Genomic DNA, 57,671 nt, shown 5'->3' with positions numbered 1-57,671 from the left:
ATTACCAGTTCGATCTGCTGATACTGGATATTATGCTGCCGGGTATAAATGGGGTACAGCTATGCCGGGAGATCCGCAAAAAGGATGATGCCATACCTATTGTTATGCTCACCGCGCTTTCAAGTACCGAAAACGTTATCACCGGGTTAGACAGTGGTGCTGATGATTACATTGCCAAGCCCTTTAAACTTGCCGAACTGGAAGCCCGCATACGCACACTGCTGCGCCGCAGCCGTAATAATACCGCCCCAAAGGATCTGATAGTTGTTGCCGACCTTGAGGTTGACCTGTTATCAAAAACAGCTAAGCGCGGCGATAAACAGATTAGCTTAACCGCTACGGAATACCGCCTGTTGGAATATTTTGTGAAGAACCCCAACAAAGTACTATCACGCATCCAGATACTGGAAAATGTATGGGATATTGATTTTAACATGGGTACCAACGTGGTTGATGTGTATGTGAATTACCTGCGCAAAAAGCTGGATAATAACTATGCCACCCGCCTGATACAAACGGTTTTTGGAATGGGCTACATGTTTAAAATTGATGGTGAATGAAACTACAGAGTAAAATAACGCTGCTGTTCTTCGCTATATCAACCGTAGGGTTGCTGGTGATGAATGCCGCCATTTTTTACTTTGTATCTGAATTTAACTTTGAGGATTTTTTTAAACGGCTGGAAGCAAGGGTGCGCTTTGCCGCTCAAATAAAAATTCACCCGGATGGGCGTACCGCTGTTTATGCGGAGGCAAAGCTGCGAAACCTGGAAAAGCTGGATGGAGAGCGTGATTTTGTGGTTAAAATGGAGCCCAACGGCGAATTTAAAAAGCCCGTAAATCTGCCTGCAGATTTTTACAATAGTATATTAAGCGGTAACCGGGCGCGCTACAATCGCAATAATCATTTTTATGCGGGTGCTTTGTTTATTACCCCTTATGGCAAGTATGTAGTAATAGCCGAAGCGATAGACCCATACGGTTATAAGGAGCTAAATGAGTTGAGAAAGATACTCATCCTCATTTTTATTGTATCGGTGATACTGGCCTATATAGCAGGCTATATATTCTCGTATTATACAACCAAGCCCATACGCAGGCTCATAAAAAGTGTTAGAAACATAACCGCCAACAACCTGCACCTTCGCGTTAAAGAGGATGGGGGCAAGGATGAAATAGCCGAACTTGTTTCCACCTTTAACAATATGCTTAACCGGCTCGAAACCGCTTTTGAAACGCAGAATAACTTTGTGAGCAATGCCTCGCACGAGTTGCGTACGCCACTAAGCATTATAAGCGGCGAAACAGAGTTGCTGCTTGCCAAAAAGGGATTGAACGATGAGGCCATAGCCAACGCGAAAACTATTTTGATGGAAGCCGAGAAGCTTGAAAATATACTTACCAGCTTGCTTGGGCTGGCACAAAGCGGGTTTGACGGCAAAAAGCAAAACTGGCAATTGATCCGTGTTGATGAACTGGTGATCACTGTTGCCGACTCTGTGAAGAAAATTGCGCCGGAATGTGTGATCGATATTGATTTTTCGGCTTTGCCGGATGATGACAGCCAGTTACAAACCGAGGGCAACATGAACCTGCTGCACCTAGCCATTAGCAATATTGTGATGAATGCTTGTAAATATTCCAGCAATCAGCCGGTGCTGTTAAAAATAGCGTCGCAAGGCGGCACCATCATTATTACGGTTATCGACAGGGGCATCGGCATACCAAAGCAGGAACAGCGGCATGTTTTTGAGCCATTTTTCCGCGCATCAAACACCGGTAAGTTTGCCGGTTATGGTATCGGCTTACCGCTTACACTCAACATTATCAAACTGCATAAGGGTGCGATAAATATTATATCTGAAGAATTGCAGGGCACCGAAATGCAAATATCGCTTCCGGTTGTTGTTTAGTCCGAACATCGCTCGTTATAAATTGTTATAACAGTATGAGTGAGCGCAGGATAGAAGTGATAAGAGGAGATATTACCCAACAACATGTTGATGCTATTATAAACGCGGCTAATACCTCGCTGCTTGGCGGTGGTGGTGTTGATGGAGCCATCCACCGTGCTGGTGGCAAGGCGATTTTAGAGGAATGCATCAAAATTAGTGATAAGCAGGGCGGCTGTAAAACCGGCGAGGCGGTGATTACTACAGGCGGCAAGCTGCCTGCCAAATATGTTATACATACCGTTGGCCCTGTATGGAGCCAAAGCAGTGCCGGCAAGGCGGCATTATTAGCCAACGCTTATAAAAACAGCTTGAAACTGGCGGTAGAAAATGGTATTAAAACTATCGCTTTCCCCAATATAAGCACAGGCGTTTACCATTTCCCCAAGCCTGAGGCTGCGGATATTGCCATTGAAACCGTAGCTGATTTTTTAACTTTAGATAGCACCCTTACCAAAGTACTGTTTGTCTGCTTTGATGAGGAGAACTACCGGCTATATACGCAAAGGCTGGGGGCCTCTGAATTATAAATTATTTAAAAGGTCCTTCAAAAACTGCTCAGGTATTTGCCAGTGCGGTACGTGCTTAACACCGGGATAACTGATGAGTTTAGCACCCGGTATTTTCTTAGCCGTTTCGGGAGCCAGATTTTTATAGTTGCCATGTTTGGCCTGCTCTTCCGGCGATAGGTAGGCTTTGCCCACGATGGTATTATCCTCCAACCCAATAAACAAAACAGTTGGTACCTTTAGGTTACCAAATTCGTGGCAAACAGGCTGTTCAAATATCATCTCATACGTTAATGCCGATACCATGGCATAGCGAGGGAAATCGGCGCTCTTGCTCACATTGCCACCAATTTTTACCAGGTAATCATACTCGGGTTTCCACTCGTTAAAGTAGGATGTCTGGTAATACTTCTTTACACTTTCGGCAGTAGTTTTAAGTTCGCTTTTATAAAGTTCTTCGGCGCTTTTGTAGGGCACGAACAACAGGTAATCTTCCAGGCCGATCGGGTTTTCAAGCAAGAGCTTTTGAACTGTTTCGGGGTACATCAGCGTAAACCGGGTAGCCAGCATGCCACCCATGGAGTGGCCGAGGATGTACGCTTTTTTAATGCCCAGCGTGTCCAATAGCCTTTTATTCAGCCATGCCATTTTGTAAAAGCTGTAGTGTATAAAAGCCTTTGATGATTTGCCGAAACCCAACTGATCGGGCACTATCACACGATAGCCTTTTCCGGTCAACGCTTTGATCACATTGGTCCAGTAATAGCCGCCAAAGTTTTTACCATGAAAAAGCATTACCGTTTTGCCGTTCGCGTTAGCTGCTGGGGGCACATCCATATAAGCCATGCGCAGATCCTGCCCATCGGTATTTACCGGCAAAAATTTTACCGGGTAAGGGTAGGCCACGTTATCAAGCGTAATAGAGATGGTATCCGGTTGCGCGTAAGCGCCTAGGCAAAATATGGCGGCAAAAAGGGTAAGTACAATGTTTTTCATCATAGTAAGATACAGCTTATCCCATCAAAAGTTTATCCTTAAAGCAAAAACGCCCCCTGTTTTAGCAGAGGGCGTTTATAATCAGGTTTTATATTACTTTACCGAGAATGGCAGGTAAACCCCGAACGTAATATTCCGGCCGGGATTATAAATGCCGAAGGTTGGGTCTTCGCTGCTCAGGCGGCCCGGTTTGTAACGGCTAAGCGCATCGTAATACTTTTTGTTAAGCAGGTTATTGCCGGCCACGTACAGTTTAAGCGGCTGGTTTCCCAATTTTACCGTAGTACCTAAACCGGCGTTAAGCAGGGTATAACCATCGGTGCCGGTTTCAAAGGTACCATCAAAGCGGCCTTGCTTAAAAAAGTTATCAATTCCTACATAGATGTACGATTCTTTCAACCCTGTAAGCTTAGGCTCAAAACGCAGGGTATTTCTTAACGATCCGGCAGGTATAAAAGCCAGCGGCCTGTCTAACGTGTTGTTTTGCGCATGGGTATATCCAAAGGTATTTTCTAAATGGATAAAGCTCACGGGGTGCAGGGTAAGGCTGCCCTCAAAACCATAAAGATTAGCATTTACCTGGCCGTAGCGGTAAACATCATACTGGGTTTGGTTTCCATCTTCATCCACATCCTGTTGCACATCGCCCTGCGTGTGTGAGGCATAAATAAAGTTATGAATGTAGTTTTCATAAATACCCAGGCTGGCGCTGATGAATTTATTATCGTACTCCAAAGTCGCGTCGGCCTGATAGCTGCGCTCCGGCGCAAGGTTAGGATTGCCCACCTCGTAACGGAAGGTGCCCTCATGCACGCCATTTGAAGCCAATTCGGCAGGGTTTGGCGCACGGAACGCGGTACCGGCATTGGCTTTAAAGTTCAACTGCTCGTTAAACTGATGGGTAAAACCCAGCGCACCGCTTACGTTAGAGAACTTATTGGTAAAAGGTTCAAAACGCACTTCATCCTCTTCAACCAAACCCTTACCGGTGTTTTTACGGTAATCATACCGGATGCCGGCATTAAAAGTATTTTTGTCCCAGGTTTTTTTAACGTACGCGAACGCGCCGATGCCATAAGAATTATAATCGGGCACTAAAAACTCCTGGCCTTTGTTAAGGCTTCTGCCTATTTCTGTGCTTGCGCCAAATACGGGTTGCCAGCCATTGCTTTCCGGCAAATAGTACTTAACATCGCCGGTATACGTGTTCAGGTCAAAAAACAATGATGGATCTGTGCTTTCTTCCAGCTCGCGGCGCTGGTTTTTCTGGTAGCCCAGGTTCACCTTTAAAAAGCCGCTGCCGATGATGAAGTTATTATCCCAGTTAATTTTATAGTGCCTGATGTCCTGGCGTGGGAATAGCAAGCTGCGGCTTTTATAATCATCCTTAGTAAACGGTTCGCCGTCCTCTTTTAAAAAGTTGAACCCGTTGGCCGGGTCGGCATCAAAAAAGCCGATGTTGTTTTTAAAATACGAGAGGTTAATGTGCGAATATCCCCATTGCTTGTTTACACCCAGCATACCGCTGATGTTGGTTTCGTTAAAGCCGGAGTTGGGGAAATAATAATCAGGTGTTTTAAAGGAGTAAGCGTTCTTGTATGATCCGCGTGCGCGCCAAACCAAACCATCCTCGTTGCCGGTAAGCATTAATGAGGTACCGGTAAGGCCGTTGTTGGTAGCATAGTTAGTTAAAAACTCACCCTTTATTTGTCCGCTTGGCGGGGTAAGCGGGTCGAGCATGTTAATTACACCACCCAGCGCATCCGATCCGTAAAGCAGCGAAGCCGCGCCGCGCAAAACTTCCACACGGTCGGCACCATATTGGTCTATCTCAATGCCATGCTCATCGCCCCATTGCTGGCCTTGCTGTTTTATGCCGTTGCTCAGGGTAACTACACGGTTATACCCCAAACCACGGATAACAGGTTTTGAAATAGATGGCCCGGTAGTAATTTGCGACATGCCCGGTACCTGGCTGGCCAGCGCGTCAATAATATTGGTTGACGGGCGCAGCAATTGATCGCGCGTAACGGTAGTGGCCGAGGTACTGTTTTGCCTGCTGTTGCCGCTTATGGGCGTACCGGTTATCACAACCTCGCGGGTTTCAATAACGCTGGTTTGCAGGGTAAACACCGGCGGCGTGGTTGCCGCCATGTCAACCAGTTGGGTTAAGGTGCGATAGCCAATAAATTGTATCTGTAGTAAAAATTTACCACGGGCAGGCAGGTTGTTCAGTGAAAACTCGCCGTTCGCGTCAGTTTGGGTTGATATTTTAAGATCAGGAAAAGTTATGGTTGCGCCGGGCAGCGGCTGGTTATTGTTATCAACAACTTTACCTTTTAAAGTAAATACAGGGGTTGATGCCATGCTTTGGATACATACCAATAGCAAGGATATCAATAGCTTGAATTTCATAATTATTGTTCAGAAAAAAATAAGTAAATACCGCTTGCGCGGTTTGTGTTCTCTCTTGTTAAGATATTATGAACGCAGGCGGGGAGAGCCCATCGGCAAGAATGAGGCCGAAGGATTTGAAACTAAATGTAGCAGATGGATGGGTAAACAGCGTTGCCTGCAGGTTAAAGGCAACATAACTTTGGTGCAGCTCCATGTCCGTATGGTGCATGCTGTCGCAAATCTGGCATTTTTCGCTAACCTGCGTTAGCCCCTTTGTTTTAGCATCCGCATGATTGTGGATGCCTTTTAAAATGTGGTGCTGATGCGAATACACTACAACCTGCCCCGCAATAAAGCAGAGTAGTAATAGCCAGGCGGCAATTGAGGTGTAACGCTTCTTTTTCAAGATGTTTGCAATTTGTGCAAATATATAGCAATACAAATAAACAATCATCGGCATAGGGTAACATTATTGTGAAATGTATATTTGCCGGTATGAAACCTGCCGAAGTAAATAAAAGATGGAATGAGTTGCAGCAGCACATCGCCAGGGACTTTGATACCGACACGCCCGATGTGAAAGTAATGCTGTTTTTGATAGGTGTGCAGGAGCTGGGCCAGGGGCCGCGTAAATTTACCAAGAGGCAAAAAGAGGAGCTGATGCATATTGCCAATTGCCGCCTTTTTAGCCAAATGGGTTTTTACGAGCTGGAGGGCCTTGATCAGGATGGCTGGCCGCATTGGAAACTGGTAAAACAGATACCAAACTATACCCTGCTTGAACAGGAGATGATGATGAAAACGCTTATTGTTACTTATTTTGCCGACATATACCCTTACGAAGGTTAAGAAATGAAAAGATATTTAGCTGTTGTTTTATTGCTGCTTGCCAGCATGGGCGTTTTTGCCAAAGGCCCCAAAAACCAATACGTGCGTATCAAAACCATATATGGCACCTGCATCATTCGCCTGTATAATGAAACGCCGCTGCACCGCGATAACTTTATAAAGCTTGCCAAGGCCGGTACGTTAAATGGTTCGTTATTTCACAGGGTGATCAAAGATTTTATGATCCAGGGTGGCGACCCAACTTCCAAAAACGCCAAACCGGGCGACACTTTAGGGAATGGCAAAGAAACGTATACCATACCGGCAGAAATCCGTGATAGTATATTCCATAAAAAAGGCGTGTTGGCCGCGGCGCGTGAAGATAACCCTGACAAAGCCTCAAGCAGCTACCAGTTTTATATTGTAGAAGGCAAGCGCTATACCGACGAACAACTGGATAAGTTAGAGCAAACCCGCCTGAAAGGCCGCAAGATACCTTTAAACTGGCGCGAATACTATAAAGCTGTTGGCGGCACCCCGCACCTCGATCAAAGTTATACTGTTTTTGGCGAAGTTATTACCGGCCTGGATATGGTTGACCGCATTGCCGCGCAAAAAACCGACGGTAATGACCGCCCGCTGACTGATGTGCCCATGACGATTGAATTACTTAGTAAAAAGGAGTGTAAGCAGTTGGATAAGATACTTTCCATTTAACATGGATTTTATCATCAGACAAGCCGCTGTTAAAGATTTACCGGCCATACGTAACCTGTTTTATGAAATCATCCACGCTGTAAATAGTAAGGATTACGATGCCGGTCAAATTGAAGTATGGTCTGCCAATCGGGATAATGATGAGTTATGGCATCACAGAGTGAATACGCAATACTTTATCATTGCTGAGTATAATAAAGAGATAGTTGGTTTCAGTTCGCTTACTTTAGATGGCTATATTGATTTGATGTTTGTACATCAGCACTATCAGGGTAAGGGAATCGCCGCAAAATTATTAGCTGATATTGAAGCGTATGCGATCAGTAATCAGCATAACAAAACACTTACCACCCATGCCAGCATAACAGCCAAGCCTTTTTTTGGTAAGAAAGGGTTTGAAATAGTAAAGCAGCAAACGGTTAATGTTAAGGGTATTGACCTTACCAATTATGTGATGCAAAAAGAGTTGAGATAACAAATGAAAATAATTACCTATAACGTTAACGGTATACGCTCGGCCATCAGCAAAAACTGGTTGGAATGGTTACAGGCTACCGATGCCGATGTGGTTTGCTTACAGGAGATAAAGGCTACGCCCGATGTGTTGACCGATTTGCTGATCGTGGAAGAAATGGGCTATCAGCATTACTGGTTCCCTGCCGAAAAAAAGGGATATAGTGGTACGGCTATCTTTACCAAACAAATACCCAACCATGTGGAATACGGCTGCGGCATTGCCGATTTTGACCGGGAAGGCCGTAATATCCGTGTTGATTTTGATGAGGTATCGGTAATGAGCGTGTACTTTCCGTCGGGCTCAAGCGGGGAGGAGCGCCAGGATTTTAAGTTCCGTTTTTTGGATGAGTTTGGCGCTTACCTGCAACAGCTAAAACAAACCCACCCTAAACTGGTGGTTTGCGGCGATTATAATATTTGCCACAGGCCGATAGATATTCATAACCCCAAATCAAACGCTAACTCATCCGGCTTTTTACCTGCGGAGCGCGATTGGATGGATAACTTCATCAACTCCGGCTTTATTGACACCTTCAGGCACCTGAACCAAGAACCACATAACTATACCTGGTGGAGCTTCCGCGCCAATGCCCGCGCCAAAAACCTGGGCTGGCGTATTGATTACAACATGGCCACATCAACGTTGGTGCCCCACATCCGCCGCGCGGCTATCCTGTCTGAAGCAAGGCATTCTGATCATTGCCCGGTGCTGTTGGATCTGGAGTTTTAACCCCTCGACCCCTCCTAAATCCTCCCCGAGGGGGAGGACTTTATTAAACAAATTGTCATTTCGAACAAGGTACGAAGAGAAATCTGTCGTTGTATTATGAATGCAGACAGATTTCTCGCTATCGTTCGCAATGACAAAATAGTTGCGCAGGCCATGTCACCCTGAGCTTGTTGAAGGGCAGAGCGTGGGCCTAAACCGACGGCGCGTGCTTCGACAAGCTCAGCATGACAAGACGATAAGGCCCCAACGTCATTGCGAGGTACGAAGCAATCGCTTTAGGATATTCCGGCGTAATCAGCTTAAAGAGATTGCTTCGTACCTCGCAATGACGGGAAAGTATTCCAAAAGGTTAATTCCTTGATTTTACCCGGTTGCTCTCATCGTCGGCTCCGGTTTGGCGGTTGCGGGCTTTAATTTTGGTGTTGCCAAAGTTATAGGTCAGGTTGATGCGGGCAATGCGGGTTTCGCGTTTCTGGCGAATGTCCAGGTCAACCGTTTGGTAATTGGCGGTAATGTTGTTGCGGCGCATCCAAAACACATCGCTCACGGCGAATTTTACATTCAGTTTTTTGTTCAGGAACGACCGGCTCAAACCCATATCAATATAATACTGCGGCTTAATGTTATAAATACCATAGGTTACCGATGATTGGTAAAAAGTCATTATCTCGGCCTTAATATCCTTTGGCAATAAAAATGTATTGGTTGTTTTAACAAAAAATGACGCGCGGCCATTGTTCAGGTTAGCCCCAAGCAAATCATTAGCCTTAAAGTTATTGTAAAAGCCGGTAAGCGTTAAGTTGCCTGTCCACCATTTAAAAAGGGTGTAGGGTGTGTTTAAGTTTAGCGAGTATGAATCCTGCGAGGTGAAATTTAGGTTAGTTTGGTAAGTAACCTTTTTTAAGGTATCAGTTAAAATCACTTCAGTGAACGGATCGATGGTATGGCTGTAATTGAAGCTCAGATTAATGGTTTTGTTATAGGTATAGTTCAGCTCAAATGAGTTGGTGTATTGTGGTTTTAAAAATGGATTGCCTTGCGAATAAGTTATCGGGTCAAGATAATAAACAAAAGGATTCAGGTCCTCATAGCTTGGGCGGTCTATCCGGCGGCTGTAGTTAAAGCCTAATTCGTGCTTTTTGCCCAGTTTTTGATTTACAAAAAGTGTCGGAAAAAAATTGAGATAGCGGCGTTCAACCACACTGTTCTCGGTCACCAAATCTCCTTTTGAGGTAGTATGTTCAGCACGAAGACCTAATTGTACTGATGTGCTTTTAAACTCCTTACTCAGGTTAAAATAGCCGGCTTTAATATTTTCATCATAGATAAAGCGGTTTGTTCTTTTAGGGTCATTTACCAACCCGGTGTTGTTTGAGTCGATTTTGGCTTGCAGGTCATTGTCCGTTTTAACAAAACTAAATTTGGCGCCCAGTTCTAATTTGAGCGTTTTATTCAGCGGCTTTACATAATCAACCTTTTGTGTATTAATAGTAATGGTTGAAGGTGTAACATTTGATATCACCAGGGGAAGCTTATAATTAGTACCGTCGTTTAAAAAATAACTGGTAGTGTACAGGTTGTTTGAGTTGTTACGGAATTTTGAATGGTCAATATCTACACTGATGCTTTGTCCTAAAGTGTCAATATCAAACTTATCATTAAGATTAAAAGCAAGGTTCCTGTAATTCTGATCTATTGTTGATGGGGTTTTTTGCACGCTGTCGGCAACATCATAGGACCGGCCAAAATTAGTTATGTTGTCGTTATGGTCAAATCCGCTTGAGTGATCCCCGGATATGATAAATCCAACAACATTACGCTTTGACGTGTTGTAATCAGCCCCAAAACGAAAGTTATTAAAATGTACCTGATTTATCGTTTTAACAAACTGATTGTAAAAAGTAACATTCCCGGCACTATCAACCGTACGGCGCAGGTTCATATTGTTTTCACGTTTAATATCGCCACGACTGAACGATCCAAAAAAGTTCCAGTCGCCTTCCTTTACATTCAGGTTGATGCTGCTGTTGTCTCTAAAGTTAAGGCCATAACCGGCCCCTGCGGTTACCGAGCCGTTAAAGCCTGATTGTTTGTTTTTTTTCAGTTTGATGTTAATGATGCCCGAGTTGCCCGCCGCATCATACTTTGATGATGGATTGGTGATTAGTTCGATTGACTGAATCGTGCTGCCATCGGTTGAGCGTAGCAGGTTGGCCAATTGGGTTGACGATAAGTAGGTAAGCTTATCATTGATCATCACCGTTACTCCGGCTTTACCTTGCAGGCTGATGTTGTCGTCCTTATCAACGGTTACACCCGGCGCGCGTTCCAAAACTTCGAGCGCGCTGTTGCCTGTGGCCACAATGCTGTTCTCCACGTTCATCACCAGTCGGTCGGCCTTGCGTTCAACCAGGGGTTTTGCCGCTGTAATATTTACGGTTTTTAAGCTTTGACTGGCAGGCTGCATGCTCAAGGCTGGCACAGTTACGGCTTGTGATCCTACAGTAAATTTGGCGCTGTGCGTTTTTTGGTAGCCCATGGTGGTGGCGGCAATCAAATACTCGCCTGCTGCTATCTTTTCAAAAACATACTTTCCGTTGGCATCAGCCATAGTGCCTTTAACTATGCTCGAATCATTAGCCCGTAAAATACTTAGCGTGGCAAACTCCATTGGCTTGCCGGCTTCATTTAATACCGAGCCTGATATTTTGGTTGATGTTTGCGCGTTTGCAGCAGTGTTTACACATGCAAAAAGGGCACCTGCTGCCATTATTTTTATTATATAGGCTCGTATACCTATAATATAGGTATAAAAGTTATGGCAATACTTATCCTGTAAAAGCATTTTCATGTTTTTTAAGTGTTTAGTTAAAACGTTTGGCTTTACGGTAGCTGTTGAACCGCTTTGTCAGATGTTGTTTAACAAACCAGCATCTGTGTTTTGTATATAAGATGCTGAAACAGGTGCCTTGGTTACAGTTTTATTCAAACTTTTTTATCACCGGAAATATTTCGGCGGCAATTTTTTGCAGGTAAGTGTGGGATTTTTCGAGGGATGTGTTATCGGTTACGGCGCTAATTACGTGTTCGTTAGCACGATTGTTTTTCTCGGGCAGATAGTAGTAATAAAGGGGAATAATAAGCCCGCTGAATACCAGCAGGCTTATATATTTAATCAGGGCTTTCATTTTTTTGTGGCTATAATAGTGTCTTTAGCAACAACGATGGTATCATTTCCTGCTGCAATGGCTGTCGCAATGGTGTCGGCTTTACATTGCAGGCCATCTGCCGTCATGATGAACGTTGCTGTTGTGGCATTTTCATTGCCATTCATGGTTTTGCAGGCCCATATATCAATATCGTTAGCATAACTGTATAACTCTTCAGGAACGATCACCTTAGTGTTAACCGGTACCTTTAGGGTTAGGTGTATATCCTGTGCACGCCACAGGGTACCTTGCAGGCGTTCCAGTTTTGGCGCAAAGTTGAGGACAGAGTCCTGCTGAAAAAACTGATAGCTGGTAGCGCGGGCGTTGGTTAGGGCTTCTTCATAATTTTTGCCTCTCGCGCTGAACTTTTCAATAAGTACAGGTGATGCTACATCGCTTTTTTCAATAGTAATATATACGTTTCGGCCCGGCCCGTCAAATTCACGTGTATAGTCAGATTCTACTAAGGTTAAACCCTTAAAGCGTTCTTTAATATTTAGCCTCGCACTATCTTCTTCCGTTAAGTATTTAACATCATTGATCTTTAAATAGTAGGTGCTGTTTTTTATCGGCTTAATGTTAACCGTTTTACGGAAGCTGGCCTCGTACCTGAAATCGGCAGTAGCCTTGGCAGAGTAATAAATAACCACAAACACTGATGTAAGCCATATAGCTAAAAGCGTAAACCCCGTGGCCCGGTTAAAGGCGAAATTTTTAAACAGCATGGTTACAGCTAACAGTATTACCGTAAGCAACGGTATACCAACTAATAAAAAGCCGCATATCAGAAAGATTACGTTGGCCTGGTAATTAACAATATTAAAAGGAAACCAGTTGTATACCCCCATATCACCGTACGCTAAAAAAGCGATAATAACTACAGCCAGGCCAATAATTGTTAAAAATGAGCATATAACAAAGGCAATACCGAGGGCTTTCAGCATATATTTTCCGGAAACGCCGAGGAATGAGCCGAGGTGGGTGAAAAAATCGCCTACAAAATCCCGTGCGCGATAAATAAACGGACGAGCCTCATCGCTAAAACTGTTCATACTGCCCTTCAGGCCGGTCATTTCTTCCTCAAAGTTGCGTTTAAAGCCCTGGAGGTTTAACTTTTCGCCCTTCATGGCCATACGGTCGGCGCGCGTGGCGGCTTTAGGCACTACCAGCCACAGTATGATGTAAAGGATAAAACCGGTGCCAAAAAATAAAAACGCAATTAAAAATGCCAGCCTTACCCATACTGATTTGATGTCAAAATAACTGGCAATACCTGAACATACGCCGCCAACTACACGTTCATCAGCATCCCTAAATAATTTACGGCTTGTTGATCTGGTTTCGGTAAAAAATGGCTGTTCCTGGGTGCTGTCCTCATCGGCGCTGGCGAAATCTTCTACACGGCCCATTTGTTCTACTACAAACTTTACATCGGCTTCCACAATGGCCTGTTTGCTGTCGCGGGTAAGTATTTCGCTCAGCATTTCGGCAATCCGGTTCTCAATATCTGTAGTTATTTCAAGGCTATCCGACGAGTTCATGAAGTGACGCTTAACATCAGTCATGTAATTTTTTAACATTTCGTAAGCATCCTCTTCAATGTGGAAGACGGTGCCGTTAATATTTATTATGATGGTTTTGTTCATGATGTTTCTTTTTTGGGGTGATGGGTTAGGGTTTACTTTCTGTCGCCAATGGCTATATGTACGGCAAATTCAAGTTCCTGCCAGGTTTTATCAAGTTGCTCAAGCACTTTACGCCCCTCGTCAGACAGGACATAATACTTGCGGGGCGGACCCGATGTAGACTCAACCCAGTTGTAACTGAGCAGCCCGTTATTTTTTAAACGTGTAAGCAGTGGGTACAGAGTGCCCTCAACAACAAGCAGTTGCGCTTTTTTTAATTCAGCAATGATGTTAGAGGCATATGTTTCACCCTTTGCTATAATGGAAAGTATGCAGTACTCCAGTATGCCTTTCCTCATTTGGGTTTGAGTATTTTCAACAATCATAATACAAAGATATATGTTTAAGAATGTATTATGCAATACATAGTACTAAATTTTTTGAATTTTTATTTTTAAATAGTTAAAAGCAACTTTTTTAACTTTTTTTAACATATAATTTGACTTTTTAATAATGTAACATTACTTTTATGTTCAATTAACTATTAACTGATCTTATTTATTAACGAAATGAAAAAACTTCTACTTGTAAGTTTGTGCTTTCTGTTGTTATGCGTAACGCAGACTTTTGCGCAAAACCGGACGATCACCGGTACAGTAACAGCTAAGGAAGATGGTTTACCTATTCCGGGCGTATCTGTAACTGTAAAAGGGGCAACCATAGGCACGCAAACAGGTGCAGATGGAAAATTCTCGCTGAGCGTGCCTGCTTCAGCAAAAACCCTGACATTTTCCTTTATTGGATTTTCTGCGACAGATGTAGCCATTACATCAGGTGGCGTAGTAAACGCAGTTTTATCTTCTGACATGAAACAGTTAAACGAGGTTGTAGTAACAGCCTTGGGTATTCAGCGTCAGAAACGGGAACTCGGTTATGCTACTACTTCTGTTTCCGGGGCTGAGGTTACTAAAGCCCGTCCCGTTAACATTGCAAATGGTTTACAAGGCAAGGTTTCCGGCTTGAACATTACCTCTCAAAATAGTGGTGTATTTGAAGATGTAAAAATAAATCTTCGTGGTATCCGCTCTTTATTAGGTAATAACTCTCCGCTCTTGCTTGTGGATGGTGTACAGGTGCCGCTTAATTATTTGTCAACATTAAATCCTAACGATATTGAAAATTACAATATCCTTAAAGGAGCAAACAGTGCTGCCATATACGGTCCGGATGCGGTGAATGGTGTAATCGTAATTACAACCAAAAAAGGAACAGGTACAAAACCTGAAATTACCATTAGTAACAGTACTCAGTTTTCAAGTATATCATTCTTCCCTAAATTTCAAACGCAATTTGGTAGTGGTGGTTACGGAGCCTATACTCCTTACGAAAACTGGTCATGGGGCCCTGCATTTGATGGTTCAGACGTAGTTATAGGTCATGGTAATGATGCTGGTGTTCCTGAGCAAACGGTAAAATACCAGGCTAACAATTCAAGAAAAGAGTTTTTTAATACCGCAACAACGGTACAAAATGATGTTTCTTTAAAAACTGGAAATACATATTTAAGCTTACAGGATGCGGTTATTAATGGTATTGTACCAAGTGATAAAAACCGCAGAACCGGTATACGTTTAAATACTACTCAAGAGTATGGCAGGTTGAAAGCTAACGTGGGCGTTAATTACAATCAACAAAACTATAATGTGTTTGATGATGATGCGATGTCCGATTACAACGCGGCAAACAACGTTGGCCTGAATGGTGGTTTGATGAACCTGATTTTCAATACTCCGGCTCAGGTTCCTCTTACATCTTATAAAGACTACAGAAATAATCCTTATGCCCAATACAACAATTATTTTAATGATTATGGTTTAAACCCATACTTTGCTATTGATAACTGGAGAAAGTTTGGCAAAAGGGAAAATGTTATTGCTAATCTGGATTTAAACCTGAAAGCTACCGACTGGTTAAACTTTACTTACAGGGCAGCTATTACATCAATTAATCTGAATGAAAAATCTAATTCAATAGGTATAAAACCATCACCTTTGGGTTTAGATAGAGGTTTTACATCAATTCCTCAAACTACTGAAGATCGCGCATACCGCAGTAATCAGTTGTCATCAGAGTTATTCGCTTCATTTAACAAAACCTTTGCTGACGATTATAAAGTAACTGCAATTGCGGGTACTTATTTACGCCAAAACGATGCAAGGGATACCTATGTTGGTAGCAACAGCCTTGTTGTACCAGGCATTTTTGATGTTTCACAAAGAACAGGTGAATTAGTAGGTTCATCAATACCAGGACGCTCAAGATTATTTTCGCTTTATGGCAGTGTAGGTTTAACTTACAAAAGCTGGGCAAGCGTTGAGGTAACCGGTCGTAATGATAAAACCTCGTTATTAAACCCTGATAATAATTCTTACTTCTATCCAGGTGTAAGCGGATCATTAGTTTTAACAGATGCTATCGAGGCGTTGAAAGACAATAACTTCCTTTCGTATGCAAAAATCAGGGGTGGTTGGAGCAAATCCGGTAACGCAAATGTGAGCGCGTATGCTTTAAGGGCTACATACTCACAAATTAATGGTTTTCCGTATACCAGCGTACCTGGTTATACAGCGGATGACAGATCTCCGGATTATCAATTAAAACCGGAGTTTATTAAGAGTACAGAGATTGGTTTAGAGTTAGGCTTTTTAAGGGATAAAATCACTTTTGAAACTACTTTATACAATCAAGACAATACCAACCAAATTATACCTGTTCAGGTATCATCAGCCACTGGATATTCAAGTTACCTGATCAATGCTGCGTCATTTACCAATAAAGGTGTAGAGTTTGATTTAGGCTTAAACCGTATAGTTAGCTTTAAGGATGGTTCGATAAGCTTTAAAGCCAACGCAACTTACATGGACAGTGAGATAAAAGAAATTTACTCAACATTAGATGAGCTTGCAGTTGGTGGTTTTACTTACGCAAGTAACTATGCAATAAAAGGTAACCCAGCATTTATTTTTAAAGCAACAGATTATCTTAGAGATGATGAAGGACGTGTAATAGTAAATGCTGTAACCGGCCGCCCTACGGCAGACCCAACACTTAAACCTTTGGGTCGTACTATGCCAAAATGGATAGTTGGTTTAAACCCGACCTTTACTTGGAAGAATTTAAATCTTTCGGTATTATTTGAATACAAAGGCGGGCACTATGCATATCATGATATTGGCCAGGCAATGGCCTGGACAGGTGTTTCTGCAGCTACTGGTGCAAACGGCCGTCAAAGCTATATACTGCCTAATTCATCTTATGAAGATCCTGCAAACCCGGGTCAATACCTGCCAAACACTAATATCACTATTACCGGTACTAACTTAAATGATTTTTATACCGGCGAATATCGCGATGTAGCAACCAACTTTATTACAAAGGCCGATTCATGGAGATTGCGTGAGATATCATTATCTTATGATGTACCAATGAAACTTTTAGGAAATCAAAGCTTTGTAAAAGGCTTGTCGCTTGCGGTAACTGGTAGAAACTTGTTTTTATGGGTTCCTAAAACAAACGTATATGGCGATCCTGATTTTAGCTTCGGTACTACTACAGGTAGCAACCTTGGTGTGTCAGCATCTAATATTTCAGGTGTGGCCGATTCACAAATCAACCCTCCAGTACGCACAATCGGTGGTAACATCGTTGTTAAATTTTAATTAAAAGATTAGCAAATACTAAATAATCATGAAAAAACTAACATGCATATTTTTTACAGCGATCCTGTTTATTTCAGCAGGCTGTAAAAAAAGTTTTTTTGATATAAATGATAATCCGAGTTCACCAGTAGAACAGGATGTAACTCCTCAGTTAATATTGCCAAGCGCACTATATCGTTCTGCAAACAAAATGGCCGTTTCTTATGGTAACTATGCAGGATGGATGGGATATTGGGCTCGCTCAGGTACCTATGGACCGAATGCCGAGGAAGAGTCATATAACATAACCACTGGATTTGAAGCTGACGAATGGGGATGGTATGATATTCTATATGACTATGATACTATGGAAAAAAAGGCAGTCGCGGCGGATCAGGGCATGTATGTTGCAATTGCTAAAATCATGAAAACTATTGGTTTTATGTATTTGGTAGATCAATATAACAATGTTCCTTACACACAAGCTTTTCAAATAACTACATATCCAACACCTATTTACAATAAAGGTGCTGATATTTATGCTGACCTGTTTAAGCAGCTTGATGCCGCGGTTGAATTACTAAAAGTTGCTGATTTGGATAAAAACCCGGGTATTGAAGACGCGGACGTGGTTTATCATGGAACTGCCGCATCATGGATAAAATTAGCTAACACACAACGATTAAAATTGCTTATCCACACATCGGAGGTAACAACAGATGCTGCGGCTAAAGCAGAACTTTCAAAAGTAACCACTGATGGATATTTATCTAATCCTGGTGACTTTACCACAGAGGTGTTAGGTGATAATGCTTACGTAAAATTATCATTTACACAAGGTCAAAATAAGCAAAACCCATTTTGGAATGCTTACGAACAACTTTATACAGGTGACGTTGCAAACCAATTCTGGAGAGCAAATAACTACCTTTTAAATGATGTATATGGTTGGAGCGATCCTGAAAGCTATGATACCAGGTTTCTGTATGTTTTTGATGAAGCTGCTACACCTGTTTCAGGCAACGTTTATTACGGCTATAACTATGGTGAGGTAATTCCTAATGATGATCCTTACAAGGCAGTAAACTCATCTAACGTTGCTGGTCCGGGTCTTGCGCATTCAGCCTCCCAACCACAGTGGTTTTTTACAGCAGTTGAAAGTTTATTTTTACAAGCAGAAGCGGCTGAGAGAGGCTGGATTTCTGGTAGCTCACAAAATTTATATGAAAGCGCAGTAAAAGCTTCTTTTCAATGGTTAGGTGCTCCGGCAGTTGAAGCAACAGACTACCTAGAAAATGACCCTAAAGCTGCATGGACCGGTAACAAAATCAGACTAATTAACTTCCAAAAATATATCGCTTTAGCCGGGATAAATAATTTTGAAGCTTGGGTTGATTACAGACGTCTTGATGGTGCTGAAGCGATACTTACCGATTTGCCACTATCATTAGCTCCGGGCAGGGGGAATAATCAAATTCCGCTACGTATAATTTATCCTCAAAGTGAGTATAATTATAATGCTGCTAACGTTGGTGCAGAAGGCGCGATAAGGCCACAAACAAACAGAATTTTCTGGGATAAAGGTGCAAGGTAATAACACTCAAACAGTAAAAAAATGAAGACATTTAATATATTAAAATATATCATTCCTGCATCAGCAATGATTATGGCACTTTCATCATGCTTGAAAGATGACAATGTGCAACAGGACTTGAGCAAATTACAGCCGGTGATCGAGATTCCTGATGCTTCTCCTAATTCTAATGGTTCTCCTAATGATATAACAGCAGCGGTTGTTGGTAATGCTAATCCAATACCTTATAATATACCAATAAATTACGCGTTTGGTGAGAAAAGCCCAGGAGTTAATGTTACAATAGAATTGGATGAAGCCACATTGACTAAGTATAATACAATTAACGAAGACGATCAGGTAGAAATGCTTCCGTCGAAGTATTTTTCAATACCAAATAAAACAATAAGCATTCCTTCTGGTCAACAAGCTGGCTCATACGTAATTAACTTGCTTAACACATTAGATACAGCTTTTTTGCATCATGATTATGCAATTCCAATAAAAATTACTGACGCTTCAGGGAAAACTATTAGCGGTAACTATGGGTCAGCTATTGTAAAAATTTCAATTAAAAATAAATATGATGGCCAGTATTTAGTTACCGGTACAATGGTGGATGCGACATCTGCAAACAACACAGGAACTTATCCATATCATATTTATTTAGTTACACAAGGACAATTCACCAATGCTTATTTTGATCCAGATTTGAATGGTGGATTATTTGGTCATAGATTTAGTGGTGGTTACTTTGGTAATTTTGCTCCGGTTTTTGAATTTAATGATAAAGGTGATGTGGTTGCAGTAACCAATTATTACGGTCAAGGAACGAATCCTCAAGTAAGAGCGGTTAAATTAGACCCCACTGGCGTTAATAAAATTGAAACTGTTGATGGTAAATTAACAATGAATGTTAAGTACATTATGACACAAGCAGGTGCAGACCGTTTATTTTTCACAGAAAAATATGTATACGAAGAACCTCGGCCATAAACTTTATTAGTTCATCAAAGAAGGCTATCCGGTTAACCGGATAGCCTTCTTTTTTTATGGGAGATTTTGACAGTATACAAGAAGAATTATCAGAGATCGATCAGAAATTTTAACCGTTACTTTTTATCAACGCTATATTTACCCGGACCAATAAATATCAGCCCGGCAAATACAAAGGCCAGTTCAATAGCGTGCGATGCCTCCATCAACCCATCGCCCTTACCCAGGTGCATGGCCGAGGCCACGATCATGTTCAGCGTTAAAAATATAGCCGCTGGCCTGAACCATAATCCTAATAAAAGCAAAATACCTCCTGCTGCCTCGGCCAGCGCGGCCATTAATCCCCAAAAGGCAGGCAAAAAGGTTATGCCCACATATTTTGTTGATGCACCTAACTGTGCCCAGCCATCCGGCCCGCCTAAGAGTTTTGGATAACCGTGAAAAATCATCATGGCGCCAAGGCCAACGCGTAGTACCAGTAAACCGGCATCCTTGTACCGGCCCAGGTTGCTTAAAACTGCCATATCATAAATTTATAAGTGAACGGAATATATGGATTAAAACAGTAGTTGCTATTTATAGTTTGCACTAACTTGTTGCCCATCAACCTTTAAGTTCAACATGCCGCCGTGAATAAGGCTTTGATTATTTGATATATGCCCTGCCGGCAAATCAAAGCAAACCGGGTAGCCATAATCTTTAACTACATCGAGCACAATTTCTTCAATGGTTTGGCCGAACGGAATATCGTTATCTTTAATGTCGGTAAAGCCGCCTACTATAAGGCCAGCCAAATTTCTGAGCTTGCCTGCTCGGTCAAGTGTGCGGGTCAACCGGTCTATTGAATAAAGATATTCGCCAACATCCTCCATAAAAAGGATCTTACCTTTGTAATCGAAATCGGATACGGAACCAAGCGTGCAAACCAGCAAGGTTAAATTACCGCCAACCAAAATACCGGATGCTTCGCCGTTGATGTTATAATTTCCTGCTGATGTGTATTCATAGCTCAAAGGTTCGCCAAATAAAGCCTTGTGTAGCGTTTGTATGGATTGAGCGGATGCATCTGGTATGTTAACCGGCATTTGCCCGTGTATGCTTTTTAATTGGTATTTACTATACAGGTGGCTGTGAAGTAAAGTAATATCGCTAAACCCTAAAACCCATTTGGGATGGGTAGCCAGGCGGTCGAAATTTACATGATCTATAATCCGGATAGTACCGTAGCCGCCGCGGGCTGCTATAATGGCCTTAATGCCATCATCATCTACAAAGCGCTGCATGTCTTTAGCCCGCAGTGCATCATCGCCCGAGAATTGGTGGTACGATGCCTCAACCGTTTCCCCTAAAATTACCTCAAGCCCCCATGATTGCAGCAGGTTAATGGCATCTGTCATAGGCTTGGGCAACTTTTTGGCAGGGCAGGTGATCGCTATCTTGTCACCTTTTTTAAGATATGGGGGAGTTATGCTCATATTGAATTATCTTTGCCAAATTATAAATAACGCGGTACATAATGTCACAACTCGATAAATTTAAACGATATACCATTACTTCGGCACTACCTTATGCCAATGGCCCCTTACACATCGGGCATTTGGCAGGCGCGTATTTACCGGCTGATATTTTTGTACGTTACCTGCGCCTTAAAAAGCGCGATGTGGTTTACATCTGTGGGTCTGACGAGCATGGCGCGGCCATCACTATAAAAGCTAAAAAAGAAGGCACCACACCGCAGGCCATTATTGATAAGTATCATTACCAGATAAAGGATAGTTTTGAGAAGTTCGGCATCTCATTCGATATATATCACCGTACCTCATCGCCTATACATCACGATCTTTCCAAAGAGTTCTTTTTGAATTTGTATGAAAAAGGTGAGTTTGAGGAGAAATTTTCGGAGCAGTACTATGACGAGGAATACCAGCAGTTTTTAGCCGACCGCTACATTGTAGGTACCTGCCCTAATTGCCATAATGAGAACGCCTATGGTGATCAATGCGAAAAATGCGGTACATCGCTTAACCCAACCGACCTTATCAACCCGGTATCAACCCTGAGCGGTAAAACGCCGGTATTGAAACCAACCAAGCACTGGTATTTACCGCTGGATAAGTATCAGCCCTGGCTGGAGAAATGGATAGACGAAAAGGAAGGTGAGTGGAAGGTAAACGTATTCGGCCAATGCAAATCGTGGCTAAAATCGGGCCTGCAACCACGCTCCATGACGCGTGATCTGGACTGGGGTATTGATGTGCCGTTAGAAGAAGCCAAAGGCAAAAAACTATACGTGTGGCTGGATGCGCCGATAGGCTATGTATCGGCTACTAAACAATGGGCCATTGATAATAACAAGGATTGGCAGCTATACTGGAAAAAACAGCAGAACACGGAGGATGATACCTGCCTGATCCATTTTATTGGTAAGGATAATATTGTTTTCCATTGCATCATCTTCCCATCGGTACTACACGCGCATGGCGATTATGTGCTGCCATATAATGTGCCTGCGAACGAGTTTTTGAATTTGGAGGGCGATAAGTTATCTACTTCGCGAAACCATGCGGTTTGGCTGCACGAGTACCTGGAGGAGTTCCCGAACAAGCAGGACGAATTACGCTACGTACTTACATCCATATTACCCGAAACCAGCGACAGCGAGTTTACATGGAAAGATTACCAGGCACGTGTAAATAACGAACTGGTAGCCATATTAGGTAACTATATTAACCGGGTAATGATACTGATGCATAAGTTTTACGATGGTAAGATAGAAACAGCAGGCCCATACTTGCAACTGACTGACACAACCCTTAATGAGGAGATTGGCAAGGGTTATGATGAGCTACAGAAAACCATAGAAGAATTTAAATTCCGCCAGGGCTTACAGGCTGTTATTGATCTGGCTCGTTTAGGTAACCGTTACCTGACAGAAAAAGAGCCTTGGAAAACGATAAAAACAGAACCGGAAGCTGCTAAAGAAGCCTTGCATAATAGCCTGGTGCTGATTGGCCATTTGGCTACCTGCCTGCAGGTGTTTTTACCGGCTACTGCTAAAAAGATATTCCACATGCTGAACTGGCCGGTAGATACCATCGGCTTTGAAGAGAAGCTATCATTTGTGAACGGCCATCAACTGAATAAACCGGAACTACTGTTTGAAAAGATAGAGGATGAGGTGATTGAAAAACAACTGCAAAAACTCCAGGCTCAAAAAGCGGCAGCCTCGCAAGCTATAGAGGCTGTTGTTGCTCCGGCAAAGGAGAATATCAGCTTTGAGCAGTTTGCCGGTCTGGATATTCGCACCGGTACCATATTAGCTTCCGAAAAGATTGCCAAAACCAAGAAGCTGCTAAAACTGACCATTGACACGGGTATTGATCATCGTACGGTAGTATCGGGTATCGCCGAATATTATGAGCCGGAGGCTATTATTGGCGCAAAGGTGAGCATACTGGTAAACCTGGAACCGCGGGATATTAAAGGCATTACCTCGCAAGGCATGATACTGATGGCCGAAAATGCCGAAGGCAAGCTAAGCTTTGTTGCCCCGGTGGATGAAATGCCAAACGGAGCAGTAATACGATAAAATACCATGATAATTTAATATGTATTTTAAACTGTGGGCTTAGTTTTGAGTCTCAAGTTTCTAATATTATTAAACACCACATCATGATTAAAAAAATACTATACGCCGCGGCACTTTGCTGCGGCTTTTTTGCTTCGTGCAAAAGCTACCAACTAAACGTTGTTAACAGCGATGAAGGCAAAATGAATGACAAAACCGGCGAATGGATTTTTGAAAACGACTCGGTAAAAATATCCTACGCGTTTAACGGACAGAATGGCCCGGTAAAGGTGGGCGTATACAACAAGCTGGAAAAACCGTTATATATCGACTGGCAAAAATCAGCCCTGATAATTGATGATCAGGCTATAAGCTACGTGCCCGATAACATCGCATTAAATGGAAGAATGAACACAGTAACCAGTCATTTTTATTATGGCAATAGCAATTGGCTGCCAACTTCGGCAGGTTTCACTACTGGTAACATCAATGCGAATATAACTTTGCCTAAAAATTCAACCTACCTGCCGCCGCATACGCAATCAAGTATTAACACGCTTTATTTAAAAGACAAGAAAATCGACTTTGCTGATACCGCGTACCATGTGGTCGCCCTATCTAAAACGTATGCCGGTGTGGTTAATTCCGAACCGGTAAAGTCGGCCACATTTAATAAGGATAATTCGCCGTTCAAGTTTAAGAGTTATCTTACCATGTTCGTGGTTAATGGTAATGAAGTGAGCCCGGTAACCTACCAGCAAAGCTTTTATGTATCCCGATCAGTAATGAGCAGTGTAAGCCCTGCGCTGTTTGATGATTTTGCCCGCAAGCGTGGCGATTACTTTATAAGCCGTTAAGGATTTAAATGAGCAGCAAATAAATTATGCGGCGCAATTGCCAGCGTCAGCTAAATTTTGCAAATTTGCTGCTCAAATAGCAGGCCCCGTAGTTCAACGGATAGAATAGAAGTTTCCTAAACTTTAGATATGAGTTCGATTCTCGTCGGGGCTACGTTTAAACCTATCCATGGGAACAGCATGGGAACGATTACAAAAGCCTTTAGATGAAAGTCTAAGGGCTTTTTTGCGACACTAACGCGGTATGAGCGAAACCATTATGAACATAAATCCAGTAATTAGCATTAAAAAAAATAAGAATGATCTAATTTCTTTCGCTTTACGACCTTCTTTTAATACAATTCGGCTAAACGGTTCTGATAATAGGATCGACAGAGCAAATACAAAGGCAAATGCTAAAGCCGATTGTGCACATATCCCCATAAGAATACGTTTATTGGTATTGCCAAAATAACCCAATTGATCGCCAAGGAATAATAAATTCCAAATAACGCCAAAAACAATCACCGCTGACCATTTCATGGGAAAGCTTCCGCTTGATTGATATTTTATTATCTTGGCTTCAATTTCAGCAGGTATGGGTTCGGTGTTATTTAAAAACCCTGTGCTTTCTATTCGTTTTATCAGGTCACGGCTGCCAGGGGTTAAAAAGACGACCTTCGCGCTATATTCCTTAATACGATGATTAATTTTTATACCGGCTCCAAAAAACAACGAAAATGGTTCGATAGAGATAACATCCGAAGGTTTAAAATAAAGATTGCCTATTATGGATGCATTTAATTGCAACTCATTTTTATTAACTAATAACTTAGCAAAAGGCCATGTGGCTCGGCCCAATCCGATATTTGTACCTCCTGTTTCTTCAATATCATACATTACTTTCTGTTTGGGAAAGTAATTTTACCAATAAATCTATTTAAAAGCAATGGGATAAACAAAAACATCATCTGAAATCATAGATATTAATAGCGTGGTCGCTGAAAACTGACGTAGTACAAAAGCACGACAAATTATCCTCTAAACCCGCTGCATTATGCAAATCACCCATAAAAGAGTTCGAGTTTTGTAGTCTAAGGGCCACGTTAATGCTGGTTGTCTTACTGATAGGCGGCATTTTTTATTATGAGTAAAGCAATAGGTAAAATTGTGATGGTTAATTATAAAATATGTGGAAGATCGTAGCTGGAATTACAGCGGTTATTGTGTTCGCTGGAAGCATGTGTTTTCTATATTACAAAGACTATAAAAAAAATTCTGATTATTATTTTGACGGAGAAGTGCAAAATATTAGATATGATGTAAAGGGTTTTCCTTATGTTACGATAGTTAATAAGACGTACTATTTATCTTATAATAATTGGAGTTTTAATTATAGGATTAAAAAAGGTGATACGCTAAAAAAGGAGAAAGGTACTTTTACAGTTAAAATAATCAAATATAAGTCGGGAGAGGCGCTGATTTTTAAATAAGCTGCTGATGAAAAACCAAAGAAAATATTAGTGTTTTTATTATTTTTTCATCGATACAAAATATTTCAGGAGCGAAAGGGCATACCATTAAAGTAAAATGGGATACGAAAAATCCCCGGAATGCAAACTCCCCGTTAATTGAAAATAATCCATGGTCAATATCGTCCGGCTTAGACCCTCACGCCGATTTCGATAAGCACCTCGATGCACTACTAAATTTACTCGAGCCTAAAATTGAATTATTAAAGCCATTTTGCGAGAAATATCACTGTGAAATATCCTGTGGTATGTTTATTTATTTTGATAATGGAGAAAATGCGCCATGGGTTCATTTTGATGCTCGATATAATAACCTCATAAAAGAGTTAAATATTAATTTTGATTTGGACATGTATGTTTTACCCAATAAATGATTTATATATTTTAAAAATAATAACACTCCATTTTTAAATGAAGATTTTTTTAGACATTGATGGTGTCATGGTTCATGCAAACCCACAAAAGCAAATTGATTTTGACGAGGATGGGTTTTACATATTTAATACGGCATCAGTGCGAATCATTAAATCATTAATACAACCATTAAAAGATGAATTGATTTTATCAACTACGCATCGCTTTAGATATACTATACCCGAATGGAAAGAGATATTCAGTAAAAGGGGAATTGATGTAAGTGAAATATCGATCGTTAACTTACCCATTACCATTAATAACAGCAGAAAGGATGAGATTATGAACTGGATTTTTCTAAATGATTTCATCGTTGATGATCTTATAATTATAGATGATGATAAATCTTTAAATGAACTGCCAGCGGCTATAAAATCTCGTTTGGTATTAACAAATTCATATACCGGTTTAATAGATGACCTTGCGATTAAAAGAGTAATAAACAGGATATTATAATTTATTGATTCACCCCATAAGCTACCAGATAATAATATTGAAAAAACGTTTTATCTAATTGCTATATTTACCTGAACTCTATATCACAATTCACAATGAAACACGCCTATTACAAAAACGTACTATTAGCTGCAATTACTGCCGGTATATTTACTTGTACCCAATACGCCGCTGCTCAAACCGTAAACGAAGCCGACCGCCACGAAATAGTAACCAAACTGGCTGATAAGCTGGTTGATGTTTATCCCTTCCCCGACATCAGCGCTAAATACAGCGAAGCTCTGAAAAAGGCGGAGGCAGCAGGCCGCTACGATAACCTGAGCGAAGATGAACTGGCATCACGATTGACCGAGGATTTAAACAAGGCCCATAAAGATGTACACCTGCGGGTTATGCGTAACGAGCAGGTATATAAAAGCATGACGGAGCCACGCGCCGAGGGGGGACAATACCAGGAGGACGATTCGGAGCGCAGGGCTAATTATGGCTTTACAAAGGTTGAGATAGACGGGGCCACCTCAACGGCGTATATCAATGCCCCCGGCCCGTTCTATGGCTCAAAGGAGGCTTTTGAAATGGCTGCTGCAAGCATGAACATGGCGGCCTATAGCAATTATGTAATCATTGATATCCGTAATAATCCCGGCGGTACGGGGCAAATGGGGCGTTTCCTGTCATCATACTTTTATAATGCCGGCCAGGAGCAATTTTACCTGAACGGTTTTTACAAGGACCGCAAGCAGGATGAGCAGGAGTGGACCTACGCCTACGTGCCCGGCAAACGCATACCCGATGCCAAGGTTTACCTGCTGGTAGGCCGGGGTACAGGCTCGGCATCAGAAGGGTTTGCGTATGCCATGCAAAAATTGCACAGGGCTACTATAGTGGGTGATACTACTGCCGGTGCCGGTATCGCGGGCACCTATGTAGCGCTTAAAAATAACCTGATCGTTTTCACGCCTTTTAAAATGGTTGTCGGCCCCGGCAGTAATGTGGGTTGGGAGGGTACTGGTGTTATACCCGATGTGCAAACCGGTAAAAATGATGCGCTGTTAGCCGCCCGTAAGCTGATACTGGAGGATATTGTTAAGAATGGTAAGGACAGCGTTACCCGTGAGGCGGCGCAATGGGTGGTTGATAACAGCAACATGGCTACAAACAAACCCGTAAATATAAAAAGTAAATATGCTGAGCTGGTGGGTAAATACCCCAACAATGTATCCATAGCGGTTGCTAAAGGCGGCTTGGTATTTAAACGTAACGAACCGGGCAAGCCCGCCGAAAGCTACACCCTGCAAGAGGTAAAACCCGATGTATTGGTGGTGAATGGCCTTAACGCCAACATTGCGCCAAACAGTTCACGCATTTATGTTAACCGTAATGCGGCCGGTAAAGTGGTAAGTATACATCGTAAAACCATGATGGCCAACGGTACTATTTACGTAGCGCCACAGCCGCTAAAAAAGCAATAATACGTTTTACCGTTTACAGCTAATTATTAGCTGTAAACGGTATCTAACAACTTCACTTTTTCCAAAGCCTGCTCAATATCACTAATAAGGTATTGGGGCTCTTCAAGGCCTATGTATACACGGATGTTTTGGTGCCTTATATTGTTGATGTCGTATTTTTCGGGCGGTATAGAGGCTATGGCAGGCAGCACCAGGCTTTCGTGCCCGCCCCATGATACGGCGATCAGCATGTGCTGCAAGCCATTACAAAAGGCCTCTATTTTAGCATAAGTTGAATTTTTTAGCGCGATACTGAATAGTCCGCCGCAGCCCTGCATTTGTTCGTGTGCCAACTGGGTTTGCGTAAATGCCGGACTAAACGGCCAAAGCACGGTTTCAATGGCATCCTGCTGGTAAAGCCAGTCGGTTATAATACGCGTGCTTTCAAAACTCCGTTGCAAGCGTAACTGCAATGTACGTAAACCACGCAGCAATAACCAGGCACTATGCGGCGAAAGGGCCGGGCCGAGGTTCATAAACTCATGCTCAAATAGCTGTTTTATCAATTTTCGGCTGCCGGTAACTACGCCCGCCATTACATCTGAATGCCCGCCGATATATTTTGTAGCTGATTGCGCTACCAGATCGATACCCAACCCTATAGGTTGTTGAAAAAGCGGGGTGCAGTAACTGTTATCAATAATAGTTATTATGCCCCGTGCCCTGGCAAATGCTGCCACAGCTTTAAGGTTCTGTAATTCGTAAGTAAAGGTGTTGGGGCTTTCCAGGTAGATGAGTTTAGTGTTGGGTAAAACAGCATCTTCAAAGTCACTTAACGCGATGCCGGGTACAAACGTAGTAGTAACACCAAATTTGGGCAGCAATTCGCGGAATAGTTTATCCGTCCAGCTATAGGGGTTTTCCACGCAAATTACATGGTCGCCCTGCTTTACCATGGCTATAACTGAGGTGCTGATGGCCGCAATCCCGCTCGAAAAAAGCAGGGCATCCTCAGCGCCGTCAAGCGCGGCAAGTTTTTTACGTAATATATTAAGGGTAGGGTTTTGTCCGCGCGAATAAAGGGTAGCATCAAACTCATTACCCATGGCATTGCGCATATCGGCAACGGTGTTAAAAGCAAAATTGCTGCTTTGCATAACCGGTGGCGATACGGCGTTAAAGTATTGCCCGCGTTCTTCGCCAAGCTCATTTAAAATAAAAGACAGATCCATAACAGATATTATTGTGAGTGATTAGGTTTAGTAATTGATTTTTGCCTGTGTTTGGTAATATAATAAATAAGCAAACCGAGTGCAAATACACCTATGCATACGGCTGCCGCTACAGGATGTTTCATAAATATAAACAACGTAATAAGCCAGTAAGTAATTATAAACACTACCGGTATAATGGGGTACAGCTTGGTAGCATATATGCCAGGCAGCTTTAAATGCTTTGTTTTTTTGCGAAGCACAAATACCGATAAAGCCGCTGTTGACAGGCCGATCGTATCAAAAAACATAACGTAGCTTATAATGCTGCGAAATGAATCAACAAACAGCAGGACACAAAGCACAATCAGCACAAAAAAGGTAAGGCCGAATTGCTGTACCTGGGTTTTAGGGTTTATTTTTTTAAAGATGCCGGGCAAAATACCGTCCTCGGCCATGGCATAATAAATACGCGGGTTGGCCATAATATTTACATTGATAAAGGTTAGTACGGATACAAAAGTAAGTACCGATATAATTTTATAGCCCGTAACCCCAAACTGCGAGCCGGCCAATACCGCGGCAAGCGCCGGGGTATGCTGCATTTGCGCAATGCCCAATACTTTATAATAAGCTATGTTGATAAGCGTGTACAAAGCGATTACCACAAACATGCCGGTTAATATGGCCTTAGGGATGTTCTCTTTGGCATTGATGCTGTCTCCGCCAAAATTTATAGTTTGCTGGTAACCCCCGTAAGTAAAAAACACAGCGATCAGGCTGATGCCAATGTCTGACCAGGTATTGTAATCGCCATGAATAATAACGGGTTGTAACGGTTGTGAATCAACCTTAAAAATCGCGCTGCATATTACCAGTATAATGGCTATTTTAAATAAGGTAAGCAGGTTTTGAGTTTGGGCACTCATTTTAATGCCTCTTAAATTGATAATATATAATATCAATACCGATGATATGGCGATAACCTTAACCCATAGCGCGCTTTGCAGGCCGCCCGGCATAATAAGCGGAGCGATATACTGTGCGCCAATTAACGTTACAGCAGCTACAGAGGCGGCATTGCTTATTACCAGTATCCAATTGATCATGAAAGCCACAGCAGGGTGAAAGCTAAATGAAAAGGCTTTGTAAAATCCGCCTGTAGCCGGGTATCTTGCACCTATCTCGGCAAAAGTAAGCGCGCCGAACAGGCTTATCAGTCCGCCAAAAAGCCATACCCCGAAATAGAGGTACGGGTTGGTTAAATTTTGCGATACCTCAGTTGGTGTGGCAAATATGCCCATACCGATCACCAGGCTGATCACGATCATTGACAGATCAAAGCGACTGAGTTTAGGAAGTATGCTCATAAATATAATAAACCAACAACATTAAACCGGGTGTGTTAAGATAGGATTTCAATATGGCAAATACAATTATAGCTTAAACAGCGTTATACCATTCGGCAGGCTAAAGTAATATGCTCGCTTGTGTATGTTATAATAAAAGTTATTTTTACACTTATTAATTAAGAATGCTTTATAATATTAAATTTTATATTGCATAATAACACTAAACCAAGGCTAAACCATACATTACCGTTTATACTGAAATGGCCGACAATAAGAAAAAGGTATCGATAAAAGATATTGCTAAGCTTACTAATACCTCAATAACCACTGTATCATTTGTAATAAACGGTAAAGGGCGTATTAGTAATGAGATTAAAAAAAAGGTGCTTGATGCCGCCCTTAAAAATGGTTACGAACCAAACCGTATGGCCGTAGGCTTGCGTACAGGAGTATCAAAGGTAATAGGGCTGATTGTTGAAACCATTGGCGGCCCGTTTTTTGGCGCTATGGCTAAAGTGATTGAAGAAGAAGCCGAAAAGGCAGGCTATGGTGTTATTTATTGTAGCACCAATAACAATATACAAACGGGTAAAAATGTGATCAAAATGCTGTCGAACCAATTGGTTGACGGGTACATTGTTACCCCGATGAAAGGGTTGGAGCAGGAAATCGAAGCCATAATGAATAACGGCAAGCCCGTAGTGCTGATAGACGGGTACTTTCCGGAGTTGAATATACCGCATGTGCTGGTTGATAACTATAACAGTGTTTTCAGCGCTATGAGTTCACTCATCTCATCGGGCTATAAAAACATCGCCTATGTAACACCCGACCTGGACCTGGTTCAGCTTGAGGAGCGGTTAACAGGCTATCGTGATGCCATCAGGGCAAGCGAACTGAAACAAGACGAAAAGAACGTCCTTAAAGTGCCCTTCGGTAGTGATAAGGCCGAGGCAATATGTGCTATAAAGGAGTTTTTGAAGAAGAATAAAAAACTTGACGCGGTATTTTTTAGCACCAACTATTTGGGCTCCATGGGTTTGCAGGCTATTAACGAACTTAAACTGAATATACCTGACGATATTGGCATGGTTAGCTTTGATGATAATGAGCTGTTTGAATTATACCCCCCGGGCATAACAGCCGTTAAACAGCCTACTTACCAGATAGCAAAATCAGCTATTGACCTGCTGCTCTCGCGGTTAAATGATGACCAGTTGGACATTTCAGAGATCAAGATGCAGATACCGGCCGACTTGGTTAAACGAGGGTCAACTAAAGTGCTAAAATAAACAATCGTGAAACACATAATAAAAAAGCGGATTAATATTATTCATCCGCTTTTTTATTATGGCTAATACACAACAGGGTTTACAAGCCTGTTAAAACAATACAGCGGCTTGCTTACAGGCATCTGTAATTGCGAATGTATCTTAAAAAAATTAATTTAATTGGCTACCCGCAGGCAGTTGTAATGGTTATTTCAAAGATGGATAATTAATAACTGAACAGGTCTTTAATTTGTATCAATAGTTCCTCAAATCGTCTCAATCTAAACTGTTCTCATAATGCATTAACAGGCTGGTTAGTTAAACATGATTAGCTATATTTGGTATCAATACCAATTAAACGCTGATTGAGAGTTAAACTATTTTTACTGCTTTGCTTAATTGCTGCCGGTTTTAAGGCCGGGGCACAATCACATTACTTTACGCATTACCAGGTAGAGAACGGCCTGTCAAACAACGCGGTTATTTGCAGCATAATGGATAGCCGTGGCTTTATGTGGTTTGGTACCAAAGATGGCCTTAACCGGTTTGACGGCTACAGTTTCAAAATTTTCCGCAATGACCCGGCTGATAAAACTACCTTAGGAAGTAATTACATATCAACCCTTTATGAAGATGAAAGCGGTATACTTTGGGTAGGAACTGAAAATGGCCTTTACCGTTATGATTGGGAGAGAGAATGCTTCGTTCTTTTACCGGGCAGCCCTCAGCAAGCTATTAAATATGTTTTACGGCAAAAAAACTATTTGTGGGTAGTATCCGATTTTTCATTATTTAAGTACGATCTTAAAAAACATACCATACAATCTTATCGCAACAGGCTTTTAGCAACAGCTTTATGCCGTTCTTTTGAGGGAGATATATGGGTGGCTACTGCCGACGGTTATCTTCAAAAATATAATGAGGCCAAAGATAGCTTTAAAGTATTCAAAGCATTTGAACATAAAAATAACAGTCAGGTATCTAACTGGATCGAGAAAATATGCGGCGATAGGCCCGGCAGGTTGCTTGTTGGTACCTCAAACCAGGGCGTAAAATTATTCAACACTCAAACGCATACATCAACCGACTTGCTTACGCATAATAAGAACGGCACAGATATTTTCGTCCGGGATTTTATGCGGATTTCAGCTAATGAGCTTTGGATAGCGACAGAATCAGGTATATATATTTATCGTGAAGGATCTAAAGAGCTGGTAAACCTGCATAAGCAATATAATAACCCCTATTCATTGGCTGATAATGCAACATATACTATAAGTAAAGATAGCGAAGGAGGTATATGGGTGGGCACCTATTTTGGTGGGGCTAATTACTATCAGCCCAGGTATAGTTATTTTGAAAAATATTTCCCCCGCATAGGCGAAAATTCAATTAGCGGTAATGCCGTGCGAGAAATAAGCCATGATAATGCGGGCAACCTATGGATAGGTACCGAAGATGCTGGGCTTAATAAGTTTAACCCCCAAAAACGCCAATTTACAAGCTACAGTCCGGGCGACGGGCGCTCAGGTATTGCAAACACAAACCTGCATGGTTTGATGGTGGATAGCAATGAGATATGGATAGGCACTTTTGAGCATGGCCTTGATGTAATGGATATACGTACCGGTAAAGTAATACGCCATTATCATTCAGGGCCGGGATTAAATCAGCTTAAAAGCAACTTTGTATTCTGCATATTGAAAACCCGTGCAGGTGATATACTGGTAGGTACCCCGGCTGGTTTATATAAATATAACAAGTCGGCTGATGATTTTATGTTAATGCCGCAATTGCCTGCATCATCTTTTTTAACAACGCTAATTCAGGATAAGGAGGGTACAATTTGGGCAGGTACTTTTCGTAATGGAATATATACCCTGGATGCCAATGGCAATAGTAACAGTATTGTAAAGCTGCCATCCGTAAATGCTGATCTGTCCAAAATCCGCATAACGGGTATATTTGAGGACTCTGATCAAAAAATGTGGTTCGCTACCGAGTCGGGTTTGTTTAAGTATAACCGCGAAACGAAAAGTGTTAAACATTTCACGGTAAACAACGGGCTGCCAAACAATTTAATGTACAGTATATTAGAGGACAATCGTAAACAATTGTGGATCAGTACATCAAAAGGGTTGGTATGCTTTGATCTGCGTACAGAAAAGGTAAGGGTTTACACCAAATCCAATGGCTTATTAACAGATCAGTTTAACTATAACTCGGCTTATAAGGATGCTTCCGGGCGTATGTATTTTGGTGGTGTAAAAGGCCTGATCAGCTTTAACCCCGATGAGTTTATCACCAACACTACGGTGCCGCCTATATATATCACAGGGTTTCAGGTGCATAACCGGGAGCTTGTAGTGGGGCAAAAAGGGTCGCCGCTTAAACGCTCAGTATTAGTTACGCGCAAGTTAACGCTCGATCACACAAGCAGTTCGTTCAGTATTGATTTTTCGGCCTTGAGCTATACCTCGCCGGGTACCCTGGAGTATGCCTACAAAATGGAGGGACTTGATAACCAATGGACGTATATTAAAACCAACCGCCGGGCTTTTTTTACTGAACTGCCTGCCGGGTTATATACGTTCAGGGTAAAGGCGGCTAACAGCAGCGGCATCTGGAGTAATAAGGAGGCTCGAATTGTGATTAAAATACTGCCGCCATTTTGGAAAAGTAATACCGCTTATCTGATCTATACACTGGTATTAATGGCACTTGTAATATGGATTATTAATATTTACAACAAACGGTTACAGGCAAAACAGCACCGCCAGATGGAGCTTTTTGAAAACGAAAAGGAGCGGGAGATATACGAAGCCAAGATTGAGTTTTTTACCAATGTGGCCCATGAGATACGCACACCGCTTACCCTGATAAAAGGCCCGATGGAAAAAGTAATGAAGAAGGCCGGCGAAGTGCCCGACATTGAAAAGAACCTGCGTATTATAGACCGCAACACCGGGCGTTTACTAACCCTAACTAACCAATTGCTTGATTTTAGAAAAACCGAAGCCAAGGGCTTTTCATTGAGTTTTGTAAATGTGGATATTGCCGACCTGCTAACAGATATTTTTACCCGTTTTCAGTTAGCTGCTGAACAACGCGATATTGCCTATAAACTGTTACTGCCCGATGCTAAGGTGCATGCTTATGTTGACCCTGAAGGTTTTACCAAAATTATAACTAACCTGATAGATAACGCTATAAAATACGGCGAGCACGAAGTTGAAGTTGCCCTGATGCCGATAAGCACTGTAGATGAAAATTTTACCATTGAAGTGCGTAACGATGGCAAATCCCTCCCGGCTGAATTGAATGCCCGCATATTTGAGCCATTTTTTAGGGTGAATGATGGGGCTAAGCAACCAGGCACCGGTATTGGCCTTTCTATATCAAAAGCACTTGCCGAATTACACAATGGAAAACTCGAATTGGTGGGATATGTAAAACGTTTTAATATATTTGCTTTAACACTACCTGTGCACCAATTAATAGAGTTTAACCTAAGCGGGAAATGGAAAAAACATTAAGCGTTACTGCTTATCAGCCCAATGATGTTGTTGCTGATAAACCGGTTGTATTACTCGTGGATGATAATGAGGAGATACTTGAATTTGTATCAGAAGACCTGGGTGAAAAATACCGGGTTATTACTGCCCCTGATGGCATAATTGCGCTTGAAATTTTACGCGAACAAATAGTGCATTTAATTATAAGCGATGTAATGATGCCCCGGCTTGATGGGTTTGCCCTTTGCGAAGCCATAAAAGCTGACTTTGAGCTCGGTCACATCCCGGTAATATTGCTTACCGCTAAAAATACGCTGCAATCAAAAATAGAAGGGCTTGAACTGGGTGCCGATGCATATATCGAAAAACCTTTTTCGCCGGAGTATTTGCAGGTACAGGTGGCCAGTTTGCTGCGCAACCGAAATAAAATAAAACAGTACTTTGCCAAATCGCCGCTGGCTCACATTAAAAGCATTGCCCATACCCGCGCCGATGAACTGTTTTTGGAAAAACTGAATGAGCTTATCCTGAAAAATTTGGACAACAAGGACCTTGACGTGGAAAACCTGGCTGATATGATGAATATGAGCCGGCCTACGCTTTACAGAAAGATCAAATCCATATCAGACCTAACCCCCAACGAGTTGATTAACCTTGGGCGCTTAAAACGCGCCGCGGAATTACTCAGTGAGGGTGAGTTCAAGATCTATGAAATATCTGACATGGTTGGCTATAGCTCACAAACCCAGTTTGGCCGTAATTTCTTAAAACAGTTCGGGATGTCGCCGTCTGATTATTTATACAGCCTGCAAGTATAGCTTATACCCCGCTGAATACTGAGAAGCCACCATCAACACTGATAATGGAGCCGGTAACAAAACGGGAGGCATCGCTCAGTAAATAGATCAAAGCGCCTACCAGTTCATCCGGATGGCCAAAGCGTTTATAAGGTGTGTTTTGTATTACCAGGTTACCGCGTAAGGTGTATGATCCGTCGGGTTGGGTAAGCAGTGTACGGTTTTGCTCCGTCAGAAAAAAGCCCGGCGCTATAGCGTTCATGCGGATGGCATCGCCATAACGGTTAGCAGCCTCAACGGCAAACCATTGGTTATAACAGTCAATAGCCGCTTTGGCAATGCTGTACCCTAATACTTTGGTAACAACCCGCTGTGCTGTCATGGATGAAATGTTAACGATGCTGCCGCCCCCGTTCGTCATGGACTGTCCAAATACCTGTGTTGGTATAATGCTGCCCCAAAGGTTGAGGTCAAGCACCTGGCGTAGCCCCTCAAAGTTTAAACTGAATATATCATCATTGGGTTGAATAACGCCTCCCGGTAAATTGCCCCCAGCGCCGTTAACCAAACCATCAATACGGCCATAGGCAGCAAGCACCTTTTCACGGGCGGCTATTAAATCAGACTCGTTCAATACATCCGCCACCAGGGCCATAGCCTCGCCGCCTGACTGTTTAATGGCTTCGGTACGCTCAGTAGCCACCTGTTCATTACGGCCCAGTATGCAGGCAATGCCGCCAGCTTCAGCTATGCCTTTAACAAATGCCTCACCTAAAACACCGGTACCGCCGGTTACAATAATTACTTTGCCTTTTAACGAGAAGTTTTCCATGCTGCTATTTATGTGTGGCTAATATAGCATTTACCCTGCTATAAGTACAGCATCAACAAACCAATGTTTACTATCGAAAATATGTTCGGCTGGCTTAAACCCGGCATGGGTAGCCATTTCATCCACCTCTTCAACGGTGTATTTTTGTGAGATCTCCATCCAGATGTATTCATCTTTTTCAAAGCGGATGCTTTTGCCGTGCAGGTTCACTACCTGTTCATTCAGGCTGATGAGGTAGCTTTTACAAGCCCCTGTTTCCGGGTCGTAACTGCAATAATGGTCAAACTGCTCCACCTCAAAATCAGCACACAGCTCGCGGTTGATGCGGGTAAGCAGGTTAAGGTTAAATGCTTTGGTGATGCCCCCTTTATCATCATACGCGGCATGGATAATGTTGGGGTTTTTCTTCAGGTCGACCCCCATCAGCATCATATCGCCCTCATTCAGGTGGCCGCGTATTTCAGTCAGGAAGCTTTTAGCATCTTGAACCGGCATATTGCCAATATTCGATCCTAAGAACATCACCACCTTACGCCTGCCTGATATAGCCGATGCTTTTTCCAGCATTTGGAAATATTCACCTTCTAACCCGGTAAGTTTAAGGCCGGGTACGCTTATAGGCAGGTTTATCTCTAACTCGCTGATCACATGGCCGGATATATCAATGGGCATATACTCAAAATCGGTACCCTGCTCCACCAGCTTGCGCAGCAGGTGGATAGATTTAGTTGCATCACCCGCCCCAAGTTCGATCAGGTCAAACGGTTCGCCGCCCTTGCGTATGGTGTTGGCCAGCAGTTCGGTTTGTTGGCTAAATATTTCCATCTCCAGGCCGGTAAGGTAGTATTCCGGGCAATTCATTATATCCTGAAACAGCTTGTCGCCGCGCTCATCATAAAAATATTTTGATTGCAGGTGCTTTGGCTGCGCGCCCAGGCCCTCAAGCACATCGTGCATAAATTGGCTGCATTGGCTTTCGGATTTTTTTTCAGGTGCGGTAGGTGTAAGTATCATAATTGGTTGGTGTTGGATAAAGGATTACATGGCAAGGCGTATACCGGTGAATTGCCAGCGTAAATGTGTTTGAAAAAAGTTGCGGTAGGTAGCCCTGCTATGCCCCGGCGGCGTAACCTCGGATGCGCCACGCAGTACTTTTTGGTTCACCATAAATTTGCCGTTATACTCGCCAATGGCCCCCGGCGCTTTTGAAAAACCGGGATAGGGCAGGTACGCGCTTTCTGTCCACTCCCAACGCTGGCCCCAGTTGAATTTTGCAGCGGCTGCTTCCCACTCAAATTCAGTGGGCAGGCGCATGCCTTTCCAGGCGGCATAAGCATAGGCCTCAAAATAACTGATGTGGGTAACCGGACCGTGCATATCCAATGGCTCCAGTCCGTGGTAGGTATAATGATGCCATTGCCCGTCAATCTGGTACCAATACAGGGGGGCTTCAATTTTATGAGTATTTACCCATGCCCAGGCCTCGGCATGCCAGTGCCTGAAATCGTGATAGCCGCCACTGTTTAAAAACTCCAGGTATTCGGCATTGGTAACCAGGTTCGGGCTGATCTGATAAGCATTCAGGTAAACCTTATGCCGGTTTAGCTCATTATCAAAGCAAAAGCCTTCACCTTCAAAACCTATTTCGTATATACCTTCATCCATCCGGATAAAGTCACTCTGCACAGGTTCAATGTGCGGCACCTTATATTCGTGCGAGTAAGCCGGGAACAATGGGTTATGGCCTAAAATATATTTTATATCAGTATACAATAGCTCCTGGTGCTGCTCCTCATGGTTAAAGCCCAATATTACCAGTTCCTGCACCTCTGCCGACAGTTCACCACATAAAAAATGATACATGGCCTCGTCAACATATTTGCGGTAGCTGTAAATATCGATCACCGTAGGGCGGCTCAGGTTGCCCCTGTCCGTACGGATCACCCTGTTGCCTACGCTCTCGTAATAGCTGTTAAAAACGTAGTTGTATTCGCTGTTGTACTCTTTATATGCCGATACGTAAGGCTTCAATATAAAGGTTTCAAAAAACCAGGTAGTATGACCCAGGTGCCATTTAGGCGGACTAACATCCTCAATTGGCTGAACAACATAGTCCTCGGTTTGTAGCGGACTGCAAATATGTTCGGTGTGTTGCCGCACCTGTTGGTAAAGTTGTGCTAAATTCATTATTTATTGCTGTCAAGGTGGTTCTTCAGCTCAGATATGGTTTTAACATTTAACTCCCGCGCTTGTTTTTGGCGCATCATTAAAGCGTAGGCATTGTTAAAACCTATAGGGGTAAGCCATTTTATGCCATAACGCTTATTAAATTCGGCCTTTACAAAATCATAGGTGCGCTCTTTATCGCCAATAATTTTATTTACGGTTTCGGCCGGTGCCTGTAAAATGGCTAACAACCCGGTACCGGTATATTCGGGATAAAAATCTATCTGGTTATTGGTAAGCGCGTCAAAACATATTTTAGTACCGCCGAGGCCTGTTTTGGTGGATACATCGTAATCAGTATAACCTTTTATCAGCATGGCGTACATATTGGCTAAAATATATTGTTCGCCAAATATTTTTGAGCCGATGCGGATAATGCCTGCCTGGCCATTACGAGCCGGCTTATACAAATGCTTCGATTCTAAAAAATCCTTTGCCACCCTTTCCGGTGTTTGGTGCAGGTAATCGGTACGGTAGTTCAGTTCCGTCATAATGGAATCGGTTATGGTACCGGCCAGCAGGTTAAGCGTTTTTTCCAGCTCCGGAAATTTGGTCAGCGCGGCCCGGCTCACAATAGGCGCGGCGTAGTAAGGGGGGAAAATGTGTTTGTCATCATCCAGCACCAACAGGTTGTAGGCCTTGAGCCGCCCGTCGGTAGAGTAGCCGCTGATCACATCCAGCTCCTGCTCGTAAGCGGCCTTATACATTACGGCATCATTTATAACGATGGTGTGGATCTTCAACCCATACTTTTCGCGTAGCCCGATGTTGCCATCCTGCCTGCCCATAAACTCGGGTGTGAAACCAGCGGTCAGCTTTCCGCCATAAGCAGATGGAATAAAGTAAAAAGAAGCCAGCAGCAGTGTAACTACCGGCAGGGCATAAGCGCCCGTTCTTACCTTCCTGAAATTCAGCTTTTGTACCCGCGATAACAGGAAGTCAAATAAAATGGCCAATAAAGCAGCCGGAATAGCCCCTGCTAAAATCATGTTGGTATTATTAAGCGATATACCACCAAAAATGAACTCACCCAAACCGCCCGCCGCAATGTAAGAGGCCAGCGTAGCCACGCCCACATTAATTACCGTAGCAGTACGTATCCCAGCCAGTATAACCGGCATGGCCAGTGGTAGTTCAACCTGCTTTAATACCTGCCACCTGCTCATACCCATAGCAATGGCGGCTTCCTTTACCGAAGCATCAACACCGGTTATGCCGGTATAGGTATTGCGGATAATAGGTAGTAGCGCATACAGCAGCAGGGCCACAATGGCGGGTTTTGGCCCGATGCCCAATACCGGGATCATGAAGCCTAATAAGGCGATGCTTGGTATGGTTTGCAACACACCGGCAATACCCAGAACACTGCCCGACAACTGTTTTTTACGGGCGATAAAAATGCCTAAAGGCAAGCCAATAATTACGGCTATCAAAAGTGAGATAAAGGTTAAGCCGATATGCTCAAGCGTTTGCGATAGTAATTTATCTGATTGCTGGCGCATGAAATCCAGCAGCGATTGTTGCTGTTCATTCATGATGGAGCGGTTGTTTTTTATATTGATAGTAGGCATTCATCAAGGCTTCAAAGCCCACGCTCTTTATCTCGCGTGTATGCTGGTTGATGATGTTGATATTATCGTGCTGTGTGAATTTAAAACCTTCCAAGGCTGTCCACATGTTTTCATCTGCGGATAGCAGGTCGGTATGCGTTTTGCGCCCGGTATCCATCAGTGCATCCCAAAGATTAACCAGTTTAATGGTGCGCAGCTCCAGTTGCAAATGCTGCTCTTTCAAAAAATCGCTCACAAAACTATTGGCGGGGTTAAAAAGCAGTTGCTGTGGCGTGCCCTGCTGTACTATGCGGCCTCTATCCATAATAATCACCCGGTCGCCCAGAGTAAAGGCTTCCTGTACATCATGGGTAACCATAATTATGGTTTTGCGCTTTAGCTCATCAAGTGCCTTAAACTCGGCGTGTATCTTGGTACGGGTAACGTTATCCAGCGCGCCAAATGGCTCATCCATCAGCAAAACCGGGGCATCAGCAACCAGGGCACGTGCCAGGCCCACCCGCTGCTGTTGCCCGCCGCTCAATTCGTTCGGGTAAACATTAAGGTATTGTGCCGATAAGTGCAGCTTTTCCAGCAGCTCAATGGTGCGCTTTTGGGTTTTGGCTTTATCCCACCTGAGCAGGTTAGGTACAATAGCTATATTTTGAGCAACGGTATAATGCGGAAAAAGGCCATTGTTTTGCAGCACATAACCTATACCGCGCCGCAATTCCTCGGGCGGTTGGCCGGTAATATCCTTACCGTTTATGCTGATGGTACCGCTTGTAGGCTCAATAAGCCGGTTAAGCATTTTTAGCGTAGTGGTTTTACCGCAGCCGCTGGTACCCAGCAAAACCATGGTTTCGCCCTCGGCTACCTCGAATGATACGCTATCAACTGCCTTTACAGCGCCAAAATGTTTGCTCAGGTTGTCGGCCTTTATCATGCAGTGTTATTTCTCCAACGTCATGAAAAGGTTATTCAACGACTCGGAATAAGTGGGGTGCGCGAATACACAATAACGTATCCTGTCGTACGTAATGCCGCCTTCCATAGCCATTTGCAGTACGGTCATGATCTCGCCACCCTGTTCGCCCAAAATGGCAGCGCCCAATATCTTTTTACTGTCCGGGTCAACTATGGCTTTCATCATTCCCCGTGTATCGCCAACCTCAATGGCGCGGGCTACGTGTGCCATTGGCAGGGTAACGGCCAGGTAATTGATGCCTTGTTTTTTTGCATCCATTTCACTCAGGCCAATACGGCCCAATTGAGGATCGGTAAACATGCAATAGGGTACCGGGCGATCATCCGTAGTAAAACTTTCACCTTCAAAAAGATTGCGGTACACGATGGTATAATCGTTATAAGAGATATGCGTAAATGCCGGGCCCGGTTTTACATCGCCTAAGGCATAAATGCCGGGCACATTGGTTTCCAGCTTATTATTTACCTTGATGTGGCCTTTATCATCAATCTCAACGCCGGTTTTATCAAGCCCAAGCCCGTCGGTTTGCGGTTTGCGGCCTGCTGCAACCAGTATGTGGGTGCAATCAATGTCACTTGTTTGGCCATCACGCTCAATAGTAGCGGTAATGCTGTAGCCGGTTTTGTCAAAGCTTTTGGCCTGGGCAGTACATAATATGTTGATGTTTTCCTTTTGCAGAATTTTAGTCAGTTCGTGCGCTATATCCTCATCCTCGCGGGGCAGCAGCCTTTCTGACCGTTCAAGTACAGTTACCCTGCTGCCAAAGCGACTGAACATTTGCCCGAACTCCAGCCCGATATAATTACCGCCGATGATGAGCAGGTGTTGCGGCACCTCTTCCAGATCAAGTATGGTGGTTGAGGTTAAGTATCCCACATCTTTCAAGCCGTCAATATCAGGTATCATTGGCGATGCGCCGGTATTGATAAAGAACAGCTCGGCCGTAAGTTCTTCCTCACCGCCATCATTCAGCTTTACGCTGATGGTTTTATGTGCGGTAAAAGCCGCTTCGCCAAATATCAGATCCAAGCCTTCTGTTTTTTCCACGGCGCTTTGTCCGCCGGTGCGAGACTTCATCACAATTTTATCCTTACGCTCCTTGATCGCCTTCAGATCAACCGAATAGCTGTTCACCGTTACGCCAACCTCAGCCGAATGCTGCGCGTTGTACGCCGCTTTGGCCGAAGCTACCATAGCCTTGGTTGGTGTACAGCCATCGTTAACGCAGGTGCCGCCAACAAAGCGTTTTTCAATAAGCGCGGTTTTTTTACCGGCCTTGGCCAGTTTTTTAGCTAAGGGCGCGCCTGCTTGCCCGGCACCAATTACAATTGCGTCATACTGCCTCATTCGCTTACCTTAACCCCTTTCCAAAAAGCGATGTAGCCTTTTATTTGGGCGGCCGCATCTTTCGGCTCCGGGTAATACCACGCCGCATCCTTGTTTTCTTTACCATCAACGCTAAGGGTATAGTATGATGCAAGCCCTTTCCAGGGGCAGATGGTATGCGTTTCGCTGCTTTGCAGGTAATCCTGCTTAACGCTTGCAGGCGGAAAGTAATGATTATTTTCAATCACGATAGTGGCATCGCTCTCGGCGATCACATGGTCGTTCCAGGTAGCTTTCATGGTTATAAATTTACTAAAGAGTTCCGTTTTTTACTTCACTTTTTTCAGCATCGCTCAGGCTGATCCATTCTTCAAAACTGCGAATGGCATCGCTGGCCCCAAGGCGCTTAAAAAGCACGCTGCGCTCATCCAGCGGCTTACTCAACTCCTGCGAAACAAAGGTATCGCCAAAGCCAGCCCATTCGGCATCGGTTTTTGTGTTGCCGTAATATACCACGTTTATACGTGCCCAGTATATGGCGCTGGTGCACATGGGGCAAGGCTCGCAACTGGTATACATTACGCAGCCTTCCAGGTCGGGTGTTTTAAGTTTTTTACACGCTTCGCGGATGGCGTTTACCTCGGCATGGGCGGTAGGGTCATTAGTAGCGGTAACGGAATTGGGTGTACAGGCCACAACCTCGCCATTTTTAACTATAACAGCCCCAAACGGACCGCCTTTGCCTGTACGTATATTATCATCAGCGCATTTTATGGCCATGCGCATAAATTTAAGGTGGTCGTCGTCTATCTTTTTTTTGTCCATAATGGTGGTAACTATACAATGCTTAGCGGCTGTATTTTGTTTTTTTATAAGCTGCTGATAACTGCGCCATTTAAGAATTTTAAATTGTTGCAAATAATGTTTTAATATTATTTGGAAAGATATATCTTTGCAGACCCAAAATAGGGGGATTTGTTCTTTTTACATGATGGCCCGTTCGTCTAGGGGTTAGGACGCCAGATTTTCATTCTGGAAACAGGGGTTCGATTCCCCTACGGGCTACTATAGTGAAGTATTTGATTATGAATAGTTAATATTTATAAGCGTTACTCGCTATTGCCTATTTACATGATGGCCCGTTCGTCTAGGGGTTAGGACGTTAGATTTTCATTCTAGAAACAGGGGTTCGATTCCCCTACGGGCTACAGAAAGCCGCTTTACGAAAGTAGAGCGGCTTTTTTTATATTTTGCCAAGCTCATGCCGCGAACGCTGTGGCTGGAAACAAACATCATCCGTTATTTGATCTCAGATAAATTCAAATCAAATTCCTGAATTATGGCATCGATATTAAACTCGAAATCCTTTGGAATATTGATTGTTAAGTAGCGGCCAAAATCTACCTGCCAAAATCCGCTACGGCTTAGAAGCTCATCGCCAAGCATCCGATATTCACTGGAGTTGAAATTGATCGGAAGAACAAATCTTCGGGTAATGTATTCAGAATTTTTTACTATTCTTATAATTTCATGTTGACCGTCTCTGTTTAACTTCGTCTCGAATACTGTTCCTTTAGTGAGTTGGCAATTGAAAGTATCATTTTTCTTTCATTCGAAATCTGCCTTTAATTAACTGCTCAACAAACATTGTTGTAACAATATTTTCTCTTTTATCGCATAACTGAATTTGTACTTCCATAAGTGTTGATGCTAAATATAATAAAATGCAGATGAACTTATGATCAGGTGTTTGATCCGGTATTTAATACAACTGATCATCTCAAATTACTAAAAAGAGGTTCAGCATCTTTCTCCTTAGTGAATTTTCGCTACTTCTACTTAATATGATTTACTTAATGTATTATTCGCACTAAGCTTTTAAGGCATTATCAAATTTATTACCTGTATAAACAAATACCAATGCCAATGGTTGAATATGAAAACGCAATCTTATTCACGTACCATGTACTTACCGATACTTAAAAAAAGCACTAAATTTCTGAAATCCGTATCGGCTCTGCTGCTGGTTTTGTCAGTTGCGGCATCATCATGTAAAAAAGATGATAAAGACGATAACAACCCAACGCCCGAGCCGGAACCCGGAACCGAAACAGGGGTTGATGCCCGTTTTACCAATGTTTATACCACCGACCGCAATACTTTGGGTATTGATGATAAGGGGGCGTTATGGGGTGTAGGCGAAAACAATGCACAAGTGCTTGGTACGGGCGACAAAAACCGCCGGCTAAAATTTGTGCGGGTAATTGACCAGGTTAAAGCTATAGCTATTGATGAATCGCGTTCGCTGATTATCAGGAAGGATAACAGTGTATGGACTACCGGCTCTAACGCTTTCGGCGACTTAGGTTTTGGTAATGCCCCATCGAACGGAAGGTTTAAAAAGGTTTTAAGCGATGCCGAGCAGGTTGAAGTTAGTGAAGACAATGGATTTATTATTAAAACAGACCATACACTTTGGGCTATTGGGTTTGATAATTATAATATATTTCCTGAAGAGTCGAACTTATTTACAAAATACACCCGGATTGCTACTAACGTAAAAGCTATTTCGGCCAGGCGCAGCCATATATTGATGCTGAAAACGGATAATACCTTATGGGTTTGCGGGCAAAACATAAATGGCGAACTCGGTCTGGGGCACAATCGCGATCAAAAAGGGTTTGTTAAGGTAATGGATGGCGTAAAAGCTATCAAGTCGCTTGATTTTCATTCACTCATCATAAAAACAGACAACAGCCTGTGGGCTACCGGCCATAACGAATACGGCGAATTGGGTATCGGCAATAAAACCAATCAAAGCCGCTTTGTTAAGGTGATGGATGGTGTATCGGCACTTGCAGGCGGGCGTTTCTTTTCCATCGTAATTAAAACCGATAATACACTGTGGGCTTCGGGCTATAACGCGTTTAGTACCTTTGGTATTGAAGGGCCTGACCAGGATAAGTTTATACGTATAACGGATAATGTAGCCAAAGTATCGGCAATAGAATATCACACATTCATTGTAAAAAAGGATAATACTGTTTGGTGCTCCGGCGATAATACCTTTGGCCAGTTAGGTGTAAATAGCCGCGATGATGTGAAAAGTTTCAGAAAGGTGAAGGTGGATCAGTAAATTTGTATTAAACCATAAAAGATCACTAAACCATGAACCCTGCTAACAACCTGACCCCGGACCAGCAAACGGAACTGCTTAAAATTTTAAAAAGCCGTTTTGAGAAGCATGATAACCGCCACCAAGGCATAAAATGGGCGGATGTGCAGGGCAGGCTGGAAGCTAATCCGGCAAAGCTATGGTCGTTAAACAAAATGGAACTTACCGGTGGTGAGCCCGATGTGGTTGGGTTTGATGCCAAAACCGGCGAATATATTTTTTACGATTGCGCTGATGAAAGCCCAAAGGGCCGCCGCAGACTGTGTTATGATGGTAAGGCGTTAGATGCCCGAAAGGAATTTAAGCCTGAAAATACCGCCATGGATATGGCCGCGGATATGGGTATTGAAGTGCTGACTGAAGCGCAATACCGAGAACTGCAACAACTGGGCAGCTTTGACCTGAAAACATCAAGCTGGGTACAAACCCCTGCTGAAATACGCAAACTGGGTGGCGCTATTTTTTGTGATCGACGCTACAACACCGTATTTACGTATCATAACGGCGCATCGTCCTATTACGCTGCCCGCGGGTTCAGGGGAGCTTTAAGCGTATAAACACAGCGTTATATAACGTCGTTTTCCTGCTCAATATTTAAAATTATTTTCAGGCCTGATCGTCTTTGAAGTTACCCGCCAATTGGTGGCGTAGCATTTCATCATGATCATAAAAAATAAAAATATAGCCATTATTGGCGGTGGCCCGGGTGGGTTAACGCTGGCCAGATTGCTGCAACAAAAAGGGGCTTACGTAAGAGTTTACGAACGTGATACGGATAGAAATGCCCGGCAGCAAGGGGCAACATTAGACCTGCATGCTGAGTCGGGATTGAAAGCTTTGGAACACGCCGGTTTGATGGATGAATTTAAAAAACATTACCGCCCCGGTGCTGATAAATTGATCATTACAGATGAGGACTTAAATACCCGTTATACCGATCATAATGAAAAGCCTGAAGAGGATTTTGGCCAGGAACACTTCAGGCCTGAGATAGACCGCGGGCCGTTGCGAGAGCTGTTGATCGACAGCCTGGAAGAAGAAACAGTGGTATGGAACAGCCAATATATATCGGCACAAAGATTAAATGGCCGCTGGGTGCTGCAATTTAAAAACGGACAAACAGCCTACGCTGATATTATTATAGCTGCCGATGGGGCAAATTCGGCATTACGGCATTTGGTAAGTGATATAAAACCGGTTTACTCAAATATTACCGTTATTGAGGGCAATATTTATAATGCCGCCAAGAACGCACCGATATTAAACAGCCTTGTAAACGGGGGTAAAATATTTGCCCTGGCGGGCTCAAAAACTATTGTACTGAGCGCCAAAGGCGATGGGGCATTGTCCTTTTATACCGGCACCCATGAGCCGGAAGATTGGTTAGCCACCAGCGGTATTGATTTTAACAATAAAAACAGCGTTTTCAACTGGTTTAAAACCCGCTTTGCTGATTGGAGCCCGCAATGGCACGAGTTGTTTGCTGCTGATGATATGTATATAGTGCCGAGGCCGATGTATCATTACCCAACCGATCAGCATTGGCAAACACAAGCTGATATTACCTTATTAGGCGATGCCGCGCACCGTATGCCGCCTTATGCCGGCGAGGGCGTGAACATGGCCATGCTGGATGCCCTTGAACTTGCGGAAGCGCTAACTGATTCAGCGCACCATAACGTACAGCAAGCCATAGCGGCATACGAAAAGCAGATGCTTGCGCGTGCTGCCGAAGTTACCAGGATGACCCTTGAACAAACCGAAGCCATGCACAGCCCGGGCGCGTTGGAGCATGTGCTTAATTTATGGAATGGCGCTGAATGATCAATCCTCAGGATAACGTTTGCGTAAAAAATTCAATAGTGCGTTTCCAGGCCAGTTCGGCAGCGGCTTTATCGTAACGCGGGGTGGTATCGTTGTGGAAACCGTGGTTCACGTTCTCGTAAATAAAGGCCTGGTATTTTTTGTGGTTGGCTTTTAGCGCGGCTTCGTAAGCGGGCCAGCCTTCGGTTATGCGGGTATCCAGCGAGGCATAGTGCAGCATCAACGGCGCGTGTATTTTAGGCACATCGGCAACATCCGGCTGAGTACCATAAAAGGGTACCGCTGCTGCCAGGGTAGGGATGCGTACGGCCATCATGTTGGCAATGCCGCCGCCAAAGCAAAAGCCTACTACGCCCACTTTGCCGTTACAATCCTTATGGTTTTTAAGGTATTCGTACGCGGCAATAAAATCTTCTTCCATTTCGCCTTTGTCGCGCTTGCTTTGCAGGGTGCGGCCATCATCGTCATTACCCGGATAGCCGCCCAGCGGGGTAAGGGCATCGGGCGCTAAGGATACAAAACCAGCCAGTGCGGCACGGCGGGCAACATCCTCGATATAGGGGTTAAGTCCGCGATTTTCATGCACTACAATAATGCCGCCCAGTTTCTTTTTAGCATCAACCGGTTTCGACAGCAGGCCTTTAATACTGCCGCCACCTTTTGGCGAAGGGTAATTAATATATTCTGATTTGAGCCTCGGGTCGTCAGCCTTTACCTGCACATTGCCTTTATAATCGGGCATCAAAAAGCTCATTAATGAGGTTACGGTTAAACCACCAACGGCGTACAACGACAGCTTCTGCATAAACGCGCGCCTGTCCAGCCGGTTGTGGGCATAATCATCGTACAGGTCAAAAACTTCCTGTTTGATATCTTCTTTGTTGATGTGGCTCATGCTTAATAGGTTTACTCAAATGTAGCTATCGGTTGGTAATAGCCTGTTGGTTTGAGCGTAACAGTTTTGATGACAGAAAGATTAATAATGTTTTGTATGTTCAAAATTTATAATGGTATAAGCCCTTTTTAGGCTTACATATTTATAGCTGCCTTCAATTAAATAAAACGCTTTTGCTACGTTTCTCGGCAAGCTGGCAGACTGCGCTTTTATGTGTTTTATCTTATTGCCATAATGAATGAAAATTTCCAGGCTTTGATCATCTATTGAATTTTGATATGTTGTATCAAGTTCTTTATAATTAATCTTTTCGAGCTCATTAGTGATTGAATCCCATAACGATTTTGTCAATGTACCAGTATAGTAACCATGTAACCTACCATCAGGCTCTGCGTTTGGGAATGGGCTTTCATTACCATAAAAGTTATATTTTAAGGTATTATCAATACTTATGGTTACAGGCTGACAGTCACCAAAACAGAATCCGGTAGAAAATTCAATTTTCTTTATCTCTGCTATTTTGCTGCATGAGCAAAATAGCAGAAAGATAAGGATAAGGTATAGCTTCATTTAGTAAATATGAACATCTAAAACCAATGTATCATCATAAGCGTTAAATTACTTTTGCGATTGTATAAACTTCTATGAAGATAGCAACCTATAATGTAAACGGCGTTAACGGCCGCCTGCCGGTGCTGCTGCGCTGGCTTAACGAAAGCGCGCCGGATGTGGTATGCCTGCAGGAGCTGAAAGCCCCGCAGGAAAAATTCCCGGAGCAGGCCATTGCCGATGCCGGTTACAACGCGATATGGCACGGCCAAAAAAGCTGGAACGGTGTAGCTATACTGGCAAAAGGCCTGGATATTAAGGAAACTAACCGCGGACTGCCCGGCGACCCGGAAGATACCCATAGCCGCTACATTGAGGCCGAGGTAAACGGACTGACCATTGGCTGCCTGTACCTGCCCAACGGAAACCCGGCACCGGGGCCTAAGTTCGACTATAAGTTAAAATGGTTCGAGCGTTTTACGCTGCACGCTGTCGGACTACTGGCTTCAAAAAAACCGGTAATATTAACGGGCGATTATAATGTAATGCCTACCGAACTGGATGTTTACAAACCAGAACGCTGGGTAGAAGATGCCCTGTTTCGGCCGGAAACACGCGCGGCATTTAAGCAACTGGTTGACCAGGGTTGGACGGATGCACTGCGCAAGCTATACCCCGACGAGGTGATCTATACCTTTTGGGATTACTTTCGCAATGCGTATGGCCGCAATGCCGGGCTGCGGATCGATCACTTTTTGCTGAGTCCGCAGGTGGAGGGCAGGCTTGCTGCCGCCGGTGTTGATAAGCAGGTGCGCGGCTGGGAAAAAACCAGCGACCATGCCCCGGTTTGGATAGAACTTAAAGACAAATAACTACAAAAGCCCTTATCAATCGTAAGGGCTTTTGAATTTTATATTAAAATAAGGATATTATTCAATAGTGCGCATCACACGGCTCCAGCGTATTTTATTAAGCGGGCCCTTTGTGCTGTCAATACTCATAAAGGTAAGTACAGCCTTGCCCACCACATGATCTTCGGGCACAAAGCCCCAGTAGCGCGAATCTTCGGAGTTATGGCGGTTATCGCCCATCATCCAGTAATAATTCATTTTGAAGGTATAGCTATCCGCTTTTTTATTGTTGATGTAATAACTGCCGTTCTCTTTCTTTATAGTATTATGCTCAAACAGGGTAATGTTACGGCCGTACAGGGCAACGGTTGAATCATTAAGCGGGATGGTCATATCGCGTTTGGGTACCGTGATAGGGCCGTAGTTATCCTGATTCCAGTTAAACAGTTCGCTTTGCGGAAAAACACTCAGATCCTGCTGGCCTTTTGGTTCAATAACCGGAGTTATAGATTTGATATTGGACAAGCCTTTCAACCGGTCAAAACTATCCGAAGGGATGATCATCACATAATCGTTAGCGCTCAACTGTCCGCGAACTTCCACATTCAGGTCCTTCAATAATTCAGGATTAATGGCATTGCCATCGGTGCTAACCAGCCATGAAGTTTGCGCTTTGGGCGAGTTCTTAAATTCCTTGCCGTTCACCATCACCTTGGTATCAACAATATTTAATACATCGCCGGGCGTACCAACACAACGTTTAATATAATGCACGCGCATATCAACCGGGTCTTTCGGTGTGCCGCCCGGATAGTTGAACACCACAATATCGCCACGCTTTACTTCAGAAAATCCCGGCAGGCGGAAGTAAGGGAGCTTAATGGCATCCCAATATGTTTTTATATCAGCCGAGGTAACGTGTGATTCCAGGAATGGGATCGACAGCGGCGTGTTCGGCATACGCGCGCCATAGCTCAGCTTGCTTACAAACAGGTAATCGCCCGTCATCTCCGTACCCTCCATGGAGCCGGAAGGGATGGCATAAGCCGAAAACAGCAGGCCACGCACAACGGTCGAAACCAACAGGGCAAATACGATAGCATCCAGCCACTCACGGGCGGCACTTTTCTTTTTAGCAGGATCTTGTTTTTTGCGCGAAAATGGGTTCAGCTTCATTATTATCAAGTTATGGTTATCCGTTTAGATATTGTGATATACAATATGTTACAATCAACGAATTAATTATTATCTACTAAATCCATAGATATTATAATAATAATTTTTATAATTGCAGAAATAACACACAACAATCACATAATGAAACACTTTTTACTTTTAAACCAAGCTTTAAAAACTATCACAGCTTTGCCTGAAGGCTGTATGTGTTGTTGTTGATGCCTACTCCCCCTTCGCGTTAATTAACTATAACTATCACATACTTACAACCACCATAATTTTTATAATGAAACTTTCTCGTCGCACGTTAAACGTTGTTTTAAAAACGGCATTAATAAATTTTGCACTCTTTTTTACGCTGGCGCATTCTGCCGCCGCGCAGGAGAACCAACTGGTTGAAATATCGGGCAAGGTTACTGATAATACCACCAAGGAGGCGTTGCCCGGCGTAAGCGTGTCCGTAAAAGGAACCGTATCAGGCACTACCACCAATGCGCAGGGGCGTTTTTCGCTGCGCGGAAAGCTCAGGTTTCCGTTTACGCTGGTGTTCTCAAGCGTGGGCTTTAAAACACAGGAGTTCGCGGTTAATTCGCCCGGCACCAGTCTGGATGTATCGCTCAGCACACAATCCATATTAGGTAACGAGGTGGTGGTATCAGCCTCAAGGGTTGAAGAAAGCATCCTGAAATCGCCGGTAGCTATTGAAAAGCTGGATGTAAGGGCGTTGAAAGAATCGCCAGCGCCAAGTTTTTATGATGCCCTGGAGAATGTGAAAGGCGTACAGCTTACCACATCAAGCTTAACCTTTAAGGTGCCTAACACCCGCGGCTTTAACATCCCCAACAACTTCCGTTTTAAGCAACTGGTTGATGGTATTGATATGGAAGCCGCTACTTTAGGCGTACCGCTGGGCAATGCCATTGGCCCCACCGAACTGGATATTGCCAGCCTGGAGGTGATCCCCGGCGCGGCATCGGCACTCTATGGCATGAACGCCATTAATGGTATGGCTTCGCTGCAAACCAAAAACCCGTTCTATTATCAAGGGTTAAGCATATACGTTAAAAACGGCATCAACCACGTAGGCGGCACTGGTCGCGACCTGAGCAATCTGACCGAAACCGCTGTTCGGTATGCCAAGGCGTTCAACAACAAATTCGCCTTTAAGGTTAACGTGAGTTATCTGAGAGGTACGGATTGGGTGTCGGACACACGTCGCGATCAAAACCCGAACAATCTGGTTACCGCTAACCCCAACTACCCGGAGCTGGCTGCCAACAACCCGGCTTATGATGGCTGGAACAAGTATGGCGATGAAAGCAACAACGCGGTAACGGTAAGCGGTATCAATTACAACGGCAATGCCGGTCAATCATTCATTGTACGCCGTACGGGTTATAACGAGCGGGATATTGTTAGTCCGATAGTAGACAACCTGAAACTGGACGGATCGCTGCACTACAAAGTGGCTAATAACGCCGAGCTATCCTACGGTTACCGTTTTGGTAAGATGGATGGTGTATTTCAGCGGGGTAACAAAATTCAGTTGGATAACGTGATCGTACAAAACCATAAGCTGGAACTAAAGGGTGCCGACTACTTTGTACGTACCTATATGTCAGTTGAAAACTCGGGCGACTCGTACAACGTAAAGCCGATGGCCGATAATCTGGATATTGTTAGCGGCGGTACCAATGCCGCATGGGGTGCCAAATTTAAAACCGCCCTGCAAACCGCGCTTGATGCCAACACCCCGCTTGCCGATGCCATGGTTGTTGCCCGTACCGCGGCAGATGCAGGCCGTGTAATACCGGGTACGCCAGCGTTTGCAGACCTGAAAAACCGCATACGCAACGTTAACAACTGGGATTATAATGCCACTACCCAAATTGGCGGTGCGGCGCTGGTACAAAAAAGCCGTACCTACCATGCCGATGCGCAATATGATTTTACTGATAAGATAAAATGGTTCAACCTGCTGGTTGGTGCCGATTTCAGGGAGTATTCCATCATTCCGGATGGTAATAACTTTGTGGATTTTTCGCGCCCGATAGCCGAGCGCAACCAGCCGCTACCTGATGGCAGCTATGGCAGCAATGTGCATTACACCAAAGTGGGTGCCTTCGCGCAGATCACCAAAACATTTTTTGAGGAGCGCCTTAAAATATTCGGTTCGATGCGTTTAGATTATAACAAAGAGTTTGACCCCAAGCTTAACCCGCGTATAGCGGCGGTATATACCCTTGCCGAAAAGCATAACTTCCGGGTATCATATCAAAACGGGTTCCGTTTCCCGGCATTGTTTGAGGCACTATCATTTGTTAACAACGGTAACGTGCGCCGTATAGGTGGCTTGCCGTATATTAACGAAGGACTGAATTACTTGGATAACTCTTACACGCTGGCCTCTATCAACAACTTTAACGCGGCCGTTAATAACGAAGTAGCCAACAGTAACGGTGCCGTTACCCGTAACCAGGCGGCGCTGAACAACCGCAACCTGCTGCAGGTAACTAATCTGGGCACCACCCAGCCCGAGCAGATCAACTCCTTTGAGGCGGGCTATAAGGCTTTGTTATTTGATAACAAAGTAGTGATTGATATTGATGGCTACCTGAATAAATATACCGGCTTTTTAGGCCAGGTAGAGGTTGCCGTGCCATACCTTAACGCTGCTGATGGCGGCGGCACACTGGCTACGCAGGCGCAGGTGGGCAGCGATCAATCAGTTATTGCCGCCCTTGCCGAAAACCGCAACGCCCAGCAAACACGTTACCGCGTATACACAAATGCTAAAAATACGTATACCAATTACGGTTCGTCGTTAGGCTTAACCTATAATTTTTACAAGCGCTATACCGTGAGCGGTAACCTGGCTTACAACAATATTAAAGGCAACGAAAGTGCCGATATTTTTGTAACCGGCTTTAATACGCCAAAATGGGTTACCAACGTATCATTAGCTAACCGCGAGGTGGTAAAAAACCTGGGCTTTAACGTGGTTTACCGTTACCAGAATTCATTTTTATGGGAGAGCCCGCTGGCTAATGGTACAGTACCGGCCATCAATACCTTTGATGCACAGGTATCCTACAAAGTACCAACAGCCAAGGCAACCATCAAATTGGGTGGCTCCAACATATTTAACCGCAAATATTACCAGTACGCGGCAGGCCCAACCATTGGCGGCTTGTACTATATAGCGGTAACATTTGATGGGCTTGATCTGTAAATTAAAACAACTAAATAACCGGGGGCGGCGCTGTAAAGTGCCGCCTTTTTTGTTTGTGCAGATAAATGGCTATGCTGAAAATTAAGTTCAGTTAAAACAATTTGGAGTAACACTTGTCATGTTCCTGCCGTTGATTTAGGATCGGGCAGGTGCAGGCCAATAAGGCCACATCAGCACTTGCCCTTCTTTTTTGTATTTTTGACAAATTTTACCTGTTGACCGTAATTGCTAAAAAGTTGTTCTCGTGGCTAATCAAAGCTGCTATCCTCGGGCTTGCCGCGTGGTTTATCTATCATAAATTCCTTACCAAGAATAGTGATTTGCAGGAGTTTGGCATCAAGGTTTCAAGCCTAACAAAAGGACAGGTTATCGGTACGCTTACAGCGGTATCTATCCTGATGATGCTTAACTGGACGCTGGAGGCGCTTAAATGGCAGTACGTGAGCCGCAAGCTCATCAATATTTCGATATGGAAAGCGCTTGAATCAGTATTTTGCGGTTTAACCTGGGCCATTTTTACACCAAACCGGGTAGGTGAGTATGGCGGGCGGATCATGTTTTTGCCCAACCGCAAACGTATACACGGCCTGTTTGCCATGGTGGTAGGCAGCCTGGGGCAAAATTTAATTACCAATATTTTAGGCCTCACCGGAACCTTATGGTTTATTTATACTTATAAGGAACAGATGCACATTGGCGAGCTGTTTTTTTGGTGTATTGGCGTGCTGGTGGTTTTCTTTTTGTTTTTGCTAACCTTATTCTATTTCAATATTGAGTGGATGGTGAGCCTGCTGAGCAGGATAAAGTTCATCAAAAAGTACGAGCGGTTTTTTAACATCATGGCGCGTTATAATACGGATGAGTTGCTTAATATTTTATGTTATTCGGTAGCACGGTTTATGGTGTTTACCATGCAGTATTATTTGCTAATCCATTTGCTGTTACCGCAGTTGGGTTTGCTTACTATCGTGATGATGGTATTTACCTTTTTAATCATCCAGTCGGCATTGCCATCGCTGGATATTTTTGATATTGGGGTGCGCAGTTTTACCGCTACCAGCCTGTTCGCTTATGTAACCAACGAACAATTGGCCGTGGTTGCCTGTGTATCTATTATATGGCTTATTAACCTGATCATCCCCGCGGTTATCGGTTGTTTTTTTGTACTTAAATTAAAGTTTTTTGACCCTTATGCATAGTATCATATCCATGCTGCTCACCGGAATTTATCTGTGTGTGCTCATCTACCTTATAAAAGGCTGGGCTATGCTCAAACGGGCTAAACCATCACTCACTACCTTTAAAACAAAGGTTACTATACTGATAGCCGCCCGTAACGAGGAAAGCGGCATCCACCATACTATCGAGGATCTGTTGGCGCAGGATTACCCCAAACAGCTTACCGAAATAATTATTGTTGACGACCACTCAACCGACCGCACCGCCGAGATCATCCGCAGTTATGCCGATCAAGGTGTAAAACTTTACCAAATGCGCGCCGGCGAAGCTTTGAACTCCTATAAAAAAGCCGCCATTGCTGAGGCCATCGCCCTATCCACCGGTGAGCTGATGGTGGCTACGGATGCCGATTGTCGCATGGGCAGCAAATGGCTGTCGTCGGTAGTATCGTACTACGAAACAGAGAACCCGGTCATGATCTCGTCGCCGGTTACTTATTTCCAGGAAAAATCATTATTTGAGCTGCTGCAAACGCTGGAGTTCTCCTACCTGATCGGTATCGGCGCGGCATTTATCGGCAACGGCAGGGCATCAACCTGTAACGGTGCCAACTTTGCTTACCGTAAGGATGTGTTTTATGAGGTAGGCGGATTTAAAGGTATTGACGACCTGGCATCCGGCGATGATGAACTGCTGCTGCAAAAGGTGGCTGAGGTTTATCCCGGCAGGATAGGTTTTTTGAAAAACCAGGAGGCTATTGTTTATACCCATGCCAAGCCAACGCTTGAGGATTTTTTACAGCAACGCCGCCGCTGGGCATCAAAATCAACCCGGTATAAGGATAAAAAGATCGTCGCTATGGCCGTTTGCATCTGGCTGTTCAATGTATCGCTGCTGGCCAATGCCCTGTTGGGCTTTTATGATATATACTTTTTTAAGCTGTTTTGCGTGCAGTTCGCTTTAAAATATGTGTTTGAAACCGTGTTCCTGCTACCGATCACCTCATTCTGGAAACGGCCGGCGTTGGTGGGCTTGTTGCTATTGCTATCGCCAATACATATATTGTACTTTGTTTACGTGGGGTTGATGGGCAACACCCGCAAATACGCCTGGAAAGGGCGTTTAGTACGCTAAATTGTAATCTAAAACATCACTTATGGCACCTGCGACTGTATCAATAAGGCCTTTTATAGGCGCAAAGGATTTTGAGCAATCAAAAGCATTTTACCGCGAACTGGGTTTTGAGGAGCACAGCATCGACGCTAAAATGTCGTTACTGCAACTGAACGGCCTCGCCTTTTACCTGCAGGATTATTACGCCAAGGAATGGGTAGAGAACACCATGATATTTTTAGAGGTAAAAAGCGCAGCCGAATGGTTTGAACATTTGCAAAGCCTCGGCCTGGAAAATAAATACCCCGGTGTAAAACTGGTACCTCTTCGCCACGAGCAATGGGGACAGGAATGTATGATGTTAGACCCGGCAGGGGTGCTTGTGCATTTCGGTAATTTTTATCAATACAAGCTAACTTAATTAGCAAAATAAATATATTTACCGCTCACAAACCTTTGGTACAATGAGCAAACAACTCCACCGCTGCGCCTGGCCCGGCACTGATGAACTATATATAAAATATCATGATGAAGAATGGGGCAAAGAGGTGCATGATGATAAAATCTTTTTTGAGTTTCTGCTGTTAGAATCAGCACAGGCTGGCCT

General features: G+C 43.6%; 51 protein-coding genes and 3 tRNA genes (2 of these 54 running past the window's edge). 30 read left to right on the top strand and 24 right to left on the bottom strand.

Translation table 11 applies throughout. The features are described from left to right. The 3 genes in view from AC3WJC_RS16890 to AC3WJC_RS16880 are tightly spaced (at most 35 nt apart) and all read left to right on the top strand, a layout consistent with a single transcriptional unit that may run on beyond the window. Positions 1–560, top strand: the 3' portion of a protein-coding gene (locus AC3WJC_RS16890) for a response regulator transcription factor (RefSeq protein WP_492400287.1). Its footprint begins 139 nt before the window's first position; only the last 560 of its 699 coding nucleotides appear in the window; its start codon lies beyond the left edge, outside the window; its stop codon occupies positions 558–560. After that, the gene (locus AC3WJC_RS16885; protein WP_492400286.1) at positions 557–1,912 is read left to right on the top strand and encodes a sensor histidine kinase; all 1,356 of its coding nucleotides are present in this window, start codon (positions 557–559) and stop codon (positions 1,910–1,912) included. Before AC3WJC_RS16890 ends, AC3WJC_RS16885 begins: the two co-directional genes overlap by 4 nt. 35 nt (positions 1,913–1,947) lie before the next feature. Then, on the top strand, positions 1,948–2,481 hold the full coding sequence (locus AC3WJC_RS16880; protein WP_492400285.1) for an O-acetyl-ADP-ribose deacetylase: 534 nt from the start codon (positions 1,948–1,950) through the stop codon (positions 2,479–2,481). On the opposite strand, the gene AC3WJC_RS16875 is transcribed toward AC3WJC_RS16880, so the two are convergent. From AC3WJC_RS16875 to AC3WJC_RS16865, 3 genes are all read right to left on the bottom strand, one after another. Then, complete coding sequence (locus AC3WJC_RS16875; protein WP_492400284.1) at positions 2,476–3,459, bottom strand: alpha/beta fold hydrolase; 984 nt, start codon at positions 3,457–3,459, stop codon at positions 2,476–2,478. The two genes, AC3WJC_RS16880 and AC3WJC_RS16875, sit on opposite strands and share 6 nt — an antisense overlap. 90 nt (positions 3,460–3,549) lie before the next feature. Next, on the bottom strand, positions 3,550–5,871 hold the full coding sequence (locus tag AC3WJC_RS16870) for a TonB-dependent receptor (protein ID WP_492400283.1): 2,322 nt from the start codon (positions 5,869–5,871) through the stop codon (positions 3,550–3,552). A 58-nt stretch (positions 5,872–5,929) separates the two neighbouring features. Then, positions 5,930–6,259: a hypothetical protein gene (locus tag AC3WJC_RS16865; protein WP_492400282.1), complete on the bottom strand. Its 330-nt coding sequence runs from the start codon at positions 6,257–6,259 to the stop codon at positions 5,930–5,932. 89 nt (positions 6,260–6,348) lie between these two features. Between AC3WJC_RS16865 and AC3WJC_RS16860 the strand changes: the two genes are divergently transcribed. From AC3WJC_RS16860 to AC3WJC_RS16845, 4 genes are read left to right on the top strand one after another with little or no spacing between them, the layout of a single operon-like run. After that, complete coding sequence (locus AC3WJC_RS16860; protein ID WP_492400281.1) at positions 6,349–6,702, top strand: hypothetical protein; 354 nt, start codon at positions 6,349–6,351, stop codon at positions 6,700–6,702. A gap of 3 nt (positions 6,703–6,705) precedes the next feature. Next, positions 6,706–7,398 (top strand): peptidylprolyl isomerase, encoded by a 693-nt coding sequence (locus AC3WJC_RS16855; protein ID WP_492400280.1) that lies wholly within the window; start codon positions 6,706–6,708, stop codon positions 7,396–7,398. 1 nt (position 7,399) lies between these two features. Beyond that, the gene (locus tag AC3WJC_RS16850; protein ID WP_492400279.1) at positions 7,400–7,873 is read left to right on the top strand and encodes a GNAT family N-acetyltransferase; all 474 of its coding nucleotides are present in this window, start codon (positions 7,400–7,402) and stop codon (positions 7,871–7,873) included. Between the two features lie 3 nt (positions 7,874–7,876). Continuing rightward, a complete protein-coding gene (locus AC3WJC_RS16845; RefSeq protein ID WP_492400278.1) occupies positions 7,877–8,644 on the top strand; it encodes an exodeoxyribonuclease III in 768 nt (255 codons plus the stop codon). Between the two features lie 349 nt (positions 8,645–8,993). On the opposite strand, the gene AC3WJC_RS16840 is transcribed toward AC3WJC_RS16845, so the two are convergent. The 4 genes from AC3WJC_RS16840 to AC3WJC_RS16825 all read right to left on the bottom strand — a co-directional run bounded on the left by AC3WJC_RS16840 (position 8,994) and on the right by AC3WJC_RS16825 (position 13,864). After that, positions 8,994–11,495 carry a TonB-dependent receptor domain-containing protein gene (locus AC3WJC_RS16840; RefSeq protein ID WP_492400277.1) on the bottom strand — a complete coding sequence of 834 codons (2,502 nt, stop codon included), beginning with the start codon at positions 11,493–11,495 and terminating at the stop codon, positions 8,994–8,996. Between the two features lie 130 nt (positions 11,496–11,625). Continuing rightward, positions 11,626–11,832, bottom strand: a complete 207-nt coding sequence (locus tag AC3WJC_RS16835) for a hypothetical protein (RefSeq protein ID WP_492400276.1) — start codon at positions 11,830–11,832, stop codon at positions 11,626–11,628. Continuing rightward, complete coding sequence (locus AC3WJC_RS16830; RefSeq protein ID WP_492400275.1) at positions 11,829–13,499, bottom strand: PspC domain-containing protein; 1,671 nt, start codon at positions 13,497–13,499, stop codon at positions 11,829–11,831. Before AC3WJC_RS16830 ends, AC3WJC_RS16835 begins: the two co-directional genes overlap by 4 nt. Before the next feature lie 32 nt (positions 13,500–13,531). Continuing rightward, on the bottom strand, positions 13,532–13,864 hold the full coding sequence (locus AC3WJC_RS16825; protein ID WP_492400274.1) for a PadR family transcriptional regulator: 333 nt from the start codon (positions 13,862–13,864) through the stop codon (positions 13,532–13,534). Between the two features lie 183 nt (positions 13,865–14,047). Between AC3WJC_RS16825 and AC3WJC_RS16820 the strand changes: the two genes are divergently transcribed. Genes AC3WJC_RS16820 through AC3WJC_RS16810 form a run of 3 tightly spaced genes read left to right on the top strand, consistent with a single transcriptional unit; the run spans position 14,048 to position 19,745 of the window. Beyond that, on the top strand, positions 14,048–17,197 hold the full coding sequence (locus AC3WJC_RS16820) for a SusC/RagA family TonB-linked outer membrane protein (RefSeq protein ID WP_492400273.1): 3,150 nt from the start codon (positions 14,048–14,050) through the stop codon (positions 17,195–17,197). Between the two features lie 28 nt (positions 17,198–17,225). After that, on the top strand, positions 17,226–18,770 hold the full coding sequence (locus AC3WJC_RS16815; protein ID WP_492400272.1) for a SusD/RagB family nutrient-binding outer membrane lipoprotein: 1,545 nt from the start codon (positions 17,226–17,228) through the stop codon (positions 18,768–18,770). Between the two features lie 21 nt (positions 18,771–18,791). Then, entirely contained in the window at positions 18,792–19,745 is a 954-nt protein-coding gene (locus tag AC3WJC_RS16810; RefSeq protein WP_492400271.1) for a DUF1735 domain-containing protein, read from the top strand. A gap of 116 nt (positions 19,746–19,861) precedes the next feature. Here AC3WJC_RS16810 and AC3WJC_RS16805 read toward each other — a convergent pair whose 3' ends face one another. Further along, positions 19,862–20,269, bottom strand: a complete 408-nt coding sequence (locus AC3WJC_RS16805; RefSeq protein WP_492400270.1) for a DoxX family protein — start codon at positions 20,267–20,269, stop codon at positions 19,862–19,864. Between the two features lie 48 nt (positions 20,270–20,317). Further along, positions 20,318–21,220 (bottom strand): S66 peptidase family protein, encoded by a 903-nt coding sequence (locus AC3WJC_RS16800; RefSeq protein ID WP_492400269.1) that lies wholly within the window; start codon positions 21,218–21,220, stop codon positions 20,318–20,320. A 41-nt stretch (positions 21,221–21,261) separates the two neighbouring features. Here AC3WJC_RS16800 and metG point away from each other — a divergent pair, with 41 nt between their 5' ends. The 3 genes from metG to AC3WJC_RS16785 all read left to right on the top strand — a co-directional run bounded on the left by metG (position 21,262) and on the right by AC3WJC_RS16785 (position 24,324). Further along, positions 21,262–23,334, top strand: coding sequence for a methionine--tRNA ligase (metG, locus tag AC3WJC_RS16795; protein ID WP_492400268.1), 2,073 nt, complete (start codon positions 21,262–21,264; stop codon positions 23,332–23,334). 83 nt (positions 23,335–23,417) lie between these two features. Beyond that, complete coding sequence (locus tag AC3WJC_RS16790) at positions 23,418–24,170, top strand: hypothetical protein (protein WP_492400267.1); 753 nt, start codon at positions 23,418–23,420, stop codon at positions 24,168–24,170. Positions 24,171–24,252: 82 nt separating this feature from the next. After that, positions 24,253–24,324: transfer RNA gene (locus tag AC3WJC_RS16785), tRNA-Arg, on the top strand. 80 nt (positions 24,325–24,404) lie between these two features. On the opposite strand, the gene AC3WJC_RS16780 is transcribed toward AC3WJC_RS16785, so the two are convergent. After that, entirely contained in the window at positions 24,405–25,049 is a 645-nt protein-coding gene (locus AC3WJC_RS16780) for a hypothetical protein (RefSeq protein WP_492400266.1), read from the bottom strand. Between the two features lie 619 nt (positions 25,050–25,668). Here AC3WJC_RS16780 and AC3WJC_RS16775 point away from each other — a divergent pair. From AC3WJC_RS16775 to AC3WJC_RS16765, 3 genes are all read left to right on the top strand, one after another. Further along, on the top strand, positions 25,669–26,055 hold the full coding sequence (locus AC3WJC_RS16775) for a DUF4279 domain-containing protein (RefSeq protein WP_492400847.1): 387 nt from the start codon (positions 25,669–25,671) through the stop codon (positions 26,053–26,055). 37 nt (positions 26,056–26,092) lie between these two features. Then, positions 26,093–26,551 (top strand): HAD domain-containing protein, encoded by a 459-nt coding sequence (locus tag AC3WJC_RS16770; protein ID WP_492400265.1) that lies wholly within the window; start codon positions 26,093–26,095, stop codon positions 26,549–26,551. Positions 26,552–26,646: 95 nt separating this feature from the next. After that, on the top strand, positions 26,647–28,023 hold the full coding sequence (locus AC3WJC_RS16765; protein ID WP_492400264.1) for a S41 family peptidase: 1,377 nt from the start codon (positions 26,647–26,649) through the stop codon (positions 28,021–28,023). A gap of 26 nt (positions 28,024–28,049) precedes the next feature. Here AC3WJC_RS16765 and AC3WJC_RS16760 read toward each other — a convergent pair whose 3' ends face one another. Beyond that, on the bottom strand, positions 28,050–29,234 hold the full coding sequence (locus AC3WJC_RS16760; protein ID WP_492400263.1) for an aminotransferase class V-fold PLP-dependent enzyme: 1,185 nt from the start codon (positions 29,232–29,234) through the stop codon (positions 28,050–28,052). 8 nt (positions 29,235–29,242) lie between these two features. After that, complete coding sequence (locus tag AC3WJC_RS16755; protein ID WP_492400262.1) at positions 29,243–30,583, bottom strand: APC family permease; 1,341 nt, start codon at positions 30,581–30,583, stop codon at positions 29,243–29,245. Positions 30,584–30,825: 242 nt separating this feature from the next. Here AC3WJC_RS16755 and AC3WJC_RS16750 point away from each other — a divergent pair, with 242 nt between their 5' ends. The 3 genes from AC3WJC_RS16750 to AC3WJC_RS16740 all read left to right on the top strand — a co-directional run bounded on the left by AC3WJC_RS16750 (position 30,826) and on the right by AC3WJC_RS16740 (position 36,169). Beyond that, positions 30,826–31,857: a LacI family DNA-binding transcriptional regulator gene (locus AC3WJC_RS16750; RefSeq protein WP_492400261.1), complete on the top strand. Its 1,032-nt coding sequence runs from the start codon at positions 30,826–30,828 to the stop codon at positions 31,855–31,857. A gap of 344 nt (positions 31,858–32,201) precedes the next feature. Then, entirely contained in the window at positions 32,202–35,372 is a 3,171-nt protein-coding gene (locus AC3WJC_RS16745) for a ligand-binding sensor domain-containing protein (protein ID WP_492400260.1), read from the top strand. Further along, positions 35,357–36,169, top strand: a complete 813-nt coding sequence (locus AC3WJC_RS16740; protein WP_492400259.1) for a response regulator transcription factor — start codon at positions 35,357–35,359, stop codon at positions 36,167–36,169. The genes AC3WJC_RS16745 and AC3WJC_RS16740 overlap by 16 nt, the downstream gene beginning before the upstream one ends. 1 nt (position 36,170) lies before the next feature. Here the strand turns inward: AC3WJC_RS16740 and AC3WJC_RS16735 are convergent, their stop codons facing one another. Genes AC3WJC_RS16735 through AC3WJC_RS16700 form a run of 8 tightly spaced genes read right to left on the bottom strand, consistent with a single transcriptional unit; the run spans position 36,171 to position 43,895 of the window. Further along, a complete protein-coding gene (locus tag AC3WJC_RS16735) occupies positions 36,171–36,980 on the bottom strand; it encodes an SDR family oxidoreductase (RefSeq protein WP_492400258.1) in 810 nt (269 codons plus the stop codon). A 30-nt stretch (positions 36,981–37,010) separates the two neighbouring features. Next, entirely contained in the window at positions 37,011–37,994 is a 984-nt protein-coding gene (locus tag AC3WJC_RS16730) for an L-histidine N(alpha)-methyltransferase (RefSeq protein ID WP_492400257.1), read from the bottom strand. Between the two features lie 24 nt (positions 37,995–38,018). Further along, positions 38,019–39,167: an ergothioneine biosynthesis protein EgtB gene (egtB, locus tag AC3WJC_RS16725; protein ID WP_492400256.1), complete on the bottom strand. Its 1,149-nt coding sequence runs from the start codon at positions 39,165–39,167 to the stop codon at positions 38,019–38,021. Further along, positions 39,167–40,741: an ABC transporter permease/substrate-binding protein gene (locus tag AC3WJC_RS16720; protein ID WP_492400255.1), complete on the bottom strand. Its 1,575-nt coding sequence runs from the start codon at positions 40,739–40,741 to the stop codon at positions 39,167–39,169. The genes egtB and AC3WJC_RS16720 overlap by 1 nt, the downstream gene beginning before the upstream one ends. Continuing rightward, a complete protein-coding gene (locus AC3WJC_RS16715; protein ID WP_492400254.1) occupies positions 40,734–41,702 on the bottom strand; it encodes an ABC transporter ATP-binding protein in 969 nt (322 codons plus the stop codon). Before AC3WJC_RS16715 ends, AC3WJC_RS16720 begins: the two co-directional genes overlap by 8 nt. Positions 41,703–41,708: 6 nt before the next feature. Further along, the gene (locus tag AC3WJC_RS16710) at positions 41,709–43,091 is read right to left on the bottom strand and encodes a mercuric reductase (protein ID WP_492400253.1); all 1,383 of its coding nucleotides are present in this window, start codon (positions 43,089–43,091) and stop codon (positions 41,709–41,711) included. Further along, positions 43,088–43,369: a DUF427 domain-containing protein gene (locus AC3WJC_RS16705; RefSeq protein ID WP_492400252.1), complete on the bottom strand. Its 282-nt coding sequence runs from the start codon at positions 43,367–43,369 to the stop codon at positions 43,088–43,090. Before AC3WJC_RS16705 ends, AC3WJC_RS16710 begins: the two co-directional genes overlap by 4 nt. 13 nt (positions 43,370–43,382) lie before the next feature. Next, on the bottom strand, positions 43,383–43,895 hold the full coding sequence (locus tag AC3WJC_RS16700) for a nucleoside deaminase (protein ID WP_492400251.1): 513 nt from the start codon (positions 43,893–43,895) through the stop codon (positions 43,383–43,385). A 168-nt stretch (positions 43,896–44,063) separates the two neighbouring features. On the opposite strand from AC3WJC_RS16700, the gene AC3WJC_RS16695 reads away from it, so the two are divergent. Then, positions 44,064–44,135 (top strand) — tRNA-Glu (locus tag AC3WJC_RS16695). 71 nt (positions 44,136–44,206) lie between these two features. Continuing rightward, positions 44,207–44,278 (top strand) — tRNA-Glu (locus tag AC3WJC_RS16690). A gap of 91 nt (positions 44,279–44,369) precedes the next feature. On the opposite strand, the gene AC3WJC_RS16685 is transcribed toward AC3WJC_RS16690, so the two are convergent. Continuing rightward, positions 44,370–44,516 carry a hypothetical protein gene (locus AC3WJC_RS16685; RefSeq protein ID WP_492400250.1) on the bottom strand — a complete coding sequence of 49 codons (147 nt, stop codon included), beginning with the start codon at positions 44,514–44,516 and terminating at the stop codon, positions 44,370–44,372. 490 nt (positions 44,517–45,006) lie between these two features. On the opposite strand from AC3WJC_RS16685, the gene AC3WJC_RS16680 reads away from it, so the two are divergent. The 3 genes from AC3WJC_RS16680 to AC3WJC_RS16670 all read left to right on the top strand — a co-directional run bounded on the left by AC3WJC_RS16680 (position 45,007) and on the right by AC3WJC_RS16670 (position 48,069). Continuing rightward, the gene (locus AC3WJC_RS16680; protein WP_492400249.1) at positions 45,007–46,206 is read left to right on the top strand and encodes an RCC1 domain-containing protein; all 1,200 of its coding nucleotides are present in this window, start codon (positions 45,007–45,009) and stop codon (positions 46,204–46,206) included. A 32-nt stretch (positions 46,207–46,238) separates the two neighbouring features. Beyond that, complete coding sequence (locus AC3WJC_RS16675) at positions 46,239–46,802, top strand: DUF4256 domain-containing protein (RefSeq protein WP_492400248.1); 564 nt, start codon at positions 46,239–46,241, stop codon at positions 46,800–46,802. A gap of 103 nt (positions 46,803–46,905) precedes the next feature. Next, complete coding sequence (locus AC3WJC_RS16670; protein WP_492400247.1) at positions 46,906–48,069, top strand: FAD-dependent oxidoreductase; 1,164 nt, start codon at positions 46,906–46,908, stop codon at positions 48,067–48,069. Positions 48,070–48,076: 7 nt separating this feature from the next. Here the strand turns inward: AC3WJC_RS16670 and AC3WJC_RS16665 are convergent, their stop codons facing one another. Beyond that, positions 48,077–48,964: a dienelactone hydrolase family protein gene (locus AC3WJC_RS16665; protein ID WP_492400246.1), complete on the bottom strand. Its 888-nt coding sequence runs from the start codon at positions 48,962–48,964 to the stop codon at positions 48,077–48,079. 81 nt (positions 48,965–49,045) lie between these two features. Then, complete coding sequence (locus tag AC3WJC_RS16660) at positions 49,046–49,534, bottom strand: DUF6438 domain-containing protein (protein ID WP_492400245.1); 489 nt, start codon at positions 49,532–49,534, stop codon at positions 49,046–49,048. Between the two features lie 74 nt (positions 49,535–49,608). On the opposite strand from AC3WJC_RS16660, the gene xth reads away from it, so the two are divergent. Continuing rightward, the gene (gene xth / locus AC3WJC_RS16655; protein WP_492400244.1) at positions 49,609–50,385 is read left to right on the top strand and encodes an exodeoxyribonuclease III; all 777 of its coding nucleotides are present in this window, start codon (positions 49,609–49,611) and stop codon (positions 50,383–50,385) included. 57 nt (positions 50,386–50,442) lie between these two features. Here the strand turns inward: xth and lepB are convergent, their stop codons facing one another. Beyond that, positions 50,443–51,540 carry a signal peptidase I gene (gene lepB, locus AC3WJC_RS16650; RefSeq protein WP_492400243.1) on the bottom strand — a complete coding sequence of 366 codons (1,098 nt, stop codon included), beginning with the start codon at positions 51,538–51,540 and terminating at the stop codon, positions 50,443–50,445. Between the two features lie 286 nt (positions 51,541–51,826). Here lepB and AC3WJC_RS16645 point away from each other — a divergent pair, with 286 nt between their 5' ends. The 5 genes from AC3WJC_RS16645 to AC3WJC_RS16625 all read left to right on the top strand — a co-directional run. Then, a complete protein-coding gene (locus AC3WJC_RS16645; protein ID WP_492400242.1) occupies positions 51,827–54,772 on the top strand; it encodes a TonB-dependent receptor in 2,946 nt (981 codons plus the stop codon). A gap of 215 nt (positions 54,773–54,987) precedes the next feature. After that, complete coding sequence (locus tag AC3WJC_RS16640) at positions 54,988–55,971, top strand: hypothetical protein (RefSeq protein WP_492400241.1); 984 nt, start codon at positions 54,988–54,990, stop codon at positions 55,969–55,971. Then, the gene (locus AC3WJC_RS16635; RefSeq protein ID WP_492400240.1) at positions 55,964–57,085 is read left to right on the top strand and encodes a glycosyltransferase; all 1,122 of its coding nucleotides are present in this window, start codon (positions 55,964–55,966) and stop codon (positions 57,083–57,085) included. Before AC3WJC_RS16640 ends, AC3WJC_RS16635 begins: the two co-directional genes overlap by 8 nt. A gap of 22 nt (positions 57,086–57,107) precedes the next feature. Then, on the top strand, positions 57,108–57,485 hold the full coding sequence (locus tag AC3WJC_RS16630) for a VOC family protein (RefSeq protein WP_492400239.1): 378 nt from the start codon (positions 57,108–57,110) through the stop codon (positions 57,483–57,485). Between the two features lie 43 nt (positions 57,486–57,528). Further along, a protein-coding gene (locus tag AC3WJC_RS16625) for a DNA-3-methyladenine glycosylase I (RefSeq protein ID WP_492400238.1) crosses the window boundary here: on the top strand, positions 57,529–57,671 show its 5' end (the start). Its footprint extends 415 nt past the window's final position; only the first 143 of its 558 coding nucleotides appear in the window; it begins with the start codon at positions 57,529–57,531; the stop codon falls past the right edge of the window.

Source organism: Mucilaginibacter sp. FW306-07-L (assembly GCF_058782065.1).
The sequence above is the reverse complement of the archived record's forward strand: the minus strand, read 5'-3'. Positions and strand labels throughout refer to the sequence as shown.

Coding starts and splice junctions, on each gene's coding strand:
- AC3WJC_RS16885 (WP_492400286.1), top strand. CDS start 557: ATGAAACTACAGAGTAAAATAACGCTGCTGTTCTTCGCTATATCAACC.
- AC3WJC_RS16880 (WP_492400285.1), top strand. CDS start 1,948: ATGAGTGAGCGCAGGATAGAAGTGATAAGAGGAGATATTACCCAACAA.
- AC3WJC_RS16875 (WP_492400284.1), bottom strand. CDS start 3,459: ATGATGAAAAACATTGTACTTACCCTTTTTGCCGCCATATTTTGCCTA.
- AC3WJC_RS16870 (WP_492400283.1), bottom strand. CDS start 5,871: ATGAAATTCAAGCTATTGATATCCTTGCTATTGGTATGTATCCAAAGC.
- AC3WJC_RS16860 (WP_492400281.1), top strand. CDS start 6,349: ATGAAACCTGCCGAAGTAAATAAAAGATGGAATGAGTTGCAGCAGCAC.
- AC3WJC_RS16855 (WP_492400280.1), top strand. CDS start 6,706: ATGAAAAGATATTTAGCTGTTGTTTTATTGCTGCTTGCCAGCATGGGC.
- AC3WJC_RS16850 (WP_492400279.1), top strand. CDS start 7,400: ATGGATTTTATCATCAGACAAGCCGCTGTTAAAGATTTACCGGCCATA.
- AC3WJC_RS16845 (WP_492400278.1), top strand. CDS start 7,877: ATGAAAATAATTACCTATAACGTTAACGGTATACGCTCGGCCATCAGC.
- AC3WJC_RS16840 (WP_492400277.1), bottom strand. CDS start 11,495: ATGAAAATGCTTTTACAGGATAAGTATTGCCATAACTTTTATACCTAT.
- AC3WJC_RS16835 (WP_492400276.1), bottom strand. CDS start 11,832: ATGAAAGCCCTGATTAAATATATAAGCCTGCTGGTATTCAGCGGGCTT.
- AC3WJC_RS16830 (WP_492400275.1), bottom strand. CDS start 13,499: ATGAACAAAACCATCATAATAAATATTAACGGCACCGTCTTCCACATT.
- AC3WJC_RS16825 (WP_492400274.1), bottom strand. CDS start 13,864: ATGATTGTTGAAAATACTCAAACCCAAATGAGGAAAGGCATACTGGAG.
- AC3WJC_RS16820 (WP_492400273.1), top strand. CDS start 14,048: ATGAAAAAACTTCTACTTGTAAGTTTGTGCTTTCTGTTGTTATGCGTA.
- AC3WJC_RS16815 (WP_492400272.1), top strand. CDS start 17,226: ATGAAAAAACTAACATGCATATTTTTTACAGCGATCCTGTTTATTTCA.
- AC3WJC_RS16810 (WP_492400271.1), top strand. CDS start 18,792: ATGAAGACATTTAATATATTAAAATATATCATTCCTGCATCAGCAATG.
- AC3WJC_RS16805 (WP_492400270.1), bottom strand. CDS start 20,269: ATGGCAGTTTTAAGCAACCTGGGCCGGTACAAGGATGCCGGTTTACTG.
- AC3WJC_RS16800 (WP_492400269.1), bottom strand. CDS start 21,220: ATGAGCATAACTCCCCCATATCTTAAAAAAGGTGACAAGATAGCGATC.
- metG (WP_492400268.1), top strand. CDS start 21,262: ATGTCACAACTCGATAAATTTAAACGATATACCATTACTTCGGCACTA.
- AC3WJC_RS16790 (WP_492400267.1), top strand. CDS start 23,418: ATGATTAAAAAAATACTATACGCCGCGGCACTTTGCTGCGGCTTTTTT.
- AC3WJC_RS16780 (WP_492400266.1), bottom strand. CDS start 25,049: ATGTATGATATTGAAGAAACAGGAGGTACAAATATCGGATTGGGCCGA.
- AC3WJC_RS16770 (WP_492400265.1), top strand. CDS start 26,093: ATGAAGATTTTTTTAGACATTGATGGTGTCATGGTTCATGCAAACCCA.
- AC3WJC_RS16765 (WP_492400264.1), top strand. CDS start 26,647: ATGAAACACGCCTATTACAAAAACGTACTATTAGCTGCAATTACTGCC.
- AC3WJC_RS16760 (WP_492400263.1), bottom strand. CDS start 29,234: ATGGATCTGTCTTTTATTTTAAATGAGCTTGGCGAAGAACGCGGGCAA.
- AC3WJC_RS16755 (WP_492400262.1), bottom strand. CDS start 30,583: ATGAGCATACTTCCTAAACTCAGTCGCTTTGATCTGTCAATGATCGTG.
- AC3WJC_RS16750 (WP_492400261.1), top strand. CDS start 30,826: ATGGCCGACAATAAGAAAAAGGTATCGATAAAAGATATTGCTAAGCTT.
- AC3WJC_RS16740 (WP_492400259.1), top strand. CDS start 35,357: ATGGAAAAAACATTAAGCGTTACTGCTTATCAGCCCAATGATGTTGTT.
- AC3WJC_RS16735 (WP_492400258.1), bottom strand. CDS start 36,980: ATGGAAAACTTCTCGTTAAAAGGCAAAGTAATTATTGTAACCGGCGGT.
- AC3WJC_RS16730 (WP_492400257.1), bottom strand. CDS start 37,994: ATGATACTTACACCTACCGCACCTGAAAAAAAATCCGAAAGCCAATGC.
- egtB (WP_492400256.1), bottom strand. CDS start 39,167: ATGAATTTAGCACAACTTTACCAACAGGTGCGGCAACACACCGAACAT.
- AC3WJC_RS16720 (WP_492400255.1), bottom strand. CDS start 40,741: ATGAATGAACAGCAACAATCGCTGCTGGATTTCATGCGCCAGCAATCA.
- AC3WJC_RS16715 (WP_492400254.1), bottom strand. CDS start 41,702: ATGATAAAGGCCGACAACCTGAGCAAACATTTTGGCGCTGTAAAGGCA.
- AC3WJC_RS16710 (WP_492400253.1), bottom strand. CDS start 43,091: ATGAGGCAGTATGACGCAATTGTAATTGGTGCCGGGCAAGCAGGCGCG.
- AC3WJC_RS16705 (WP_492400252.1), bottom strand. CDS start 43,369: ATGAAAGCTACCTGGAACGACCATGTGATCGCCGAGAGCGATGCCACT.
- AC3WJC_RS16700 (WP_492400251.1), bottom strand. CDS start 43,895: ATGGACAAAAAAAAGATAGACGACGACCACCTTAAATTTATGCGCATG.
- AC3WJC_RS16685 (WP_492400250.1), bottom strand. CDS start 44,516: ATGCTTGGCGATGAGCTTCTAAGCCGTAGCGGATTTTGGCAGGTAGAT.
- AC3WJC_RS16680 (WP_492400249.1), top strand. CDS start 45,007: ATGAAAACGCAATCTTATTCACGTACCATGTACTTACCGATACTTAAA.
- AC3WJC_RS16675 (WP_492400248.1), top strand. CDS start 46,239: ATGAACCCTGCTAACAACCTGACCCCGGACCAGCAAACGGAACTGCTT.
- AC3WJC_RS16670 (WP_492400247.1), top strand. CDS start 46,906: ATGATCATAAAAAATAAAAATATAGCCATTATTGGCGGTGGCCCGGGT.
- AC3WJC_RS16665 (WP_492400246.1), bottom strand. CDS start 48,964: ATGAGCCACATCAACAAAGAAGATATCAAACAGGAAGTTTTTGACCTG.
- AC3WJC_RS16660 (WP_492400245.1), bottom strand. CDS start 49,534: ATGAAGCTATACCTTATCCTTATCTTTCTGCTATTTTGCTCATGCAGC.
- xth (WP_492400244.1), top strand. CDS start 49,609: ATGAAGATAGCAACCTATAATGTAAACGGCGTTAACGGCCGCCTGCCG.
- lepB (WP_492400243.1), bottom strand. CDS start 51,540: ATGAAGCTGAACCCATTTTCGCGCAAAAAACAAGATCCTGCTAAAAAG.
- AC3WJC_RS16645 (WP_492400242.1), top strand. CDS start 51,827: ATGAAACTTTCTCGTCGCACGTTAAACGTTGTTTTAAAAACGGCATTA.
- AC3WJC_RS16635 (WP_492400240.1), top strand. CDS start 55,964: ATGCATAGTATCATATCCATGCTGCTCACCGGAATTTATCTGTGTGTG.
- AC3WJC_RS16630 (WP_492400239.1), top strand. CDS start 57,108: ATGGCACCTGCGACTGTATCAATAAGGCCTTTTATAGGCGCAAAGGAT.